Genomic DNA, 46,202 nt, shown 5'->3' with positions numbered 1-46,202 from the left:
AAAAAAAGTGCTCCTAAAGTTGTTAGATTATGTCTAACAATTTTAGGGCACTTCAAGTCTTCCTTCGGGAAAAGTTATCTTCTTTTTTAACCGATTAAATTCAATTTTTTCAACCAAGAATGAACACCAAAATCATTTAAACCACCTTGAACTTTTACTTCGCCACCGTCGAGAATAATAATTTCATCAGCATGTTCAAATAATTGTTCATCAAATTGATGAGTAACGGTTATCCAACCGGAGTGCAAATCAGTCAGAATTTTGCTTATATCGTGGGCGGTTTTAGGGTCCAAGCCAGTTAACGGTTCGTCAAAAATTTTGAAATTAGCATTTTTTAACAGCAATCTTCCTAAAACGATTCGACGTTTTTCGCCACCAGAGAAATTATTATTGTGTGAGGATAGGCTATCAACCGATGCGTATTTTTCTAGGCCAACGATGTTAAGAGTGTTGATCAATTCTTCATTTGAGAATCTATTGGAATATAGCGTTAAGTTATTTTTCAAACTGTCGTCGAATAGATAACTATCTTGTTCTAGTAAGTTGATTTGTTCAAATATATCAATCAAACTGTAACGGTTCAAGGGATGATTGTTTAGAAGAATCTTACCGATAAAGTTAGTATGACTAAGTGGTAGATTGATTAGAGTAGATTTTCCACTGCCACTTTTACCAACTAGTAAATAATGTTTAGTAGAATCAAAATTTATAGAAATGTTTTTCAGAATATTCTTTTGTTGATCACTGAAGGAGACGTTATCGTAATTGAGTGATTTCAATTTTGAAAGTGTCAGGAATTTAGTTTTTTCAGATGAAACATTCACTTTGGAATTGATTTTTTGAGCGGCTTCTTTACCACCTAAAACATCACCGATTAAACCGGATGCGGATTGAATTGGTTCGGAAATGAAGATCATCAGTTGAGAAAAGGCGACTAATTGTCCTAAAGTGATCGACTTTTGGAGGACGAAGTAGATACCTACAACCCAAGTTCCTAGGTACAAGAAGTTATCTAGAAGTTGACTGATACCGCCAATTTGTTTACGGATCAACTGATCTTTGTTTTGACTTTTTAATAGTTCGGAGTTTTGATTTTGAAAGATATGAGTAAGAATTTTTTGGAGATTGAATAACTGAATGGTTCGCAAACCATTGGTGATATCTTGTAAACGTCCAGTATATTTTTCAGAGATATTAATCAATTGATGTTTATTCTTTTTCAGACTTTTTTGTCGAAAGAAAGGTAAGAAGAGTCCGGGGATGCAGAGCAGGATAATGACGAAACTCAAAGCTGGTTTGATCATTAGTGATAAGACTATTGCAATAACAAATTGACAAATTTCTTTATAACAGTTGATACTGCCTTGAAGATAGTCAGAACGAAGAATGTCAGTGGTGGAAGTAAAATCATTGTAGTAGTCGGTAGTTACTTTTTTAACATCGTGACCAACACCGGTATTTTGTCGAAACATGGCTGAGAGTAATTTATTCTTGATAGCGCTGATAATGTCGTTTAATGTCGTTTGCTCAAGATATGATGAAGCAAAATAGACTAAGGCATCAACAATAATATAAATAATGACGACAGAAACTAAGTTGGTATAGGATAAAAATCCTTTACCGGTAGCGGTATCGGTAATTAATTGAAGTAGATATGAAACGGAAATCTCAATGGCCGATGCAATTGGAATCAGAATTAGTAAAAAGAGGGATTTAGATTTGGCCAGCTTAAAGTATTTTGATAATAACATTAGTATTTCCTTTATAATTATAATTATTTTAATTTAATTATAGACTTAATAATTAATTTTAAAAGAGAAATAAAAAACGCCTCCCAATTAAGGAGACGTTTATGGCTAATTGAATCGACGATCCATGACAAAAGCTCGACCATATCCAGATGGTTTAACTTCTTGGAATTTCAGTGATTGATAAAAAGCTAATGTTTTATCTTCAGGATCAGTAATTAAAACTGTCTGTCCAACATCTTGATACTTTTTCAAGAATCTCTTAACTAAATCAGTACCAATGTGTTGATCTTGATGAGAGCGGTTAACCAAAATATCTTGAATATAAAGAATAGTTTTACCATCAGTGATACCACGGCACAAGCCGACCAGCTTTTTATTTTCAATGGCCCAAAGAACAACAGAATTATTAAGAGCTTCAACCGTTGTCTGTGGTTGTTGAACATAAGCTAACCAACCAACACTTTGATAAAGGTCAAGAATTTGTTTAGAATCAATAAAATTTGGTTTTTGAAATGTGTAATCTATCATTATAATTCGTCCTTTTATTTAAAATCTGACGTGATAGATTAATTACGACGTTTTGTCACTTCAATCATCTCATTTCAATTATTTGAAAAGGTTAATTGCAAAGTAAGGTTCATAAGCAGATGAGTTAGCTAGTTCTTCTTGTAAGACATTGTCAGTAAAGATTGAGCTACCTAGTGGAATCCATTCGTTGTTTGAAACTTTAGCAAAGAAGTAACCAGCACTATTTTCAACAGTAGCGTTGACTTTCCAAGCTGATCCGGCTGGAAGTGTTCTCGTCATTGAATTACTTGAAGTATCGTAAAGTTGAACTGGTTTAGCCAAAGTAACCGTAGCAGTACCTTTGCTGAATACAGAAGTATTCTTATCTTCAGTAGCTAGGACCCATTCGTTAGTAGCAACTTGATAATATTGATGGCCATTAATTGTCTTTTCTTGAGCAACTTTCCATGAAGAGCCCTTTGGTAGAGTTGTTCCTAGACTAACACCATTACCATTATATAGAGTAGCGTTTGTACGTAATGTAATTGGTTGATGTGCTGTTGGTGTAGTTACAACAGTTTGACTGTCGTTGTTCACTGAAGATGCAACATTAAAGTCTAGTGCTTTGACCCATTCGTTAGTAGCTACACGATAGTAGGGATAGCTATTGAAGTATCTAACTTGATCAACTTTCCAAGCTGATCCTGCGGGTAAAGTTACGCCTGTGGCAGCACCATTATTATTAACAATAGTAGCGGCTTTACTACCAACGGTTTCAACACGGTTGATGTAAGAAATTTGATTATTGATTGGATTGAGTAACTTTCCATTTTGTGTGATATCCATAGAGCTGGCATCAACATATTCGTTGGTTGCTACTTCATAGTAAGGATTACCTCCGATAGTAATTCTTTGACCAAGTTTCCATGAAGTAAAGTTACCAAAGGCAGCACCATTGATAAAGTGACCATTACCATCAACGGCAACAGCACCTCCACGTCTGATGGTACCAATCAATTGAGTATCGGCATGAACGATTTGTGTAGTTGGTAATGTATTTAAGGCAGCAGGAGCAAGTAAAATAGCAAGAGTAGAAGCTAAAACAATTTTTTTCTTATTCATAATTAATCTCCCTATAATTAATGTATTATCCAATTACAAATTACCACTACCATATTTTTTTAACTCAATAAATAGGCCATGTTAATAAAAACTTAATCGTTCGGTAAAATACGTATTAGATATTCATATATCCATGATATAGTTCATGAAATATGTGTTTTGAATTTAACTGATAATATTAAGAAAAACTGTCTTTAATATGTTTATTAATAGTATAAATAAATAAAATTATCATTGGATACGAACAATATTAGTGAAAAACTATATAAAAGTTTTTATTTAGCTTGAAAAAATGCTTAAAATCTGTAATACTATATGAGTTCTCAAAAGTTTATTATTTTACAAGGGGCGAATTATATTGAATTCATTAGATAATAGGGGAAACTTGAGCTTACTTGAGCGCTTGTTTCACTTGGAAGAAGCCAAGACGAACGTTAGACGAGAGATTTTAGCTGGTTTAACTACTTTCGTTTCAATGGCTTATATTTTGTTTGTTAATCCTCAGGTTTTGGGAGACTCAGGGATGGACAAGGGGTCACTATTCACAGCTACCGCATTGACTGCTGTGGTTGGTTCAGTTTTAATGGGAATTTTGGCTAATTATCCGATTGCCATTGCCCCAGGTTTAGGTGATAATGCCTTCTTTAGTTATTCAGTTGTTATTGCGATGGGAATTCCTTGGCAAACAGCGATGGCTGGGGTATTCGTTGCCAGTTTGATTTTCTTAGTACTTTCATTGATGAAAATTCGTGAAGTGGTTATCAACGCAATTCCTAAGGATTTGAAATTAGCAGTTGCTTCCGGATTAGGTATCTTCATTGCTTTCGTTGGTTTGCAAGGTGGGGGATTGATTACAGCAAGTAAATCTTCACTTGTTGCAATTGGATCATTTACTAATCCAACTACATTATTAACAATCGCCGGATTATTAGTTACAGCAATTTTAATGGCACGTAAGGTTCCAGGATCAATTTTTATCGGAATGGTCTTCACAACAGTTGCCGGTTTGGTAACAAAATTGATTCCAGCACCTGCACATATTATTTCAGGAATACCTAGTTTGAAGCCAACCTTTGGTGTTGGTGTGGCACATATTGTTGATATCAAGGAACCTCAATTGTGGGCCGTAGTTATTATCTTCCTATTAGTGGCCTTCTTTGATACTGCTGGTACTTTGATCGGATTAGCCGAACAAGTTGATGTCATGCAAGACAAAGATGGTAAAATGCCAAGAATTGGTCATGCTTTGATGGCTGATTCTATCTCAATGGTCAGTGGTGCCGTTTTTGGAACAACTCCTCCAACAGCTTACGTTGAATCATCAGCTGGTATTGCTGTCGGTGGTAGAACTGGGTTAACCTCAATTACCGTCGGAGTATTGTTCGCATTATCAATGTTCTTCTCACCATTATTGTCAGTCGTAACAGGTAACGTTACAGCACCAGTACTAATCATCGTTGGTACTTTGATGGCTCAATCTATGCGTGGAATTCAATGGGATAGATTTGAAATTGCGCTGCCAGCATTCTTAACAATTGTCGGTATGCCACTAACATATAACATTTCATACGGAATTGCTTTCGGATTCCTAGTTTATCCAATTACAATGTTAGCCGCAGGTAAGAGAAAAGAAATTAATCCAATTATGTACGGGTTGTTCGTAGTCTTCGTTATCTTGCTATACATTATTAATATTTTGCCAAAAGCTAGTTTGGCTTAATCAAAAAAGTCCAATTGTTTCTATATTATATAGAAGCAATTGGACTTTACTTTTTAATTAAATCCGGATGTTCTCGAGAAAAATCAACTAATCTTCTTCTTGATATATCGCAAGAAGAACCATCTTTAAAGTAAATCTTTCGCTCCTTCTTATTAATAGACTGGGTATTATTAGGATTGATCAATAAACTTTTATGAGCACGATAGAAATAAGGAACTTTGTGAGAGATAGATTTTAAAGTATCAGGAAATTCAATATTTTGATTAGTGGCATGCAGGAATACATTGGTAGTATGTTCTAAGGATTCAAAATAGTTAATTTGATTAATATCAAAGTTATATTGTTTTGAACCAATTCTGAAATTGAATTCTTTTAATCGCTTATTCTGCGGTCTGACTAATCGCTCAACAGTGATATCTAAATCAGTGTATATTTTTCTTTTAATATTATTAATTCCTTTTTCCTTAGTAATATAATCCAAAGGTTCTACTTTTCGTTCGAAAATCATTGGCATCAGTTCTTCATGTGTCGTAATGAAGACAATTTTAGCATTCAAATCATTTTTTCTGATTTTAGTAGCTAAATCTATACCTCTTATTTTTGAATTAGGAAATTCAATATCCAGTAGAAAGAATTTCATCTCTTTTGGATTGTTGTCTAAATAAATATTTACATCATTAGGATTTCCAGTAGATAACATAATTTTCATATCAATGTCCGGATGAGATTTAATGTAATCCTTGATTATTAATTGATAGTACATTCTAAGGGTTCTGTCGTCTTCGCAAATTATTATATTAAGTAGCATTATTTATCTTCCAATATAGTTAGGATTGTTGAAAAGTAACCGTCTTTAACTTTGTTTTGTAAGAGTAGATTACTATTTGAATGAATGATTTTATTAACAGTCGATAGTCCCAAACCATTATGATCTTTTTTAGATGTATAACCAGTTTGGTAAATTTGATCCAAATTGATTTTTTCAGATGAGGCAATATTGTTTTTTACAATGAACTCTAGATAACTATCAAATGTAACAAGAGCAAAACTTATTTCAGGATTGTTAGTTAATAGGGATGCTTCAATAGCATTATCAAAAAGAATTCCTAGAATACGGGTTATTTCGACCGATAAAGTTTTAGGAATGAGGATGCTTTGATCTACTTCAAAGTTGGTTTCAATATGCTTATTTTTGGCAGCTACTAATTTTGTAATAATAATTCCCTTAACTAGATCGTCATTAAGATGATATAAATTAGCGTTTTCAACGGTTGAAGTCATATCAACATTACTATCTGCATAATCAAGAAGCCGTTGAATAGAATCGTTATTAGAATTGTTAGATCTTAATGAAACCGATAATGATGTAAGGAGATTTTTGTAATCATGTTTGAATCTTCTCAATTCAGTATTCTTTCTTTCAAGTTCCTCGATGTATAAATTTCTTTCCTTCAGATGTCTGATTTCATATTTGGATCTCACTTCTTTCATGTATCCCATTACCAACATGATGCTTCCTATTACTATAAATATAGTAGACATTAAACTGACCAATAGTGTTGTTTTTAAATAGGTTAATTGATTAAATTCATGTCTAGACATTAATATTAATGATGCATAAGAGACGGTTATTACGATAGTTGATAAAAGAGCCATTTTAATTACTGTCTTGTTATGAATAATATTTTGAATAGTGTCTAGGTGCAATATAAATTTTAGAATGATAATAATTAGTAATGTTAAAGTGTAGTTTATTAATGTTAGTAGAATTGTTCCTAATAAAGTTTTAAATGAATAAACACTGAATCCTAAGTTAAAAACTTTTATTACAAAGTAACTAGCTATTCCTTGGGTGAGAGAAGTTAATAAAAAAGATACCAAGAATAAAATGATTTGAATTGGTAAATTTATATTCAATTTTGATTGTTTTAAAAATAAGAGGTATGTAAAGAAAGTAAGCAATAACGAAGCATTAGGAAAATAAAAATCAATAAAAGTAAACAATAAACTCAAAGAAAAAGATAATATTACGTTTCTTTTTGAGTATAAGTTAGGAATTAATAGAAATATTGATATATACATTAATAAGGTGTTTGAAAAATCAAGAACTAACCAAGACGGTATTATAAATTGTTCCAATTTTAATTCTCCTTACTTTATATTTAATGGTGACTCATATCTCTGAGTAAATCGAAATTTGCTAAAATTTGTAAAGAGTCAAACATATTTTTTCCTTTCTTATAAAAATTTCAAACAATGTAGTATATCATATTTAAAACCTTCTTTAAGAAATTACGTTAAAAGGTAAAATATAATTTCGAATGGTACAATTATACTAACTTGTAATAATGATTAGTGAGGTAGAGACGTGTTCTTAGGATCAGTAATTTATGATAAACGACGTAGTTTGAATCTAACTCAAAGCGACTTGGCTAGTGGTTTGTGTAATCAAAATACTATTAGTAAAATGGAAAAGCATAACATGACTCCTCAAATGGATGTCTTGATAAAAATTTGTCAGCGCCTGGATCTTTCTTTGAATGATGTTTTTAGTGAATTTTCCAGTGATTCCAAACCTGAACAAACTTTTATTTTGGATGATATCGAAAAAGATGTTCTTTTAGGTAATTTAGATTCAATTGAAGATAAGATTGCTCTAATTCAAGACAAAATTAAAGCTAAGGATCGGGCACAATGTGACTTCATTCTTGGTGTCATAAAGTTCAATGTTGGTAACTATGAATTGAGTTCCTTCCACTTTGATAAAGTTTTGCGAGAAACTAAGACTGATGAAGATAATATCTATACTTTGATGTCGTATTTATTCAAGGGCAAGATATATTATCGCCAGAAGCACTTTGATGAAGCTGATTACTATCTCGGTTTGATTAGCAGTTCTTTGAGAGAAAATCTTAATGTTAATAATGCTAGTGGATTAGAAATAATTTTTCTTGCTAAAATGGTAGGTAAGGCATACTTACAAATAGAACAATTTGATTCAGCCAAAAGTATTTCTGAGCGTGGTTTGAATTTTGCCAATGACAATCACTTATCCTATTTTCTAGATGAATTGAACTATAATCTTTATTTAGTTTATCAAGCGGATGACGATAAGGATAAGCAACAGTTGTATAAAAATCGAGCCTTTTACTGTGCAGAAGTATTAAATAATCATAAACTCCAAGAAAAAATTGAACATAAATAAAGACAGTCAAAGTGGCTGCCTTATTTTTTTACGATTATTATTTGAAAAGACTGATAGCAAAGCTTGGTTCGTAAGTAGCAGAGTTAGCCAACTCTTGTTGAAGGAGTCCATCATTAAAGACTGATCCGCCTAATGGAATCCATTCGTTGTTGGAAACTTGAGCAAAGTAGTAACCTGCGCTGTTCTCTACAACGCTAGAAATCTTCCAAGAAGTAGCAGTCGAAAGTGATCTAGTCATAGAATTTGAAGAAGTGTTATATAGTTGAACGTTCTTAGCCAAGGTACCAGTTGCAGTACCATTACTGAAGATAGAAGTGTTCTTATCCTCGGTAGCTAGAATCCATTCGTTGGTAGCTACTTGGTAATATTGATGACCGTTGATAGTCTTCTCTTGAGCTACTTTCCAAGAACTGTTACTTGGTAAAGTTCTACCAGTGTTTTGACCTAAGCCATTATAGATGACTGAATTAGTGCGAAGTGTGATGATTTTTTGAGCATTAGTATTGGCAACAGTATTGTTAGTGTTGCTTGTACCGTTGTAGTCAGAAGTGAAGTTTAAAGCTTTAACCCATTCATTTGTGGCCACACGGTAGTAAGGGTAACCGTTGATAACTTTGTATTGGTCAACTTTCCATGAAGTTCCGTTAGGAAGGGTAACTCCCAAGCTGTAACCATTATCATTAACTACAGTAGCATTATTGCCAGTAATGGTTTTAACAGCATTAACATAGGATACTTCTTTTTGAACGGGGTTGAGTACTTGATTACCATTGCTAATATTCATAGCTGTGGCGTCAACATATTGGTTAGTTGCGACTTCATAGTAAGGATTGCCACTGATAGTGATTCTTTGACCTAATCTCCATGAAGTGAAATTCCCTAAGTAACCGCCACGAACGTAATTACCGTTGGCGTCAACCGTGGCAGCACCACCACGTCTTACGGTTCCAATTAGTTGAGTGTTGGCAGCATGAACAGTTTGATTTGTAGGTAAATTATTAAGAACAGATGGGGCTAATAAAACAGCAAGTGTTGAGGCTAAAACAATTTTCTTTTTATTCATAATTAATTCCTCCGAATATATTATTCAAGTATAAAATAGCACTTTTTAATATAATAAAAGAGGGTTATTATCTTTGTTAAGAAAAACTTAACTTAATGAATTACTTATTTACACAAAAAAATATGAGATGGGGATATTCAATTTATCCTCATCTCATATTTTCATTTAATCGTTAACCGTTATATTTTGATAATTTGAAAACAACTTTGTCTTTGTTATGTAATTTCTTTTTGTCAGCTGAAACGTTAACTTGTTTGCCGTTAACAGTGAATGTCCAGTAAATTTTCTTCTTGTTATTTTGTTTGTGACCATCGATAGCTGAAATAAAGCCGCCTTTGTCGTTAACTTTCCAGCCTTTCTTTAGACCGTCAGTAACAGTGGCATTCTTTTTTAATGTGATAGTTTTCTTAGCAATCTTCTTTTTGTTCTTCTTCAAAGTGTAAGTAACTTTGATATTCTTAGATGCCTTGGCTTGAACTGTTGTCGCAGTTGCTGGAGCAAATACTCCTAGTAACATTAATAATGACAATAAAAATGCTGTAATCTTTTTCATTGTTTTCCTCCTCAATTTGTACAACGATTTTTATTATAACAAAGAAAAATCCAAATGAATCAAATAGATTTTTTTCGTGAATAAGTTAAAATAGGAATATTGAGAAAGGAGCGTGCGATGATGAATAAGTTGATTTTGAACTTTCAAAAAAGAACTAATAGCGTGACGATTTTCATCTATTTGCTTGGTATTATCCTGATATCGCTGCTCTTTAACAATCCAATTATTTCTCTCATTAGCTTAATAGCTTTAATCTTTATGGCTATTCTGGTTAACCGTGAGAAAATAAAAACTTATTTCAAGTTTTCTTGCGTAATCTTTATTGTGACCTTTGCGTTTAATTTAATTTTGAATCAACGTGGAGAAGATGTATTCTGGACTTTCTATTCGTTTCGACTTACACAAGAATCGTTACTTAATGGTCTTATTTTAGGAATATCCTTTGTAAATTTGTTGTGGGCTTTTTATATTTATAATGCTTTGATTCGAGTAAAAACGGTTTTTGAGTTGTTATCTAGTCTGTTGAAGAATGTAGCACTGATCTTTATTTTGACGATTCAATTCATTCCACGGATCATTCAAATTTATAATGAAACGAAGTCGATTAGAAAATTTCGAACTCAAGATGAGGTACAGCATTCTAAATTAAAGTCAACGATGGATCTAATGGAGATTATTTTGAATAAAGCTGTCGCCAGTTTTATGAACGTTTCAGATACATTAATTCTGCGTGGTTTCAATAATCATCAAAAAAGTATTGGTAAGCTGGAATACAGAGGTGCCGATTTTCTATTGTCAGTTTTGGTGGTTTCAGGCCTAGTAGCTGATATTGTGATGGCTATTGGTAAAGTTGGTGTCATTAATTTAGGTTCAATTGATGTTCGATTGACCTTTACTAATTCAGAACTTGTTTTACTTTTAATTAATGTGATTTTGATTTTATTACCAGTTATATTTGGAGGGGTAAATTACTTATGGTGGAAATTTTACATTTCAAAGATTACAGCTTCAAATACAACAACAGTCAAAAAGTATCGTTAAAAAATATTGATTTTTCCGTTCAAACGGGTGATTTTGTCGTATTAATTGGTGAAACTGGCAGTGGTAAAAGTACTTTATTGAAACAAATGTTAGCTGATTTAGCGGTGGGAAAAGTTTTGTCAGGTGAATTGGTGACTGACTTGTCATTAAACAATAATAATTTTGCCTATGTGTCACAGTTTGTTGACAACCAGATGGTCATGGAAACTCCGCGGGATGAATTGAAGTTTGTCTTGGATAACCAGGGCTGTAACCAAAATGAGATTCAGTTACGGATTACGGAAATTGCCAGTTATTTAGGGATTATTGATTTGTTGGATATTAATGAGAAACACCTTTCCGGTGGACAAAAGCAATTAGTCAACTTAGCTAGTGCCTTGATTTTGAAGCCAAAGGTCTTGTTATTGGATGAACCGACTTCCCAATTAGATCCCATTGCGGCCGAAAAGTTATTGCAGATGGTACATAAAATCAACGAGGAATTGAATGTGACAGTATTACTGGTTGAACATGAGATTGATCGTGCAATTCGCTATGCCAACAGATTACTAGTCATGGAGAAGGGCAGTTTGATTGAGGATGCACCAGTGAATACAGGTTTGCGTGATATCTATCAAAATCCTCACCTCAAAAATTACTTGACCCAAGTTGACCGTTTGATTTTGGAGCTGAATTTGTCTGCAGATAAACAATTACCTTTGAGCAATAAGGAGGTTGGACTCCTAATAAATCAGAACAGGGCATCGTTAAACTGTGTTCCTCGTAAAGTTGAGATCGACACTTCCGCTGAAAATATTTTGGAGATCAAGCATTTAAATTTTCGGTTTGACTTCAATGGCCCACAGATTATCAATAATGTTAGTTTTGAGTTGAGAAAGGGGCAGTCTTATTGTGTTATTGGGCCTAATGGGATGGGAAAGACGACATTGTTAAAGACGATGACGCAGCAATTGAAGCCTCAATCGGGCAAGATTTTATTTACCGGTCATAAAGTTCAAAGCAATTTCTATCGGAAAGTTTTCGTTCTACCACAGAATCCAGCTATCCTGTTCATGAAGGATACGGTAGCTGAGGAAATCAAATATCAGCTACAGTTAAGCAAGCGTGACACTACACTTGAAGCGGTGTTAGAAAAGTTTTCTCTAACTGGTTTGGAAAAGACGAGTCCTTATGACTTGAGTGGTGGTCAGCAAGAATTCTTAGCATTGGCTCTGGGTTTCATCAAGAACCCCCAAATGTTATTCTTGGATGAACCCACTAAGGGATTAGATCCCAATAAGAAACTAGAATTGGGCCAAATGTTGAATCAGTTTCAAAATGACGGTGGAACGGTGTTTGTGAATAGTCACGATTTATTATTTGCGGCAAGATTTTTTGACCAAATAGCGATGATGTTTGATGGAAAAATCAGTCAATTTGCTGCACCAACAGTATTTTTCAGAGATAAATTTTTCTATACGACGGAAATAAACAAGGCACTAAGGGAAACTTTTCCACTAGCCTTGTCATGGAAGGATATTAGACGACGTGAATCGTAAATCAATTTCTTTATTAGTTTTAGCAATTTTAGTGTTAGTTTTAATGGCCATTTTTTCAAGTAAAAATTATTTATTGTTTTCTTTTGGATTTTTGGTTTTGACTTTGGGCGTTTATTTTTGGAGGTTTGAAAAATCACCGCATACTTCACGGGAGATTGTTTTTATTGCTATTATCTGTGCTTTAGCAGTCGTAGGAAGAATCATCTTTGCGGCTATTCCGGCAGTTAAACCGGAACTATTTATTTTAATTCTAGGGGCTATTGTCAGTGGACCGGAAACGGGCTTTTTGATGGGAACAATTATTGCTTTAACGTCAAATATGTACTTTGGTCAAGGTGCCTGGACGCCATGGCAGATGTTTGCTTTGGGGTTAATTGGCTTGATATCAGGATTGATGTTGAAAAAAGATATCGCAACTTGGAAATTAGCTCTCTGGGGCTTTTTGTCAGGGTTTATCATGGGCTGGATCATGGATGTTTATTACATTATTGGTTTTGTGAATCCAATTAGTTGGCAGAGTATTTTGACCTCTTTAGCTGCTAGCTTTTACTTTGATGTCGTTCACGCTGTGTTTACTGCCGTTCTACTATTGTTAGTTGGTAAGCGTTGGATTAAGTTATTTAGTAATTACCAACGAAAGTATGATTTATTTAAAAATAATAACTAATAATTAAAGGTACGAATGTACTTAAATTTCCGTCTTCCGCAAGAATTGGAAATGTGTTGGAACGCTATGGGCATGACTTGAAGCTAATAATTTCACCTTCGGCAAAATTATGGATCTCCAAGATCAGCCTTATTGTAAGCGGCAAAGCCGCCAACAATAATTTCATAGCTGAACACATTTCCAATTCTTGCTCCAGACTAAATAGTATTTTGATTATTTTCACTGAAATAAGTATGTTTAATACGTGATTTTGTAAAATAATTTAGTTCAATAAGATAAAAACAGCCTCTGTTAAGGGATTCAAGTAAAGGATATATCTTGAATACTTAATGGAGGCTGTTCTTTTAATTAAAATTTCTATATTTGTAGGGTTGAAAATACTAGAACCAACGAACTAGTCGGTAGTAAAATCACACCACGTTCCAGCGGCTCACAAATTTTTTTGCGGACGACGGCATATTTCAACTATATCAGTTGGTATAAACACCCTTTTAGTGATTGAAATGTTCCACTTTTAAATATTTTAAGGAATTAATAGGTATGCTAAAGCACCAATAGCTCCACCAGCTAGTGGTCCAAGAATTGGTACCCAACTGTAACTCCAATCGGAATCGCCTTTGTTAGCAATTGGTAAAATCTGATGTGCAATTCTTGGTCCTAAGTCTCTGGCCGGATTGATGGCATAACCAGTAGTCCCACCGAGTGAGAATCCGATAGCAGTGATCAAAAGTCCTACAACGATCGGATTTAAGCCTTGTGTGAATTTACCTCTAGTAAAAGCCAGTAGGGCAAAGATTAAGACGAATGTCCCAATAAATTCACTGATGAAGTTCATTGGATAATTCCTGATAGCTGGACCTGTAGCGAAAACGCCTAAAATAGCTTTAGAATCTTTGGTTTCTTGCCAATGTGGATAATAATTGATCCAGACAATCACAGCTCCAACGATTGCTCCTAAAATTTGAGCAATCATGTAAGGAACAACGTAACTCCAATTGAAGACACCCGCGATAGCCATTCCCAAAGTTACAGCAGGATTTAAATGTGCTGGACTAAGAAAGGCTGAACAATAAATACCTAAAGTTACGGCTAATCCCCAGCCAAGAGAAATGGCAATCCAACCGGAACCTTCAGCTTTAGATTTTTTCAAACTGACCGCGGCGACAACGCCATCACCTAATAGAACTAATACTAGGGTACCAATGAATTCCCCGAGTAATTGTAATGTTAAACTGTCATGCATAAAACTTACCTCCCATCCATATGATATCGGTTGCATAAACTGATTATACATAGATAAAGTTGAGAAAGCTAAAAATAGTCATCTTTTGTACATTATTTCTTGGTATAGTTGTTAAGAAAGATAATTATTAGGCAAGGAGCTTTGTTAAATATGAAAATTTATACACGTACTGGAGATAAAGGTAAGACTAGAATTATTGGCAATGACGTTTTGTATAAGTCAGCTCAAAGAATTGAATCGTATGGAACAATTGACGAATTGAACTCCTTAGTTGGTGTAGTGATTGCTAATTTGTCTGAAAAGAATTTGGTTTTAAAAGATGAATTACAAGAGATTCAGCAATTATTATTCGACTGTGGAACTGATTTGGCAATTTCGGCCAATGATAAGAAGCATGAATTTATTTTTACAGAGGATAATAAAGCTGTTGATTGGTTAGAAAAGAAGATTGACGATTATTCTGCCAAAGTTCCTGCTATTCAAAAATTCATTTTACCTGGTGGTTCAAAGACCGCTTCTAATTTACACTTGGCAAGAACTGTGACTAGAAGAGCTGAAAGAGAAATCGTTGCCTTGATGCAAGAAGAACCAATCAATGATTACGTGCTTAAATTTATTAATCGTTTATCCGATTATTTCTTTGCTGCAGCAAGATACAGCAACGTTTTAGATGGGGTAGACGATATTCAATATCGTAATAGTAAGCCTGTTTTTAGATAGAATAGAAATTGTACCTATTTGCTTTTGTAAATGGGTATTTTTTTGACAAAAAATTGTTATCCTTGATGTATGAATTTTTAAAGATAGAGGAATATGACTATGAGATCACAAAAAGAGAAAATGTTGGCTGGCGACTTATATATAGCACATGATCCAGAACTGAAAAAGGATTTTTTGAAAGCTAAGAAACTATTAAAGGAATTCAATCAATCCGACGAAGAACAAATTCCACGTAGAACTGAGATTTTACAGGATTTATTTAAAGAGGTTGGTGAAAAGCCTTATATAACGCCACCGTTCTATACTGACTATGGTTGTAATACTATTATTGGAAAAAATTTCTATGCTAATTACGACCTGATTCTGTTAGATATTGCGCCGGTAAAGATTGGTGACAATGTTATGTTTGGCCCTCGTGTTGGAGTTTATACGGCTGGTCATCCAATTGATCCCGTGATTCGAACAGAAGGATACGAATACGGTAAGCCAATTGAGATTGGCAATAACGTCTGGATTGGTGGCAATGTGGTGATTAATCCAAATGTCAAAATAGGTAATAATGTTGTTATTGGATCTGGCTCAATCGTAACTAAGGATATTCCTGATAATGTGGTAGCAGTTGGTAATCCTTGCAAAGTATTAAGAGAAATCAATGATGAGGATAAAAAGTATTGGGAGTTAGAGAAACAACGTTATTTTGAAAATTAAACCAAGCAAAAAGCTCAAAACCGTCAGCAAGCGATTTTGAGCTTTTTGTTTGAACTGAATTCGTAAGAAACAGTTTTTTTAAAGTTGTTAAGGATTATACATTATCTATAGGGGAAGGATAACCAAATATTTTCTTATTTGATTATGCTTATACTTTACCGCCAAGATATGAATTAATTATTGAAGAAAATCGATGATTGTTTTAATTAAATGTGAAGAAAAATTGATTTTACAATTCAAAAACAGATTCGAGATGCTCGAGAACACCTTGTTGGTTATTATTAGTTGTTTGGTAAGGAGCTGTTTCTAAGACGATGTCACTAGCATTTTCCATGGCAACACCATGACCGACATAACGTAACATTTCAAGATCGTTGCCGCCATCCCCAAAAGCACACATTTCTTCTGGCTTGATATTTAGTTTTTGTGATAAATACTCTAAACCAGTAGCCTTGTTAGCTTCAGCTTGAATAATATCGATATCACCGTGACCACTAGAAACGACGGAGACTTCTTTACCGATACCATTAGATAGGTGATCCATGTAGGCTTCAGTTTCAGTTAGAGGACAGTTGACTGAGAACTTAAGAATTTCGTCGTCAATATCTTCAAAACTATCGACACTTGTAATACGTGGAAAGTAGAATTTACTAATATTGTAAAATTCTTCAGTTGCACTTTTGAGAATGTAGGCTGACTTGCGGCCACAGGCAATGTATTGAATATGATCAGTGTTCTCCAAAACCTGAATAACTTTCTTAGTTACAGTATCTGGAAAATGCCAAGTTTTAAAGATCTCCTGATGATCACCGACCAAAGCACCATTTTCTGCGACAAAAAGTGTTTCAGGATAATTTTTAAAGAAGTTCTTCAATTGATAATATTGATTACCACTGGCAGAAACAAAATAGATGTTGTGATCAGTCATGTATTGATAAATCTTATCGAATCTCTTAGTGTCAAAGTGTTTACTGTCATCTAAGAAGGTAGCATCCATATCGGTAGCAACTAATTTAATTGTCATAGTTAAATCCTTTCCAGTTCAGCAAAATTTTTACGGTATTGATAGGGAGTCGTGTGCTTCCAATTTTTAAAGTTTCTGATAAATGATTTGGTGCTGTTAAAACCACTATCAATCGCAATATAGTCGATATTTTGATTAGTATTGAGTAATTTCTTTTGGGCTGCCAACAAGCGAACAGTTGTGATATATTTGGTAATCGACATTTGAACGGTTTGGTGAAATTGTTGATTCAAAGTTGTTACTGAAGTATTTAGTTTATGAGCTAATACTGTTCCATTCAAATCCTCAGTGTAACTACTGTTGATTAGTCCTAGAGCTTGATCGATTAGACTCTCATTGACAGAGGTGTTGGAGGTGACTTTGTGGGAAAAATTATTGATCAAATTGGCCATCAAGATATAAATTCGACCAGTCAAATCAAGATTGAAAGTATCATCACGCGGTTCCTGCAAAAGTTGAATCATCATTCGCAGTTGTTTTTCCAACTCTTGATAGGCGATTAACTGTTTTAAACAAGCTGGCTTACCTTTAAGATCAAAATGGATTTGGTCGATATCAGGATAGATTTTTTTGAGGAAGTCATAGTCAATCAAGAGGCAGAAAACAAAGACTGATTTTCTATTAATAAAAGTAGTCTCGTGAATATCTCGTGAATTGATGATCCAAATGTCACCTTGATGATATTCGTTTTCTTGATTATCATCTTTGACCAGTATGGTGTTCTTAGAAACCATAAAACCTAATTCAATATTACGGTGCCAATGTGGGGCAACACGTCTAGGTGAATTTTCATCATGGAAGTAGTATTTGAAGGGTACTTTTGGGGTTGGCTGAACTATTTCGTGCGTAATTTTCATTAAAGGACATACTTCTTTAGTGCTTTGGCGATACCGTCGTTGTCGTTAGTATCAGTCACATACTTAGCATGTTCTTTGGCAATATCTGAACCATTGCCCATTGCTACAGCGGAGCCAACAAAATCAAACATTGGTAAATCATTCTTTTCGTCACCAAAAGCCATTATTTCATCACTACTCAAATGTAAAATATCAGCTAGAGTAGTTAAACCTTCACCTTTGTTAACTTCGGGATGCATGATCTCGATGAAGTTAGCACCAGCACGCACAACATAATATTCATCAGAAAATTCGTCTTTTACGGCTTGTTCATATTGATCCAAAGTCTCTTTTTCGCCAACAATAGCAGCTTTGGCAATTTCAAAATCGGGAGCTAATTCATCTGGTTCACGGACAAAAATTCCAGCACTGTTTTCCCAAGCTTGAGTAACGGCGAAACGGTTAATATCATGATTGGAAGTATAGACGTTGCTATCATCGTCAAGCACATAATATTGCATTTTTCGAGCTTCAACAAATTTAACGATTCTTCGATAGTCTTTATTATTAATTATCTTACGGGAAAGGACTTTACCAGCGGCTGTTTCTACAAGTGCTCCATTGTATGTGATGACGTATTGGTCATCACCCTGTACACCCAATTCATCCAAGTAATGGCTAACACCAGCTAGTGGTCGACCGGAACAAAGAACAACTTTGATACCTTTGGCCAAAGCTTCTTTTAAAGCTGATTTAGTAGATTCAGCAATCTTTTGGTTGGAAGTTAGTAATGTATCGTCAACATCTAAAGCAATTAGTTTTATACTCATGTATTTACCCCTTTTTAAACTTAGTTAATTAAGATAAGGATATTGTACCAAAAAAGTTAAGCGGTTTCAATTACCACTTAACTTTTTAAAAATAATATTTCGACCAATAGTAGCCAGACCAAACAAATAATCATCTTGAAAATTACGATTGAAATCCAATTTATAGTTCTGATGGAGTGGTAGATGTCGATGGAGTGTTTGAATAATTTGGTTAATTTCTAAATCGGTTAGGTTCAATTCATCAATATAGGCGATGAGCAGATTAGGATTGATTAAACTAATGATGTTTCGTAGGTGATCAATAATTTGATCTTTAGGAGATTCATTTTGATCAACGGTACCGTATTGAATTTCACCTGCTAATCCGTCTGCACCAGTAATAAGTTGGTCGTTGATGACAATTCCGACACCAGGCCCATAGAGTTTGGGAAAATATATTCCAGCAGCAATATTTTGACTTTCGTGTAACGAAGAGGCTGCTCCAAAGATACAAGCATTGATATCGTTAACGATGATAGTATCGATATCGGTTGAAACCTCAATAGCCTTGGATAGCTTGATACCACGCAATGCTTTGACATCAATTAGCTGCAAGTAACCATTCAATTCATCACCAGGGATGCCGACAATTATTTTCTGAGGTTTACTTTGGGCTGTACGCTGTTTAATGAATTCTAAAAGTTGTTCAACTGAAGTTATATTCTCTTCGTAATGAGTCTGAGAAATGATTTTTCCTGACAGATCAATGAGAGAATAATTGGCCTTGATATAATCATGAACTTCGTGGAGCTGCAGTGCTCCTAGGGTATACGCTTGGTAGTTTATTTGATAAGTCTTAGCTCGACGGCCTCTAGTATTGGTAAAGTCGACTGTGAGGATATCTTTTAATTCCAGTAGTTCGATCAGTTTATTGATACTGACAACACTTAATCCGGTCAATGTTGAGAGTTGTTTAGCGGAGAGAGACTTGTGTATATCCAGTAAATGTAGGATTGACTGTAAATTGTGCTCTCGGGCTGAAATTTTGCTGTTAGATGTCACTTTGTTCCCTCCTGATAGAGTGATTTGATAAATCAATATTAATAAAAAGTTTTATTATAATTTAGCTCAAAATATGTTTAAACAGGACGTATACTATTTGTAGTATAGATAATACGAATTGACTTAAATAAAAAATAAAAGGATGGCTTTTATTATGATGAATAACGATTATAACGTTGAGTTGAGCCGATTGAATCAGATTGAATCGGTCGATATTCCTCATCTAGAAAATGTCAAAATGATTGTTAAAGATAGGGTAGATGCCCATTCTTATGAGCCAATAATTTGGGACCATTTGAAAACTTTGAGTGATGACCCACAATTGCCTGATGATTTGACTCAATTGCGTGCTGGAAATCAAAAGGCCGATATAATCGCTTCCGATTCGACAGTTAGAATCGATGTAGAAATGAGTAATAAGCTGGATCGTAAAGTTAGATATTTGAAGATTTATCGTAATGACAAAAATTTATCAAACGAAAAAGCTTTGATTTATGTTCACGGAGGTGCTTATTATGGCGGTTCCGCTGAAGACACTTTACCATTTTTACGCTTATTAGCTGCTAAATTCAATGGTGTTATCTATAGTGTGGATTATAGCATTGCACCAGAAAAGCCTTATCCAGCAGCTATTGAAGATTGTCTTTCAGTATTGATGGATATATGTGATAAACATCAACAAATTTCTTTAGCTGGAGATTCAGCCGGTGCCTCGATTGCATTGAGTGTGAGTCAATTAAGCAGTAATATGGGTATTTGTGAAATTTATAAGCACATATTATTCTATCCAACAATAGTTCAAGGTTCAGATTATAATGGTCCATTTTGGAATGATCGTTTGATTCCAATTAATCCAGAACAAAGACAAGCACTTCATAATAACTATACACAATTTAAACGTCTAGATAAGATTATGACAAAATATTATTTGAATGGTGCTAATTATAACCTTTCTGCACCACTAATTTCACCAATGTATGCTGATCCATTGGTTTTTAAAAAAGTTTTGGTAATGACAGGTGAGTTTGATCCGTTCAGATTACAAGATGAAGCCTTTGTTCAAAAAATTGGTATGGCAGGATGTGAAGCCGAATATATCCGCTATGGTGGTTTGGCACATGCCTTTTTGAATTATGTAGGCAAAATACCAGCAGTAGAAGATGCCTTAATCGAATGTGCTGAAGCTTTAAATAGTTAAAAATAGCTCCTATTTAGAATGTTTATATATCTAAATAGGAGCTATTATTTTGTGAAAGTTTAGTAAAATGTAAACGTCATAATGCCGGCGATACCGATAAATAAAGCAATAACATCGGTGGTCCAGAGAGCATACGCGATAAAAGGTGAGGGATTGGTTATTTCACCTTTTTTTAATTTTTTGAATGTTCTTGTCACAGAACGAAAAGTTAGAAGAGAAAGTAAAATCAGAATTATACCTATGACAATAGCCCAGATTCCCATAATAACATCTCCCTAAATGTATTTATGAATATTATATCGTTTGCTTGTAAACGGATACAAAAATATCCTGAATGTAGTCAATTTATGTCGTGAGTGATGATTGAAGATAATAAAAGAATATCTTAGTAATCATATGTGGTTGAAATATGCCGTCGTCCGCAAAAAATTTGTGAGCCGCTGGAACGTGGTGGACACGACTTCAAGCTAAGTAAATCTCACCACTGAGAGCTCACAGATTTTTTACTACCGACTGATTCTTTGGTTCTAATATTATCTGTGTTTTAAGGCCTTGGATTCTATATAATGCAAGAAAAAATTTCTAATCAAAAAAATGACCTCCTTGAGAATTCAAGATGTATCCTTTACTTGAATCTCTCAATAGAGGTCATTTTTGTTTTTATTTTAAAAAGTTAGAAAAAAGGTAATAGATAGAACCACTTACCAGTCTGGAGTAAAAATTGAAAATGCGGTCAGCTGTGAAATCATTGTTAGCGGCTTTGCCGGTTACAATGAGGCTGATCTTGAAGATCCAAAATTGCGCACAACGTGTGCAATTTTTAGCTCCAAGTCATGCCCACAGCGTTCCACCAGCATTTTCGATTTTTATGGAAGACGGAATTTTTAATAAGAAACTCAGGTATCAATTATTCGGAAGCTGCTTCCTCATGATTCAGAAGATTCTTCATATTTTTCAGTTTCTTTATCTCAATATTCCAAGTACTTACTAATACCAATACTGAACCGGTCCAAGCTAGTGGATTGGCCATAGCAGCACCGTAGAATCCGAATAGACGGATAAGAACGACACCAGCAAAGACTCTCATTAATAGTTCGGCGATACCCGCAATTGTTGGTGCTTTTTGATTGCCCAATCCCTGCAAGGTGTATCTGACAATGAAGAGAATTGACAAAATAAAGTAGGTCGAACCATTGAAGTAGTAGTAAATTTGAATCAAATTCAAGACTTTTGTTTCACTACCATTCATGAACAAATGAGAAATTGATTGCCCGAAGAAAATTAAAAAGATTCCGATGACAAGACTAGAAATAACGGAAACTAGAATTCCATCTTTGACACCTTTTAAGATACGATCAAATTTCTTAGCACCCATATTTTGAGCAGTGAAGTTAACCAAGGCCAAACCAAAACTAAAGGCTGGCAAAGTAGCAATCTGTTCAACTCTTCCGGCAACCGTGTATGCAGCGACTGCATTGGCACCTAAGGTGTTGAGCATGAATTGTAGGATGATTGAACCAATGGCGATGATGGAAGACTGAAAGCCCATTGGCAAACTAACTTTTAACAATTCTTTGATCTCATCCATATCAATTTTGAAATCATCACGTGTCAAGATTAAATATGGGATGTGTTTTCTAATGTAGAAATAAAGGATCACAAACGTGATTGTTTGGGCGACAACAGTAGCTAAGCCAGCACCAGCTACACCCATTTTCAAATAGAGAATAAATACTAACTCTAAAAGAATATTTAAAACTGTACTTACGATTAAAAAGAATAGAGGCACTCTTGAATCTCCGAGTGCTCGCATTGTATTTCCCAGAAAGTCAAAACCTACAAAAGAAAAGATTCCTGCAAAGATGATCTCCAAAAAGATAAATGAGTCATGTAACAACACTTTAGGTGTTTGCATAGCAACAAGCAGTGGATAAGCTACTAAAAGAGCAATCGTTGTAAAGACAACGATGATGAATAAGGAGATGATGATTCCTGAAGCAAAGCTCTGTCTTACTCCAGCCTCATCATTGGCTCCATACTTTCTCGCAGTTAAAATAGTTAGTCCACTGGTCATTCCTTGAGCAAATCCAATAACTAAAGCTGTTAATCCCCCTGTTGCACCAACACTGGCTAAAGCATTGACACTGATAGTTTTACCAACAATTAGGGTATCAATGAAGCTATAAAATTGCTGGAAAAAGTTACCTAATAGCAAAGGTATGGTATACAGAAAAATAACTTTCATAGGTCTGCCGTTAGTCAGATCTATCATATTTTAAAACCCCTCCATAAAGATTATGAATATTCTATCATTTTATTTTTGATTGGTAAGGGGGTAGAACTGAAAGATTAAGTTATTTTTGAGTAACTTGTCACATCTGGGTGTAAGCGCATAAGAAAAACAAGCCATACTGACTGTAAAAGAGCATCAATTACAGTTGGTATAGCTTGTTTATTTTAGTTAGTAAGTTAATTGAATTTCTTGGTTAGCTGTTAATGGTAATTTTTGATTAAGGAATTTGATTTCCGTATCCTTGTCGGTCGTCACGATAAAGGTATTGTCAGTAACCCTAAATTTGAAGTTGACATCTCTAAAAGTCATTTGGAAATCTACTTCTTCCCATTGTTTTGGCATATGTGGATTAACTTCAAGCATCTTGCCACGATAGTCCACACCAGCAAAGTAGGAGGTAACGACGTTCAATGTTGCACCCATAACACCTAAATGGATACCTTCAGCAGTTGTGCCACCTTGGATGTCGTAATAGTCACTAGTTAGTGCTTCATAAAATAATTTCCAAGCTTCGCTGTCTTCACCGATTTTAAGCATCAGCATTGAGTAAACGATTCGAGAAAGCGTCGAGCCATGTGTCGTTCTGGCAATATAGTATTTAATATTATCGTGAATAAACTTGTTAGGGTTAACGATTGGATAGCCTAGATCCAGCATGATTTTTAAGAAGGCATTCTCGCGGATATTGAATAGGGCCATTAAAGTGTCAGCTTGTTTCGCAATTTGATAATTATCAGGTGAATCATTATGAGCCTTGAGGATTCGATCCATTCTGGAAATATTGCCATATTGTTGACGGTATTTGTCAAAATTGATTTCTTTGAGATCGAAGTAACCCTCGAACTGACCCAAAATATCACCGCTGAAATCTAATTTGAGATTGTGTCTAATATTATTTAGATCTTTGATATTTTGTTGAGTGAAGTTAGTTCGTTTGAGATTATCATCGATTACTTTAGCAGGCTCGTCTTCAATTAATTTGGCAAGTTTCTTGAAGAACCAACTAACCATGATATTCGTATAAGCGTTGTTCTTTAATCCTTGGTTATCAGTATCACCAGGATAATTTTCGTGGAATTCATCTGGTCCCATGACATCGGAGATCGTGTACTTTCTAGTATCAGGACCAAATTTGGACATACCAATCCAGAATTCAGCAATATCAAAAAGCATTTCTAATCCATATTGACTCATGAAAGCTTCATCTTGGGTAGCGTTGTAATAATTTAGAACATTATATGCTACGGCTAAGGAAACGTGACGTTGTTTTCTGGAATTGTCAGGGTCCCAAGTATTAGTCATAGGATTTAGGTGAACTTCTTGTGATTGTTCGTCACCATACATACCGCTTTGCCATGGGAACATAGCTCCTTTGTAATCGCTAGTTGCAGCATATTCTTTGGCGGCATCCAAACGGTTGTAACGGTACATCATTAAGTCTTTAACCAGTTCGGGATAGTGTAGGAGATAGAAGTTCATATCAAAGAGTTCATCCCAAAAAATATGACCACGATAACCTTCGCCGGTTAAACCTCTGGAGCCAACAGAAGCATCCAAATGTTTATTAGCCAATTCTTGGGCAGCAATTGTCATACTGAAACAATTTAAATGTAATAACTTTTGAGCAGTTATGTCGCCTGTAACAACAATATTTTCTTTTTTCCAAACATCATGCCAAGCTTCTTTTGATGCCTCTTGAGCACCGGCAAATGTAGGAATGAATTTGTGATTTCTAGCGGTGTCAATCATGTCAGGCTTGGTCTCAAGTGAAGTGAAAATACTGACGGCTTTTTCTAGAGTATAAGTGTGATTTGGTTTGACATTAAATTCAATAAATTGACTAGCAATTTCAGATTTGTTTTCCATATAGTATTGAGTATTGTCGATATCAGGATAAGAAATATTGGTTTTAATGGCTAGGTCAATTTGAGATTGACTGGTGTGAGCCAACATTAACATTTCTTTGTCATCGTTTTCGATATTGTCGACAATTAAATGTTTATTAGCTAAATTACGGTACCTAGCAACATTACTATTTACAATTGAAGCGTCTGTTTGGGTCAATATAGTTATTTTGCCGTAAAAATTGAGCGGTGTGACAGAATATTGAAGGTAGTAATCGTGATAATTTTTTAAGTCAGCTAATTTCTTAGCGACGACTTTTAATTCTTTACCATCATCCAACTTTATAATAGTAGAAATCGTCAAAATTCCATGTTTCATATCTAAAGAACGAATTGATTCTTGAACTAAATCGTCCTTAATTCTGAGATAATCACCTTCATCTACTTTAAAGCTGATGTATTGAGAATTTGGCAAGTTAACTAAGTCTTCATTGATAACATCACGATTGTTGATAGGGGTAGATAATTGATTAAAGACACCAGCTACATAAGTAGCAGGGTAATTATCATCACTGGCCTTAGCCTCTAAGTAAGTGCCTCGTAAACCTAGGAACCCATTACCAATGGTTTGCATGGATTCTTGACCATACTGGCGTTTATCATGATCTAAATGATTGTAGTCTAGGTGCCAACCGGAATAAATAATTGCGTTATGAGTAGCCAGGGCTAAGCCATCTTTACGAATATTTTCCATATTAACAACAGGGATGTGGAAGATGTTTTCTAAATCGTTACGGCAATCGATAGTTTGACCATTATACGTAATTAAATTTTTATTTAGTAAACTTTCACGCACATTTGTAAGCACTAAAACATCGACTGGAGCGGGAAGAATTTTTGCAAAATTTCGAAAATTTTCTTTTAACTCTTGTTTAGAATTAAATTTATAGCTTTGTTGATTATTTAGATCTTTATTGTCGGAATAAATAATTTCATCATCTGTAAACTTTAGATATAAGGGTTTCATGACTATTTCCTCCATAAATAAAAACTATATATTTGTTTAAACACATTATTACAATGTGTATTATACACCCCGTCAATACTGATTTAGTGCGAATTTTATAATAAAAAATGTTCTAACTTGATGTTTATACATGACAAGATGTATTATTATTATGAATGAAAGATGTAACCGGTTACTAAATCAAGGAGGTGCTATTCTTATGAAGAGTACAGTTAAAATGCTTGCTCCTGTAAATGGAAAAGCTGTACCAATAACTGAAGTTCATGATCCAATGTTTTCTGAAAAAGACATGGGCGACGGCTTTGGAGTTATTCCTACAGGAAATGAAATTTTATCCCCAGTCTCTGGGAAAGTTATGCTAGTAGCTTCAACAAAGCATGCAATTGGATTCAGTACTGATGATGGACTAGAGGTTTTGGTTCACATGGGTGTGGATACTGTTGAACTAAACGGTGCTCCTTTTGAACTATTTGTTAAAGAAGGAGATACAGTTACAGCTGGTCAAAAGGTAGCTACAATGGATATTGATGCTGTCAAAAGGGCTAGCAAAGTAACAGATGTCATCGTCGCTATTACCAATACCAATAAGATGGTTAAAGATGTTAACGTCACTAAAGGTGATATCAAAGCTGGCGACAATGTTGCTGAAGTTAGTTTGATGGCCCCTGGTGAATCTACTGCTAAGCCATCAGGTAAGGTAGATTATGACCAGTTAGGTAAAGATATCGTTAAGAATGTTGGTGGAGTAAGTAACGTTGAAAATGTTATTCACTGTATCACACGTGTTCGTTTCTATTTGAAAGATGACAACAAAGCTAATGACGACACTATCAAATCCATGAAAGGTGTTCTAGATGTCGCTAAAGCTGGTGGACAATATCAAGTTGTTATCGGACCAGCAGTTGAAGATGTTTATGATGCTGTTGTTAAGGCTTTAGGACCTGGATTTGGTGGAGATTCTGAAGTTAAGAAAGAAAAGGTTGAAGCTCCAAAAGGAGTTTGGCCTAAGACGAAGTTTTATTTCAGTGCTTTAATTGGTGTAATCACAGCCAGCATGATGCCTATCATTGGATTGTTAGCTGCATCAGGTATTTTAAAGGGATTATTAGCTTTAATCGTTTCAGCTAAATGGTTATCTGCAACAAGTTCTACATATATGATTATTAGTGCAATGGGTGATTCGGTATTCTATTTCCTACCTATTTTAGTTGGTTTTACAGCTGCTAAGAGATTAGGTGCTAACCAGATCATCATGGGTGTTATCGGTGGTGTCTTGGCATATCCAACTTTGGTACAAGTAGCAACTAAAACAAGTAGTACCGCAATGAATTTCAACAGTAATTTCTTTGGTATTCCTATTCATATCGCAAATTATACTTATTCAATTTTCCCAATGATCGCTGCTGCATGGATTGCTTCAAAGATTGAACCATGGCTCAAGAAACATATTGTTATGTCACTACGTATGATCCTTAGTCCTCTACTAGAAGTATTTATTGTCAGTGCAATTATTATCGTTATCGTTGGACCAGTTATTACACTTCTAAGTTCATACTTAGCAAATGGTATCGTTGCTCTATTGAAGTTCAGTCCTGCTATTTCTGGATTGTTGATTGGTGGATTCTATCAATGCTTGGTTATCTTCGGTTTACACTGGGCTGTTATTCCCGTTGTTGCTAGTCAAATTGCTACAACAGGACACAGTGCATTGAATGCTATTGTTTCTGCAACAATGGTTGCTCAAGGTGCTGCTGCAATGGCTGTCTTTGTTAAAACAAAGAAGAACATTGATATGAAACAAATTGCCGGTGCCGCTACACTTTCAGCCTTTGCTGGAGTTACAGAACCTGCAATGTATGGTATTAATTTGAAATATGGTCGTATCTTCTGGACAGCAAATATCGGTAGTGCCGTTGGTGGTTTGATTACCGGATTAATGCATGTTGATATGTGGGGCTTTGCCGGTTCATTAATCGGATTTGCTTCATTCATCAATCCAAAGGGTATTGACAGTAGTTTCACAGGATACTTAATTGCATCAGCTGCTACAATCGTTGTTTCCTTTGTATGCACATACCTCTTCGGATTCAAAGAAGAAGACCTCGAAAGCAGTCATGCTGTTGAAAAGGTAAGATTAGGTAGCCGTGAACCTGCACAAGCTAACTAAATGTTTTAATAAAAAAGTAGAAATGCTATCAGATTAGCATTTCTACTTTTTTTGTGGATCTAATTTATTGTTTTAGTATTTTTAGCTGGTTGATGTAAAAATATAAAAACTGTTCCAATAATAATTACAACAATAGCAGGAAATGCCATCGCAGCAGTTATAAGAAACAAGGCATTTCCTATGATTCCTAGTACAGGACCAACTATAGAAATATTATTTTTTCTACTTTGAACAAGGGCAACAATATTAAGGATGACTCCCAAAGCAGCCATCACGTAGAAAAATACCCCCGTTCCGCTAGTTAAATTAGTACCACCGAATGCGTCACTGGCGGCAGTACTAAAAATAACCGGCCATGATATTGCAAATAAAATACAGTTGATGATATCCAGAATCCCTGTCCAGATATTAATTTTCAGGTTCTTCATTTCGAAAGAATCCTCCTAAACATCAGCTTTTTGTGTCGTCAGTATTTGGACAAATTAATTATAGAAAAATGTTCAAAATATAGCAGTAAAAAATAGACGATATTTATTTTATGTTGAACTAGAAAGAATTTGCCATATAATAATGACAAGTTCTTTTTATTTTGGAGATGATCAATTTGTCAAAAATAGAGTTACGCCAAGCACAACCAGAAGATCTAGAAGAATTCTGGCAATTGGCCTTTAGTGATCCGAATGCTGGATGGACAAAACTAAACGGTCCATACTTTCATGATGATTTGCCTACTAAAGAAGAGTTTATTAATGATTTAGCACCAAAAGCTTGGTTAGGTAATAAAGAACATCTATTGATTACAAGTGATGAAAAAATCGTTGGTTCCGTTGGTGGACATTTTAAAGATGGAAAATTAGCAAAGTGGTACGACATGGGAATTACTATTTATGCGACAGATACTTGGGATAAACATATCGGTAGTCAAGCTTTAAAACTTTATATTACTTACTTATTCAATCTTTTTAACTTCCCACATTTGGGTTTAACAACTTGGTCCGGAAATCCACGAATGATGCATGTAGCTGAGAAAATCGGAATGAAACAAGAAGCACGCATTCGTCAAGTTCGTTTTTATGAAGGCAAGTATTATGATTCAGTTCAATACGGAATTTTACGTGATGAATGGAAGTAAAAAATAACAAAAAACATCTATTAAGGACACCATAATTTTATGTGGTGAAATTAATAGATGTTTTTATTTTTGTAAATTTGGTTCTTTTTTGATTATATAGAGTTAAAAAATTTAAAATACTGCGGTTTTACTTGATAATATTGGAAAAGAAAACTAGTCGGTAGTAAAAAATCTGTGAGTCTTCAGTCGTGTCCACCACGTTCCAGCGGCTCACAGATTTTTTGCGGACGACGGCAATAGAAGTACATTTTTTTCGCGTGATTTCAAAATATCATACTACTACAGTTAAGATTTCTAAAAATTATTTAAAAAATATGCAATAATATTAATAGTCTAGAAAATCACGTGAGGAGTTTAGATATGGAATATATGATTGGCGTTGATGTTGGAACGACCAGTACAAAGAGTGTCTTATATGACATGGAGGGAAAGGTCATTGCATACGCTAATAGTGGTTATCAATTATACCAAGATGTCCCTGATATGGCGGAGGAAGATCCAGATGATATTTTTGATGCTGTAGTAGAGGTTTTGGGTCAAGTTATTCGTAAAGGAAAAATCAAGCGGGGTGAATTGAAGGGAATTTCTTTCTCATCAGCAATGCACAGTTTGATTTTAATGGATAAAGACGACCAACCTTTGACTCGTGCTATTACTTGGGCAGACAATCGAGCTGCTAAGTATAGTGAGGAATTGAAAGAAAATGGATTGGGTGCCGAGATTTACGCCAAAACGGGAACACCGATCCATCCAATGGCTCCGTTATCAAAAATTCTTTGGATAAAGAATGAGAAGCCAGAGTTATTTGCTCAAACTAAGAAATTTATTGATTTAAAAACTTATATTTTCTTCAGATTATTTGGTGTTTATAAGATGGAATACTCAATTGCTTCCGCAACTGGGATGTTTAATATCTTTAAATTGGCCTGGGAACCACAAGCTTTGGAACTTTTGGGCATTACGACTGATCAATTACCTGAATTAGTTGAACCAACTGATACAATTACTGGTCTTAATCCAAAATATGGTAAGTTGCTAGGTATCTCTAAAAATATTCCATTCGTTTTTGGTGCCAGTGATGGAGTCCTTTCAAATTTGGGTGTCGATGCGATTGATCCTGGTGTCGTAGCTGTAACAATTGGAACAAGTGGTGCCGTACGTGTTGTTGTTGATAAACCAGTCGTTGATCCGGATGGACATTTATTCTGTTACGCTCTGACAAAAGATAAATGGGTTGTCGGTGGACCAGTTAATAATGGTGGAATTGTTTTTCGCTGGGTCAAAGATCAATTATTTGCTCCAGAAAAAATTACTGCTGAACAAATGCAAGTTTCTACCTATGATATTTTGACACAGATTGCTGAAAAGATTCCTGCCGGATCTGATGGTTTGTTGTTCCATCCTTATTTGGGAGGAGAACGTGCCCCAATTTGGAATGCTTATGCACGTGGTTCATTCTTCGGTTTAACTAGAAAGCACACTCGTGCCCACATGGTTAGAGCTGCTTTGGAGGGAATCGTTTATAATCTCTACATTGTTATGCTGACGATTGAAAGAGTGACTGGTAAGCCTAAGAGTATTCAAGCTACTGGTGGGTTTGCCCGTTCAGCCCTTTGGAGACAAATGCTGGCTGATATTTTTGAACAAGATGTTACAATTCCTGAAAGTTTTGAAAGTTCCTGTTTGGGAGCTGCCGTACTAGGTATGTATGCTTTAGGATATGTCGACGATTTATCTGCTGTTAAGGGTATGGTCGGTGTTACAGACGTTCACAAACCTAATGAAAAGAATTTTGAAGTTTATCGTGAACTCTTACCAATTTGGCTTCGTTTGTCACAAGTTTTGGAACCTGAATATAAGAGTATTGCAGAATTTCAAAAGAAACATATGAAATAAACTAAAGTGCGCTAATAACGCATTTTTTATAAAGGTCGTCAATTGAGAAAATTCGGTAATTTATTGCCGTGATGAATCAATGTCTTGGACGACCATTATTATATTTTGTTAATTGTTGGTTCACGTACTCTATTACAATTTTTTCTGATATATTTCCTAATGGTACTCATAAAATAATTTGGGGACCAAAGATGACCACCCCATAATTGTGATTTTGTTTCCGGGCATTTCTTGAATCATTCTCTAACCGATATTCCCTTTAGATTTTTTACGGTATTTGTTGGTGTTTTATCTGGGAGAAACCCATAATTATATGGATATGATTAGATATAACTTCTATGTTTTTGAATCGTAACATCTTCTTTATTGCATATGGCTCTAGGGGGGTCCCTTCATTAATTCCAATTTTTATTCAGTAATAAAGAATTCTTTTCAAGGCTCAATAATTTAAACAAAATGAGGATCAAAGTAGCGAACATTAGTTCTTGCTTTTGCTATCGCATATGTTTCCCAAGATGCTATTATTATGTTGCATTTAATGGGAAAGGGGTTCTAATGTGTATGGTTTTAAAAGGATTAAAGTTAAGGATTTATCCTAATGACTATCAAAAAGAATTGATTGACCTCAATTTTGGAGCCAATCGTTTCGTTTGGAACAATATGCTAGATATGATGATTAAACGTCACGAAAATAATCCAGATTTGAAAGCTTTAAAAGCTTTTGATTTGAACTATATTCTAACTGCCTTTAAAAGAGAACATATCTGGTTAAAGAAAGCTGAAAGTACCAGTCTTCAGGTCACTAATAAAGACTTATTTGAGGCATATAGGGGTTTCTTTAGTAAAAAGCGTAAGTTTCCTCGTTTTAAAAGCAAGAAGTTTCCCAAACAAAGTTATCAATCTAAGTTTGTTAAAAACAACGTTGAGATCATTGATAGTTCTTATATAAAGCTTCCTAAACTTGGAGTAATGAAATATAAGAATAAGAAATCAATTCCTAGTATCATCAAGTACGTTACGATTCGTAAATCGTTGACAAATAAGTATTACGCCATTTTAACAGTTGACGAGGACTTAAAGAAATTACCTAAGACTAGTAAATCAGTTGGAATTGATATGGGTGTTTCTGATCTAGTCATTTGTTCAAACGGTAGAAAATATAAGACTATACGATTTGATAAAAAATTGGCTAAAAAGAAGCACTATTGGGAAAAACGATTAGCTAGAAGACGTACTCAGGCCTTGAAGGACATTCAATACAAGAAAGAATTTGGATTGGTTGATCCTAAGCCCTTAGAACAATACATCAACTATACGAAGGCTAAGCTCATGGTAGCTAAATATAGTGAAAAGATAGCTAATCAAAGGAAAGACTATCTCCATAAGATAACTCGTGAATTAGTTGAAAATAATGACATGATTGTAATTGAAGATTTGAAAACCAAAAATCTTCTTAAGAATCATAAATTATCACGTGCCATTGCCAATCAATCTTGGAGAGCATTAAGACTAATGCTTGAATACAAGTGTGAATGGTATGGTAAAAAACTTTTGATAGTTAATCCATTCAAAACTAGTCAAATCTGTTCTAACTGTGGTTATGACGATGGTAAACACGGATTGGATATTCGAGAATGGGATTGTCCAAATTGTAGTACTCACCATGATAGAGATATTAATGCAAGTAAAAATATATTAAATATCGGCTTGGAACAAGCCTTAGTAAAATAGTTCTAGCCTCTACTGACTAGTTGAAATACTAGTCGGCAAGTATGGAATGTTCCTAGAAGCTCGGTACCTCAGTACCGACGTAGTTCACGTCAAAAATTTAAAGGGGATTACAAATGGCTTTCTTGGTATTGATTTTAGGTGTGGCATTATTGCTGTTCTTGATCATCAAATTAAAATTTAATACGTTTCTTTCATTAATAATTACTTCTATAGTAGTAGGAATTGGTTTAGGAATTCCCTTAACCAAAATAGCAACCAGTATTCAAGATGGGATTGGTGGACAATTAGGTGAACTTTCGATTGTCTTTGGATTCGGTGCAATGCTTGGTCGTTTGGTTGCTGATGCTGGAGGTGCCTACCGAATCTCGCATACTTTGATTCAAAAGTTCGGTAAAAAGAAATTACAACTAGCAATTGTTTTAGCTTCATTCATTATCGGAATCGCTTTGTTCTTTGAAGTAGGGATGGTCTTATTAATTCCTATCGTCTTCGCCATTGCCGTGGAAGCAGGAGTTTCAATTCTTTATTTAGAAATTCCAATGGCTGCAGCTTTGTCGGTTACTCATGGATTTTTACCACCGCATCCAGCTCCAACAGCTATTAGTACAGTTTTGAGTGCTAATGCAGGACAAGTATTACTTTATGGAATTATTGTGGCCATTCCAGCAGTAGTAGTTGCAGGTCCATTGTATACAAAATTAGCGCAAAAAATTGTTCCGGATGCTTTTGGTCGTAAAGGTAATTTGACAGCCTTAGGACCTCAAAAGAATTTTAAATTAGAGGATACACCCAGTTTTGGTATTAGTGTTTTAACATCATTGTTTCCTGTAGTTTTAATGGCTATCACCACCATTTATCAATTAGTTGTTGATGGTGGTTCAGTTCCTGATAATCCGAATAAATTGGATTCAATCATTGCTTTTATCGGAACACCAGCCATTACAATGACGATTTCTCTACTCCTAGCAATTTACACAATGGGATGGGCAAGAAGATTCAAAACACCAGATATTATGAAGAGTTTGGAAGATGCTATCAAATCGATTGCCATGTTACTACTTGTAATTGGTGGTGGTGGAGCCTTCAAACAAGTCTTGATTGATGGCGGCGTCGGTAATGCGGTTATGAAATTATTTACTGGCGTTAATATTTCACCTTTACTTTTGGGATGGCTAATTGCGGTTGTATTACGTATTGCTTTAGGTTCTGCAACTGTAGCATCATTGACAGCTGCAGGGCTAGTTTTACCATTGATGACTTCGGCTGGAGTAAATCCCGCTTTAATGGTTTTAGCAATTGGTGCCGGATCATTAGCTTTTTCTCATGTAAATGATGCTGGTTTCTGGATGTTTAAGGAGTATTTTGATTTGACAGTTAAGGAAACCTTAATGACTTGGACCGTGTTAGAGACCTTGATATCAGTCGTTGGAATCATTTGTGTCATGATTTTAGACTTGTTTGTTTAATAATTATTATAAGAATACTCTCATATTTTCAGAATAAGTTTTAATTATTTTCAAATTCATAAAATGTAAAATCTTATTATACCAACGATATTTAGACTTATTGTTTCAGAATTGTTACTAAAATTACAGAAAAGCCTGCTTTTGTAATTTGACAGACGTAATTGTGTAATAAACACCTGTTAGTATATGCAACATAGCAAATGAGGGCTAGACAATAATTTTAAATATAAGGATGTAATTAATTCATGAAAAAAGTTTTATCTATCGCTTTAGTAAGTACAACAGCTTTAACAGCACTTGCAGCAACATCACAAACTGCTCAGGCTGCAGTACAACTCGACAGTAACCATGTTCAAGTTGAAGCAGGAGATACATACAAGAGTATCGCTGCTAACTCAGGTGTAACAATCGCCGAACTAGAACAAGCAAACGGCCGTGAAGTTGGCGGATTTGACTTAATCTTCCCTGGTGAAACAGTTACATTGCCAGGTGCTACTACAACAGCATCAACTACAGATGCTCAACAAACGGTAACACCACAAACAGATGTTGAACAAACAAGTAACCAAGAGACAACTACACAAACACAAAGTACTACACAAGAAAACACACAAACACAAACTCAAGCAGTTACACAAAGTGCTTCTGAAACACAAACAACAAGCACAAGTACAACTGGTACATCACAAGGTACATTCAAGATCAGTTTCTATGATCCAGCCGTATTAGGTTCAAACATGGGTTATAGCGGTGTTGCTGCTAACCTTTCAGTATTCCCTAAGGGTACAACACTTAAGATCACACTTTCTGACGGTACAGTATTGATCAGAACAGTTAATGATACAGGTACATTTGCATACAGTAACCCTAACCAATTAGACGTTGCTATGCCAAATAACCAAATTCCTTCATATGGTGTTACAACAGCATCAGTTGAAGTACTTTAAGAATAATTCTTAAATAAACAAATAAGTCGATGAATGAAAGTAATATTTCATTCGTCGACTTTTTTTGTTGAAAACTATTTTGTTGGAGTTAATCCTTTAACGATAAACTCTGTGACGTGTTCTATTTCCAAAGGCTCGTCCCATTTCTTTTCGTCCACAATAATATAATGTTGAATCAAGTATCCTAAAATATTTGAGGCTAGGAATCGAAAAATTTCAAGATTGTCCCAATCAATCAATAAATTTTTTTGCTTTAACTCATCCAGAACCTGATTGAACTGTTTAAATGATTTTTTAGGAATGCTTTCAATCAAACGGTCGTGTATATCTTGATCGTAGATAAATTCGTTCAGGAATATCTTCATTATTTTATGGTTGTATTTAAAGAGTGAGATACGATCATTGATCATAGTTGTTAAAAAATATTTTAAATTAAGAGTGCCATTCTGATAAGCAGTTTGAGAAAACTGATCTAAATCCTGGGGTAGAATTTTATGAGTCAAGGGTGTCAGAATTGCCATCAATAATTCTTCTTTATTTTTAAACTTACGAAAAATGCTTCCTTCAGAAACACCAGCATGTTCGGAAATTTCTTTGGTTGAAGTATTGGCATAGCCTTGTTTAGAGAACAAGTCGATAGCTGATTGGAAAATCAATTTTTGTTTTGGTGTTAGTTTTTCATTTTTTTCTGCTTCACGATAAATATCAAATTGATTGTCCATATGCCATACCTCATTTTTTATTGATAGTTCCATTCTATCCTAAATGGAACACAAGAGGTAAAACTTCGAAATGATTTTAGGCATGTTTGACAGTAGTGCTATTTCTGTAACCAAAGTAGAACTGAACAAGGGCAACGACAATATTTGCGTAATTCATGATATTGAACCAAGTATCGATGCCACTAACTTTGGTGGCTCCGAAGTAAACCCAGAATCCAACGATAACGGCAACTACATTAATCCAAGCAAAAGTCTTTTGAAGTTTTTGATTATCAGTTACGAACCACATCCAAATTACATTGATAATGAACCAAATTGCTAGAATCCAAAACATTGTTGTAAACATAATATCCTCTCCTTTGCATGATAGTGAGTACTCACTATCAATTTACAAACTTGATTATAGTTCTTTCTTTTAAAAATGCAACAAAAAATAGTCTGGAATTTTATCCATCATCTTTGAGGGATAAAATCTCAGACTATTTTTTGTTATGGAACAGTGAATAGTACCGCCGAACAAGAAATTCACATATAAATAGAAATGGATAATTACCAGCTTCTACGTGGTTTTCTTTAGTAATATTTAAAATATTTTTAAATGAAGAAGTGGTCATATTTTCTGTATGTTGAGTTATAAAGATATTATCACAACCAGATTTAAGAATTTCATCAATAATTTGTGGGGAATCAGAAAGGAAAGTTCCAAAAGATGAAAAAACAAGCGCAAGATCATTCTTTTTTAGGTTAAGAGCCATTCTCTCAAAATCTTTAGTTTCTTTACCTGAAAAAATTAATTTTCCCGAAATAAATAGACCGCGTTGAATCTCATTTAAAAGTGAATATGAACTTTCTGAACCAAAGACATAAACATTATCATGTGAATTTATCATACTAAGTACTTCGTCAATTTTAGAGATATTAATGTTTGTAATAACATCAGTTAGAGAGGCATCGATTTTCTCCTTATAATTCATTAAAAATTGTTTGGGATTATTTCTAATTAAACCTAAATCAGAATTTTTAATTCTAAATGAAAAATCTGGAGATATATTTGAATAAATTGTTATGTATGATTTGAATTCGGCAAATGATTTGAAATCAAAGACCCTTGCAAAACGTGACACTGTCGAAATTGATACATAACAATTGGTTGCTATGTCCGTAATAGATAGATGGGCCAATTCATTGGAATTGTTGAAAGAATAAATGATTATTTTAGAGTACGAATCATTTTTAGGATGAGTATTAAGATAGTCAATCATTTTTATAAAATTATCCATGAGATAACGTCCTTATCAATTAGTTTAAGAGTTATTATATATTATTTTCATGATAGCGGAAATAATGATTACAAGATGAAAATTGATTTGAATTAGTGAAAATTAAATTATGAGGTCCGATGATACTATTAAATGGTGAAAGGGGTTACAAAAATGGCTAAATCAGATATTCAATCAAAAGTCTCTAAGAAATTGGTACCAATGATGACCAAATTGGGTCAGGTTAAGATACTTCAGGCCTTGTCTGGGGGAATGATGATGATTCTTCCATTAACATTAGGCGCAGCAATATTCTCACTTTTGGGAAGTTTTCCAATACCATCAGTTGCAAAATATTTTGCAAGTATTGGATTGTCGGATCAGTTTAATGCAATTTCAAATGGGACGATGGGGGTACTTGCCATATTTACAACTTTGGCTATTTCCTATAATTATGCCAAATTATTAAAAACAAATCCTATAATTCCTGCATTGTTCTCTGGGGCAACATTCTTTATTTTACAACCACAAACAATAATGGTGGGAAAGAAATCAGTACAAGGTTTTCAATTAAGTAATTTAGGGAGTTCTGGTATATTTGTTTCAATGTTTATTGCCATTCTTATTCCTTTATTATATGCAAAATTATCAAAGAATAAAAAGTTAACACTAAAGATGCCTGGTTCAGTTCCACCGATGGTAGCTGAATCCTTTGAACCAATTTTTATAGGAATTATTCTTTTATTCATGGTATTTATTGTAAGATTTGGATTCAGCATTACTAGTTATAATGATGTTTTTACTTTTGTTACAAAAATCGTTGCACAACCATTGATGAATGTCGGTGCATCTATACCAGCATTATTCTTGGTATATGTGCTAGCAAATATTTTATTTTTCTTTGGTATTCATCCCAATGCGATTATGTCCGTTATCACTCCAATAATTTTACCGATGATGATGATTTCAATTGATCAATTTAATAAAGGTCAAACGGTACATTATTTAAGTAATTTGATTATGTTTGATTTTATGAATAATGACGGTACAGGAAGTACTTTGAGTTTAATGTTATGTATTTTTCTATTTGGTAAATCCAAAAGATACAGATCATTTGCAAAATTGGGAATTATTCCAAATATGTTCAACATTAATGAACCAGTTATTTTTGGCTTTCCAATAATGTTGAATCCAATAATGTTTATTCCATTTGTTTTAAGTACAGTTGTTTCCGGATTTATGGGATATATTGCGATGAAGATTGGATTTATTGCAACGTATAATCCTAATTTCTCAGCTGTAATATTACCATGGACAGTCCCAAAATTTATTGGATCGTTCTTCACAATGGGATGGCAAGGCGTTGTAATGCGCTTATTAATTATGGTGGTAATAATTTTTCTATATTACCCATTCTTTAAAGTATTGGATAATCAGGAATTGAAGCTAGAGCAAAAAAGTAATGGAGCGATAACAAATGAAAAATAGTAATCGAAAGTTTCCAAATAATTTTTTATGGGGAGCAAGTACGTCTGCTTTTCAAGTTGAAGGTGCAGGTAATTCTGATGGCAAAGGAGAATCAGTAGCTGATGTAAGAACTCGTGCGGGAAAGTATATGGACAGCTCTGTATCTGTTGATGAATATCATCATTTAGATGAAGATATTTCCTTAATGAAAAAACTAGGATTGAAAGCATATAGATTTTCGATAAGTTGGACTAGGGTGTTACCTAATGGTGATTTATCAATCGTAAATGAGAAAGGTGTCAATTATTATCATAAATTAATTGATGAATTGGTAAAAAATGAAATAGAGCCAATTGTAACTATGTTTCATTTTGATTATCCAATGGCATTAGTGAACAAATATAATGGTTGGGTTTCGAAAAAATCAATAAAGGACTTTTATAATTATGCTGATTTTTTACTAAAAGAATACGGAGATAAAGTTAAATATTGGCTAACGATTAATGAACAAAATGTAATGGTTAATCAGCCAGAAATTATGGGGACTAAGGCTAATAATAAAAAAGAACTATTTCAAAATGCCCAAGTATCGAATATTAATATGTGTCTAGCTCAAGCAGAAGTATTTAAAATGGCAAGAGAAAGATATCGAAATATAAAAATAGGACCGGCTGTTTCATACATCACTGCTTTACCGGAGAATGGTAAATCAAAAAGTATATTATTGGCAAAACAATTAGAAGATTATTTCTCTTTTTATTTAATGGATATTTCAATAAGGGGGATAATTCCGCAAAGTTATTTAAATACTTTAAATGATAAGAGAGTTCATCTTGATTTATCGAAGAAGGATTTACAAACTTTGAAAGAAGGAACTGCTAATTATTTAGGGGTAAATTGGTATTGTACAACCACCTTTAAATATAAAGATAAAAATAATAAAGATGGTTTTGTATTGGATGATTTTAGTGTTATTAAGGATTCAGATTTAGATTATACAAAGTGGGGATGGTCAAATGATCCCGTTGGATTAAGGTATGCAATGCAGCAACTTAACGATAGATATCCAGAAATTGAGGTTTTAGTTACAGAATGCGGTTGGTCAGATGAAGATAAACTTGAAGATGGAAAAATTCATGATGAAAAACGTATTAAATATTTTAAAGGGCACATTGAGCAATTAAGATTGGCAATCAAAGATGGTGTTCATATTATTGGTTTCTGTCCTTGGTCATTTATAGATTTACTTAGTGTAAATGATGGAATGAATAAAAGGTATGGATTCGTTTATGTAGATAGAAATAATCATGATGAGAAGCAATTGACGAGATACGAAAAAGATAGCTTTTATTTTTATCAAAGTGTTATCAAAAATAATGGGCTTAAATTTTAGAAGAAGTGACTTTAAAAAATTTAATTTTGTAAGTTATTCGTTTGAATATTCTTCAGAAATTTTTATATTTGAAAGTGATGATGAAATAAATAGTAAAGAATTGAAGTGAGGCTGAGTTTATGAATTGTATATTAAGTTTTGATATTGGAGGAACCTTTGTTAAGTGGGGAATTATTAATAAAAGCAAAATAATTATAGATGATAAATTTTCCACACCACAAAAAAGTCTAGATGAGTTTCTAAAAGAAATTTCTAAAATTATCAGAAGGTGTGAATCAAAATATTCTCTTGATGGGTTAGCGTTCAGCTTGCCTGGAACGATGAATACTAAAATGGGCTATATAGTACATGGTGGATCGTTAAGATACTTTGATGGGATTAATATGAAAGAGGTTATTAATAGAAAATTTAATATGAAATGCAGTATTCAAAATGATGCAAGAAGTGCAGCAATGGCAGAGTTAACACTAGGATCATTGCAAAATATTGATGATGCATTGGTATGTGTACTTGGAACCGGTTTTGGTGGTGCAATTATAAATGACCGAAAAATTCTTCATGGAACGAATCTATATGCGGGTGAGTTTTCAATGATCGTCGAAAATATTGATAATAAGAAACAATTCTTAGGCAATTTATTGAGTGTTCCAGCTTTGGTAAAAAGAGCGGGTATCGTTTTGGGAATTAATGAGTTTTCAGGAGAAGAGTTAATTGAATTAGTAAAAAAGGGTGATGGTAGAGTTTTACCTCTATTTGACGAATATTTGGAGAGATTCGTCAATGCCCTTATTTCTCTACAATTCATTTTTGCCCCTGAAAAAATTGCTATTGGGGGAGGGATAAGCAATAGTGATTACTTTGTAGAAAGAGTCATTGATAAATACAATGATTTTTTTAGTAATATGCCTATCAAGGTAAATATAAAGCATGCACAGGTAACTAAGTGTAGGTTCGGCTCAGAAGCCAATTTATTAGGTGCCTATTTAAATTATTGTGAATAGTTTTTCTATGTAGTAAGATGGATTCTCCTTTCAAGATAATTTGAGAATCTGAAAGTATTCTATGTGAAAAGAAGAAGACCCGGAAATCGATTGATTTCTGGGTCTTCTTCTATTTATTCAAACGAGTACCATTGATTGTTTCACGAATCTCTTTAAAGACATCAGTTGTTTGTTTGTCATCTTTCATGGCAGTCAAAACAAAAAGAGTATCGATTAAGGAGATTTGAGCGATGATAGCATGCATAGCTTCATCTTGATAATTTGTTTCCTCGGAAATCGATAGTAAGGTCAAATCAACAATTTTAGTCAAAGATGAGTTGCCATAACTAGTAATTCCAATGGTTTTAATTTTCTTTTCGTGTAACTTTTGGGCTAATTTGAAGGCATCTTTATTCTCACCACTGTGCGAAATTATTACAGCACAAGTATCGGGTCTCAAGGTAGTTGCCATCATTAATTGCATGTGAAAGTCGTTAGCAAATAATGGAGTTTTATCTGATTTCAAGAATTTGTGGTAGCCATCTAAAGCAACGATAGCTGAAGCACCTAATCCGAAGAAAGCAATAGAGTTCTTATTGGCAATGATTTCGATAGCCAATTGTAATTGTTCTTGGGTCAGAGTATCAATCGTAGCGTTCAAAGCTGACACGTTAGATGTGAAAACTTTTTTCGCCATTTCTTTCAGGGTATCGTCAGGATTGATTTCTTGGAAGAGGTTATTAGATTCCTTTTTGTCTGTTGTTGATGTGAGCAGATTGATTTTTAATTCTTGGAAACTATTAAATCCTAATTTCTTTGCAAAACGAGAAATAGAAGAAATAGAAGAATTAGTCTTTTTAGCCAAATCGGTAATGGTTAGAGCCGAACTAGTTTGGGGATTTTCTAAAAGATAGTCAGCGATATCTTTTGAAGTCCCGGTTAAGTTGTCATAGTAGGATTTGATCAACATATTAAAATTATTTTGCATAGGCTTTACCTCACAATAATAAGATAGCACAATTTTATTTATCTGAAAAGATTTTTCTATAAAACTATTGATTTTTAAAAATAATTTTCATATACTATAGTCAATAAATGAAAGCGCTTTACAAAAGGAGACAATAAATATGAATTTAGCAATGATCGGTTTAGGAAAAATGGGAATCAACTTATGTGAGAATTTAATCAGAAATGACAATCAAGTAGTTGCCTTTGATTTAAACGAAGTGGCTAGACAAAAAGCAAGTGACATGGGTACTCAAAGTGTTGCCAGTTTGGAAGAAGCTGTTTTGGCTTTGAAGAAACCTCGCATTATGTGGGTCATGTTACCAGCTGGTAAGCCAACTAATGATACGATCGATAAATTAAGTCAACTTTTAGATAGTGATGATATTGTGATCGACGGTGGTAATTCATTTTATGAAGATTCACTCAGACACAATCAAATTTTGAAAGCTAAAGGAATTAAATTCTTCGATTGTGGAACATCTGGTGGCAAGAGTGGTGCTAATCAAGATGGTAATTTCATGATTGGTGGCGATGACTACAAAGCTTTCCAATATATTGAACCAATTTTCAAGGGTATTGCGATGAAAGATGGTTATCTCTACACTGGCAAAGCTGGTAGTGGACATTATCTCAAGATGGTTCATAACGGTATTGAATATGGAATGATGGAAGCTATCGCTGAAGGGTTCGATGTATTGGAACACAGTAAATTCGAATATGATAATGAGGCTGTTGCTAAAGTTTGGTCTAACGGATCAGTAATCCGTGGCTGGTTGATGGAATTAGCTCAAGATGCTTTTTCTAAAGATAATAATTTACAACATATCAAAGGCACAATGCATTCATCTGGTGAAGGTAAGTGGACTTTAGACGAAGCTTTGAAATTACAAGTACCAACACCTGTTATCGGAATGTCACTGATGATGAGATATCGTTCTATGGAAGATGACACTTTCACCGGCAAAGTTGTTTCAGCGTTACGAAATGAATTTGGTGGACATGCAATCGATAAGAATAAATAATTTTGAGTTTATGTAAGGAGTTTTAATTATGGAATACATGATTGGCGTTGATATTGGAACTACTAGTACAAAGAGTGTCCTCTATGATATGAAAGGAAAAGTTATTGCTCACGCTAACAGTGGTTACCAATTGTATCAAGATGTACCTGATATGGCTGAAGAAGATCCAGAAGATATCTTTGATGCAGTGATTGAAGTATTAGGACAAGTTATCCGTAAAGGAAAAGTCCAAAAAGGTGAGTTAAAAGGAGTTTCCTTCTCCTCAGCCATGCACAGTTTGATTTTGATGGATCAAGACGATCAACCTTTGACCCGTGCAATTACTTGGGCTGATAATCGAGCTGCTAAATACAGTGAAGAACTAAAAGCAAACGGTATTGGGGCAGAGATTTACGCTAAAACTGGAACGCCAATTCATCCTATGGCACCATTATCAAAAATTTTATGGATCAAGAATGAGAAGCCAGATTTATTTAAGAAAACTAAGAAATTTATTGATCTCAAAACATATATTTTCTTCAGATTATTTGGAACTTATAAGATGGAATATTCAATTGCTTCCGCAACTGGGATGTTCAATATTTTTAAATTGAAATGGGAACCACAAGCCTTGGATCTCCTAGGCATTACCACAGATCAATTACCAGAATTAGTTGAACCAACGGATACGATTACTGGCATCAATTCTAATTACGGTAAGGTTTTGGGAATCACGAAGGACGTACCATTCGTGTTTGGCGCTAGTGATGGTGTGTTATCCAATCTCGGTGTCAATGCGATTGATCCTGGAGTAGTAGCCGTGACAATCGGAACTAGTGGGGCAGTCAGAGTAGTGGTCGACAAACCAGTGGTTGATCCTAATGGTAGATTGTTCTGTTATGCCTTAACTAAAGATAAATGGGTCGTTGGTGGTCCGGTTAATAATGGAGGAATTGTTTTCCGTTGGGTCAAGGATCAACTCTTTGCTCCGGAAAAAATTACTGCTGAACAAATGCAAGTTTCAACTTACGATATTTTGACACAAATTGCTGAAAAGATTCCTGCCGGTTCTGATGGATTGTTATTCCATCCTTACCTTGGTGGCGAGAGAGCTCCAATTTGGGATGCTTACGCTAGAGGATCATTCTTCGGCTTAACTAGAAAACACACCAGAGCTCACATGGTTAGAGCTGCTTTGGAAGGTATCGTTTATAACTTGTACATCGTTATGTTGACGATTGAAGGAGTTGCCGGAAAACCTAAGAGTATTCAAGCTACAGGTGGATTTGCCCGCTCAGCTTTGTGGAGACAAATGTTGGCTGATATCTTTGAACAAGATGTTACAATTCCTGAAAGTTTTGAAAGTTCCTGTTTAGGAGCCGCAGTGTTAGGAATGTATGCTTTAGGATATATCGATGACTTATCGGCTGTGAAAGATATGGTTGGTGTAACAGATGTTCACAAACCAAATGAAGAGAATTTCCAAGTTTATCGTGAATTGTTACCAATTTGGATCAGACTCTCAAGAGTTTTGGAGCCGGAGTATAAGAGTATTGCCGAATTCCAAAAAAAACATGTGAAATAAAAAGGTGCGTGTGAACGCGCTTTTCTTAACAGATTCACTGTAAGCGATAACAAAGAGGAGGAGACTAATTATGGCTTTCTTAGTATTAATTTTAGGTGTAGCCTTATTACTATTTTTAATCATTAAGTTAAAACTAAATACCTTTGTTTCATTGATCATTACTTCTATAGCTGTTGGAGTTGGATTAGGAATCCCAATGACTAAAATTGCCACAAGTATTCAAGACGGAATCGGAGGACAATTAGGTGAATTGTCGATTGTCTTCGGTTTCGGTGCAATGTTAGGTCGATTGGTTGCTGACGCCGGTGGTGCCTACCGAATTTCACACACTTTAATTGAAAAATTTGGAAAAAAACGACTACAGTTAGCTATTGTTTTGGCATCATTCATCATCGGAATCGCCTTGTTCTTTGAAGTAGGGATGGTTCTTCTGATTCCAATCGTTTTCGCTATAGCTGTTGAAGCTGGAGTTTCAATTCTTTATTTGGGAATTCCGATGGCCGCTGCACTTTCTGTAACACATGGTTTCCTACCACCACATCCAGCACCTACTGCAATTAGTGCTGTTTTGAATGCCAATGCTGGTCATGTTTTACTTTACGGAATAATTGTTGCTATACCAGCAGTTATTGTTGCCGGTCCAGTCTACACAAAATTTGCTAAAAAGATTGTACCCGATGCCTTTAATCGTAAAGGCAATTTAACTGCTTTAGGACCACAAAAGAAATTCAAGTTGGAAGATACCCCAGGATTTGGTATCAGTGTATTAACATCATTGTTCCCAGTTATTTTAATGGCAATTACCACAGTTTATCAATTGTTATTCAATGGCGGTTCCGTACCAAAGAATCCGACACTTTTGGATTCAATCATTGCTTTTATCGGAACACCAGCTATTACCATGACAATTTCATTGTTAGTAGCGATGTACACTATGGGTTGGGCTAGAAGATTTAAGACCCCAGAAATTATGAAAAGTTTGGAAGATGCTGTTAAATCAATCGCCATGCTACTATTAGTAATCGGTGGTGGCGGTGCCTTTAAACAAGTTTTGATCGATGGTGGAGTCGGTGATGCCGTTATGAAACTGTTCACCGGTGTTAATATTTCGCCATTGATATTAGGTTGGTTGATAGCCGTTGTTTTGAGAGTAGCATTAGGATCAGCAACCGTTGCTTCATTAACCGCTGCTGGATTAGTGTTACCATTGATGACTTCAGCCGGAGTAAATCCTGCTTTAATGGTGTTGGCCGTCGGAGCTGGTTCATTGGCCGCATCTCATGTTAATGATGCAGGTTTTTGGATGTTCAAAGAATACTTTGACTTAACAGTGAAGGAAACTTTGTTAACTTGGACTGTTTTGGAAAGTTTGATTTCTGTTGTTGGTATTGTTTGCGTTATGATTTTGAGCTTGTTTGTTTAAATGAAATACAAAAAAATCTGAGACTCGCGGTTGCATAGATGAAGTGCAATAAAAAAGTTAGACATTTTTATAGGTTTTAAAAAATCATGGATTG

Annotated in this window: 40 protein-coding genes; 20 read left to right on the top strand and 20 right to left on the bottom strand. The window is 34.5% G+C overall.

The window, feature by feature from the left end:
• Positions 1 to 86: 86 nt before the first annotated feature.
• The 3 genes from FC97_RS05450 to FC97_RS05440 form a co-directional block, all read right to left on the bottom strand.
• A complete protein-coding gene (locus FC97_RS05450; RefSeq protein ID WP_054643918.1) occupies positions 87 to 1,751 on the bottom strand; it encodes an ABC transporter transmembrane domain-containing protein in 1,665 nt (554 codons plus the stop codon).
• Between the two features lie 105 nt (positions 1,752 to 1,856).
• Positions 1,857 to 2,279, bottom strand: a complete 423-nt coding sequence (locus tag FC97_RS05445; RefSeq protein WP_054643917.1) for a GNAT family N-acetyltransferase — start codon at positions 2,277 to 2,279, stop codon at positions 1,857 to 1,859.
• A gap of 78 nt (positions 2,280 to 2,357) precedes the next feature.
• Positions 2,358 to 3,380: an SLAP domain-containing protein gene (locus FC97_RS05440; protein WP_054643916.1), complete on the bottom strand. Its 1,023-nt coding sequence runs from the start codon at positions 3,378 to 3,380 to the stop codon at positions 2,358 to 2,360.
• A 355-nt stretch (positions 3,381 to 3,735) separates the two neighbouring features.
• Between FC97_RS05440 and FC97_RS05435 the strand changes: the two genes are divergently transcribed.
• Complete coding sequence (locus tag FC97_RS05435; protein ID WP_371125790.1) at positions 3,736 to 5,100, top strand: NCS2 family permease; 1,365 nt, start codon at positions 3,736 to 3,738, stop codon at positions 5,098 to 5,100.
• Positions 5,101 to 5,146: 46 nt separating this feature from the next.
• Here FC97_RS05435 and FC97_RS05430 read toward each other — a convergent pair whose 3' ends face one another.
• Complete coding sequence (locus tag FC97_RS05430; protein WP_054643914.1) at positions 5,147 to 5,908, bottom strand: LytR/AlgR family response regulator transcription factor; 762 nt, start codon at positions 5,906 to 5,908, stop codon at positions 5,147 to 5,149.
• The gene (locus FC97_RS13480; protein ID WP_186811605.1) at positions 5,908 to 6,600 is read right to left on the bottom strand and encodes a sensor histidine kinase; all 693 of its coding nucleotides are present in this window, start codon (positions 6,598 to 6,600) and stop codon (positions 5,908 to 5,910) included. Before FC97_RS13480 ends, FC97_RS05430 begins: the two co-directional genes overlap by 1 nt.
• Positions 6,601 to 7,468: 868 nt before the next feature.
• Between FC97_RS13480 and FC97_RS05420 the strand changes: the two genes are divergently transcribed.
• A complete protein-coding gene (locus tag FC97_RS05420; protein ID WP_056967909.1) occupies positions 7,469 to 8,305 on the top strand; it encodes a helix-turn-helix domain-containing protein in 837 nt (278 codons plus the stop codon).
• Between the two features lie 37 nt (positions 8,306 to 8,342).
• Here FC97_RS05420 and FC97_RS05415 read toward each other — a convergent pair whose 3' ends face one another.
• Positions 8,343 to 9,368 (bottom strand): SLAP domain-containing protein, encoded by a 1,026-nt coding sequence (locus FC97_RS05415; RefSeq protein ID WP_054643910.1) that lies wholly within the window; start codon positions 9,366 to 9,368, stop codon positions 8,343 to 8,345.
• 172 nt (positions 9,369 to 9,540) lie between these two features.
• The gene (locus tag FC97_RS05410; protein ID WP_054643909.1) at positions 9,541 to 9,921 is read right to left on the bottom strand and encodes a DUF4430 domain-containing protein; all 381 of its coding nucleotides are present in this window, start codon (positions 9,919 to 9,921) and stop codon (positions 9,541 to 9,543) included.
• A 117-nt stretch (positions 9,922 to 10,038) separates the two neighbouring features.
• Here FC97_RS05410 and FC97_RS05405 point away from each other — a divergent pair, with 117 nt between their 5' ends.
• Genes FC97_RS05405 through FC97_RS05395 form a run of 3 tightly spaced genes read left to right on the top strand, consistent with a single transcriptional unit; the run spans position 10,039 to position 13,167 of the window.
• Positions 10,039 to 10,962, top strand: a complete 924-nt coding sequence (locus tag FC97_RS05405; protein WP_143442739.1) for an energy-coupling factor transporter transmembrane component T — start codon at positions 10,039 to 10,041, stop codon at positions 10,960 to 10,962.
• Positions 10,896 to 12,500 (top strand): ABC transporter ATP-binding protein, encoded by a 1,605-nt coding sequence (locus FC97_RS05400; protein ID WP_054643907.1) that lies wholly within the window; start codon positions 10,896 to 10,898, stop codon positions 12,498 to 12,500. The genes FC97_RS05405 and FC97_RS05400 overlap by 67 nt, the downstream gene beginning before the upstream one ends.
• Positions 12,490 to 13,167 carry an ECF transporter S component gene (locus FC97_RS05395; RefSeq protein WP_054643906.1) on the top strand — a complete coding sequence of 226 codons (678 nt, stop codon included), beginning with the start codon at positions 12,490 to 12,492 and terminating at the stop codon, positions 13,165 to 13,167. The genes FC97_RS05400 and FC97_RS05395 overlap by 11 nt, the downstream gene beginning before the upstream one ends.
• A gap of 523 nt (positions 13,168 to 13,690) precedes the next feature.
• Here the strand turns inward: FC97_RS05395 and FC97_RS05390 are convergent.
• Complete coding sequence (locus FC97_RS05390; protein WP_054643905.1) at positions 13,691 to 14,410, bottom strand: MIP/aquaporin family protein; 720 nt, start codon at positions 14,408 to 14,410, stop codon at positions 13,691 to 13,693.
• Between the two features lie 150 nt (positions 14,411 to 14,560).
• Here FC97_RS05390 and FC97_RS05385 point away from each other — a divergent pair, with 150 nt between their 5' ends.
• Entirely contained in the window at positions 14,561 to 15,130 is a 570-nt protein-coding gene (locus FC97_RS05385; protein ID WP_054643904.1) for a cob(I)yrinic acid a,c-diamide adenosyltransferase, read from the top strand.
• A 99-nt stretch (positions 15,131 to 15,229) separates the two neighbouring features.
• Positions 15,230 to 15,838 carry a sugar O-acetyltransferase gene (locus tag FC97_RS05380; RefSeq protein ID WP_054643903.1) on the top strand — a complete coding sequence of 203 codons (609 nt, stop codon included), beginning with the start codon at positions 15,230 to 15,232 and terminating at the stop codon, positions 15,836 to 15,838.
• Positions 15,839 to 16,067: 229 nt separating this feature from the next.
• Here FC97_RS05380 and FC97_RS05375 read toward each other — a convergent pair whose 3' ends face one another.
• The 4 genes from FC97_RS05375 to FC97_RS05360 form a co-directional block, all read right to left on the bottom strand.
• Positions 16,068 to 16,862, bottom strand: coding sequence for a Cof-type HAD-IIB family hydrolase (locus FC97_RS05375; protein WP_054643902.1), 795 nt, complete (start codon positions 16,860 to 16,862; stop codon positions 16,068 to 16,070).
• Between the two features lie 2 nt (positions 16,863 to 16,864).
• On the bottom strand, positions 16,865 to 17,719 hold the full coding sequence (locus FC97_RS05370) for a helix-turn-helix transcriptional regulator (RefSeq protein ID WP_054643901.1): 855 nt from the start codon (positions 17,717 to 17,719) through the stop codon (positions 16,865 to 16,867).
• On the bottom strand, positions 17,719 to 18,528 hold the full coding sequence (locus FC97_RS05365) for a Cof-type HAD-IIB family hydrolase (protein WP_054643900.1): 810 nt from the start codon (positions 18,526 to 18,528) through the stop codon (positions 17,719 to 17,721). The genes FC97_RS05370 and FC97_RS05365 overlap by 1 nt, the downstream gene beginning before the upstream one ends.
• A 66-nt stretch (positions 18,529 to 18,594) precedes the next feature.
• A complete protein-coding gene (locus FC97_RS05360) occupies positions 18,595 to 19,569 on the bottom strand; it encodes an ROK family protein (protein ID WP_054643899.1) in 975 nt (324 codons plus the stop codon).
• Between the two features lie 154 nt (positions 19,570 to 19,723).
• Between FC97_RS05360 and FC97_RS05355 the strand changes: the two genes are divergently transcribed.
• Positions 19,724 to 20,767, top strand: a complete 1,044-nt coding sequence (locus tag FC97_RS05355) for an alpha/beta hydrolase (RefSeq protein ID WP_056967906.1) — start codon at positions 19,724 to 19,726, stop codon at positions 20,765 to 20,767.
• Between the two features lie 59 nt (positions 20,768 to 20,826).
• Here FC97_RS05355 and FC97_RS05350 read toward each other — a convergent pair whose 3' ends face one another.
• The 3 genes from FC97_RS05350 to FC97_RS05340 form a co-directional block, all read right to left on the bottom strand.
• Positions 20,827 to 21,030, bottom strand: coding sequence for a hypothetical protein (locus FC97_RS05350; RefSeq protein WP_054643898.1), 204 nt, complete (start codon positions 21,028 to 21,030; stop codon positions 20,827 to 20,829).
• 644 nt (positions 21,031 to 21,674) lie between these two features.
• Positions 21,675 to 23,039, bottom strand: coding sequence for an MATE family efflux transporter (locus FC97_RS05345; protein ID WP_054643897.1), 1,365 nt, complete (start codon positions 23,037 to 23,039; stop codon positions 21,675 to 21,677).
• Between the two features lie 189 nt (positions 23,040 to 23,228).
• Positions 23,229 to 25,931 carry a glycoside hydrolase family 65 protein gene (locus FC97_RS05340; protein ID WP_054643896.1) on the bottom strand — a complete coding sequence of 901 codons (2,703 nt, stop codon included), beginning with the start codon at positions 25,929 to 25,931 and terminating at the stop codon, positions 23,229 to 23,231.
• Positions 25,932 to 26,130: 199 nt separating this feature from the next.
• Between FC97_RS05340 and FC97_RS05335 the strand changes: the two genes are divergently transcribed.
• On the top strand, positions 26,131 to 28,098 hold the full coding sequence (locus FC97_RS05335) for a PTS sugar transporter subunit IIABC (RefSeq protein ID WP_054643895.1): 1,968 nt from the start codon (positions 26,131 to 26,133) through the stop codon (positions 28,096 to 28,098).
• A gap of 59 nt (positions 28,099 to 28,157) precedes the next feature.
• Here the strand turns inward: FC97_RS05335 and FC97_RS05330 are convergent, their stop codons facing one another.
• Positions 28,158 to 28,526, bottom strand: coding sequence for a hypothetical protein (locus FC97_RS05330; RefSeq protein ID WP_054643894.1), 369 nt, complete (start codon positions 28,524 to 28,526; stop codon positions 28,158 to 28,160).
• Between the two features lie 176 nt (positions 28,527 to 28,702).
• Between FC97_RS05330 and FC97_RS05325 the strand changes: the two genes are divergently transcribed.
• The 5 genes from FC97_RS05325 (at position 28,703) to FC97_RS05305 (ending at position 35,270) form a co-directional block, all read left to right on the top strand.
• A complete protein-coding gene (locus tag FC97_RS05325) occupies positions 28,703 to 29,230 on the top strand; it encodes a GNAT family N-acetyltransferase (RefSeq protein WP_225868798.1) in 528 nt (175 codons plus the stop codon).
• Positions 29,231 to 29,590: 360 nt separating this feature from the next.
• Positions 29,591 to 31,126, top strand: a complete 1,536-nt coding sequence (gene gntK / locus FC97_RS05320) for a gluconokinase (protein WP_054643893.1) — start codon at positions 29,591 to 29,593, stop codon at positions 31,124 to 31,126.
• Between the two features lie 561 nt (positions 31,127 to 31,687).
• A complete protein-coding gene (locus tag FC97_RS05315) occupies positions 31,688 to 32,857 on the top strand; it encodes an RNA-guided endonuclease TnpB family protein (protein ID WP_054643892.1) in 1,170 nt (389 codons plus the stop codon).
• Between the two features lie 113 nt (positions 32,858 to 32,970).
• Positions 32,971 to 34,323 carry a gluconate:H+ symporter gene (locus FC97_RS05310; RefSeq protein ID WP_054643891.1) on the top strand — a complete coding sequence of 451 codons (1,353 nt, stop codon included), beginning with the start codon at positions 32,971 to 32,973 and terminating at the stop codon, positions 34,321 to 34,323.
• A 245-nt stretch (positions 34,324 to 34,568) separates the two neighbouring features.
• Complete coding sequence (locus tag FC97_RS05305; RefSeq protein ID WP_056967904.1) at positions 34,569 to 35,270, top strand: LysM peptidoglycan-binding domain-containing protein; 702 nt, start codon at positions 34,569 to 34,571, stop codon at positions 35,268 to 35,270.
• Between the two features lie 74 nt (positions 35,271 to 35,344).
• On the opposite strand, the gene FC97_RS05300 is transcribed toward FC97_RS05305, so the two are convergent.
• The 3 genes from FC97_RS05300 to FC97_RS05290 all read right to left on the bottom strand — a co-directional run bounded on the left by FC97_RS05300 (position 35,345) and on the right by FC97_RS05290 (position 37,272).
• Positions 35,345 to 35,992: a TetR/AcrR family transcriptional regulator gene (locus tag FC97_RS05300; protein ID WP_054643890.1), complete on the bottom strand. Its 648-nt coding sequence runs from the start codon at positions 35,990 to 35,992 to the stop codon at positions 35,345 to 35,347.
• A gap of 76 nt (positions 35,993 to 36,068) precedes the next feature.
• A complete protein-coding gene (locus tag FC97_RS05295) occupies positions 36,069 to 36,338 on the bottom strand; it encodes a hypothetical protein (RefSeq protein WP_054643889.1) in 270 nt (89 codons plus the stop codon).
• 133 nt (positions 36,339 to 36,471) lie between these two features.
• A complete protein-coding gene (locus FC97_RS05290; RefSeq protein ID WP_056967902.1) occupies positions 36,472 to 37,272 on the bottom strand; it encodes a MurR/RpiR family transcriptional regulator in 801 nt (266 codons plus the stop codon).
• Positions 37,273 to 37,425: 153 nt separating this feature from the next.
• Between FC97_RS05290 and FC97_RS05285 the strand changes: the two genes are divergently transcribed.
• The 3 genes from FC97_RS05285 to FC97_RS05275 all read left to right on the top strand — a co-directional run bounded on the left by FC97_RS05285 (position 37,426) and on the right by FC97_RS05275 (position 41,112).
• Positions 37,426 to 38,739 (top strand): PTS sugar transporter subunit IIC, encoded by a 1,314-nt coding sequence (locus FC97_RS05285; protein WP_054643886.1) that lies wholly within the window; start codon positions 37,426 to 37,428, stop codon positions 38,737 to 38,739.
• Positions 38,729 to 40,111, top strand: a complete 1,383-nt coding sequence (locus tag FC97_RS05280) for a glycoside hydrolase family 1 protein (protein ID WP_054643885.1) — start codon at positions 38,729 to 38,731, stop codon at positions 40,109 to 40,111. The genes FC97_RS05285 and FC97_RS05280 overlap by 11 nt, the downstream gene beginning before the upstream one ends.
• Before the next feature lie 119 nt (positions 40,112 to 40,230).
• The gene (locus FC97_RS05275) at positions 40,231 to 41,112 is read left to right on the top strand and encodes an ROK family protein (protein WP_056967900.1); all 882 of its coding nucleotides are present in this window, start codon (positions 40,231 to 40,233) and stop codon (positions 41,110 to 41,112) included.
• Positions 41,113 to 41,221: 109 nt separating this feature from the next.
• Here FC97_RS05275 and FC97_RS05270 read toward each other — a convergent pair whose 3' ends face one another.
• Complete coding sequence (locus FC97_RS05270; protein ID WP_054643883.1) at positions 41,222 to 42,079, bottom strand: MurR/RpiR family transcriptional regulator; 858 nt, start codon at positions 42,077 to 42,079, stop codon at positions 41,222 to 41,224.
• A 139-nt stretch (positions 42,080 to 42,218) separates the two neighbouring features.
• Here FC97_RS05270 and gnd point away from each other — a divergent pair, with 139 nt between their 5' ends.
• From gnd to FC97_RS05255, 3 genes are all read left to right on the top strand, one after another.
• Positions 42,219 to 43,121 carry a phosphogluconate dehydrogenase (NAD(+)-dependent, decarboxylating) gene (gnd, locus tag FC97_RS05265; RefSeq protein WP_054643882.1) on the top strand — a complete coding sequence of 301 codons (903 nt, stop codon included), beginning with the start codon at positions 42,219 to 42,221 and terminating at the stop codon, positions 43,119 to 43,121.
• Positions 43,122 to 43,149: 28 nt separating this feature from the next.
• Positions 43,150 to 44,685, top strand: coding sequence for a gluconokinase (gene gntK, locus FC97_RS05260; protein WP_056951878.1), 1,536 nt, complete (start codon positions 43,150 to 43,152; stop codon positions 44,683 to 44,685).
• A gap of 70 nt (positions 44,686 to 44,755) precedes the next feature.
• Positions 44,756 to 46,108: a gluconate:H+ symporter gene (locus FC97_RS05255; RefSeq protein WP_054643881.1), complete on the top strand. Its 1,353-nt coding sequence runs from the start codon at positions 44,756 to 44,758 to the stop codon at positions 46,106 to 46,108.
• Positions 46,109 to 46,202 lie beyond the last annotated feature (94 nt).

Origin of the sequence: Companilactobacillus kimchii DSM 13961 = JCM 10707 (genome assembly GCF_001435445.1) — a bacterium.
GTDB lineage: Bacteria > Bacillota > Bacilli > Lactobacillales > Lactobacillaceae > Companilactobacillus > Companilactobacillus kimchii.
Note: the sequence above shows the minus strand (reverse complement) of the source record. Positions and strands in the feature narration are given on the sequence as shown.

Bases quoted from the DNA above. Each gene is read 5' to 3' on its own strand.
- FC97_RS05450 (WP_054643918.1), bottom strand. From the start codon at position 1,751: ATGTTATTATCAAAATACTTTAAGCTGGCCAAATCTAAATCCCTCTTT.
- FC97_RS05445 (WP_054643917.1), bottom strand. From the start codon at position 2,279: ATGATAGATTACACATTTCAAAAACCAAATTTTATTGATTCTAAACAA.
- FC97_RS05440 (WP_054643916.1), bottom strand. From the start codon at position 3,380: ATGAATAAGAAAAAAATTGTTTTAGCTTCTACTCTTGCTATTTTACTT.
- FC97_RS05430 (WP_054643914.1), bottom strand. From the start codon at position 5,908: ATGCTACTTAATATAATAATTTGCGAAGACGACAGAACCCTTAGAATG.
- FC97_RS13480 (WP_186811605.1), bottom strand. From the start codon at position 6,600: ATGGGATACATGAAAGAAGTGAGATCCAAATATGAAATCAGACATCTG.
- FC97_RS05415 (WP_054643910.1), bottom strand. From the start codon at position 9,368: ATGAATAAAAAGAAAATTGTTTTAGCCTCAACACTTGCTGTTTTATTA.
- FC97_RS05410 (WP_054643909.1), bottom strand. From the start codon at position 9,921: ATGAAAAAGATTACAGCATTTTTATTGTCATTATTAATGTTACTAGGA.
- FC97_RS05405 (WP_143442739.1), top strand. From the start codon at position 10,039: ATGATGAATAAGTTGATTTTGAACTTTCAAAAAAGAACTAATAGCGTG.
- FC97_RS05400 (WP_054643907.1), top strand. From the start codon at position 10,896: ATGGTGGAAATTTTACATTTCAAAGATTACAGCTTCAAATACAACAAC.
- FC97_RS05390 (WP_054643905.1), bottom strand. From the start codon at position 14,410: ATGCATGACAGTTTAACATTACAATTACTCGGGGAATTCATTGGTACC.
- FC97_RS05385 (WP_054643904.1), top strand. From the start codon at position 14,561: ATGAAAATTTATACACGTACTGGAGATAAAGGTAAGACTAGAATTATT.
- FC97_RS05380 (WP_054643903.1), top strand. From the start codon at position 15,230: ATGAGATCACAAAAAGAGAAAATGTTGGCTGGCGACTTATATATAGCA.
- FC97_RS05375 (WP_054643902.1), bottom strand. From the start codon at position 16,862: ATGACAATTAAATTAGTTGCTACCGATATGGATGCTACCTTCTTAGAT.
- FC97_RS05370 (WP_054643901.1), bottom strand. From the start codon at position 17,719: ATGAAAATTACGCACGAAATAGTTCAGCCAACCCCAAAAGTACCCTTC.
- FC97_RS05365 (WP_054643900.1), bottom strand. From the start codon at position 18,528: ATGAGTATAAAACTAATTGCTTTAGATGTTGACGATACATTACTAACT.
- FC97_RS05355 (WP_056967906.1), top strand. From the start codon at position 19,724: ATGATGAATAACGATTATAACGTTGAGTTGAGCCGATTGAATCAGATT.
- FC97_RS05350 (WP_054643898.1), bottom strand. From the start codon at position 21,030: ATGGGAATCTGGGCTATTGTCATAGGTATAATTCTGATTTTACTTTCT.
- FC97_RS05345 (WP_054643897.1), bottom strand. From the start codon at position 23,039: ATGATAGATCTGACTAACGGCAGACCTATGAAAGTTATTTTTCTGTAT.
- FC97_RS05340 (WP_054643896.1), bottom strand. From the start codon at position 25,931: ATGAAACCCTTATATCTAAAGTTTACAGATGATGAAATTATTTATTCC.
- FC97_RS05335 (WP_054643895.1), top strand. From the start codon at position 26,131: ATGAAGAGTACAGTTAAAATGCTTGCTCCTGTAAATGGAAAAGCTGTA.
- FC97_RS05330 (WP_054643894.1), bottom strand. From the start codon at position 28,526: ATGAAGAACCTGAAAATTAATATCTGGACAGGGATTCTGGATATCATC.
- gntK (WP_054643893.1), top strand. From the start codon at position 29,591: ATGGAATATATGATTGGCGTTGATGTTGGAACGACCAGTACAAAGAGT.
- FC97_RS05315 (WP_054643892.1), top strand. From the start codon at position 31,688: ATGGTTTTAAAAGGATTAAAGTTAAGGATTTATCCTAATGACTATCAA.
- FC97_RS05310 (WP_054643891.1), top strand. From the start codon at position 32,971: ATGGCTTTCTTGGTATTGATTTTAGGTGTGGCATTATTGCTGTTCTTG.
- FC97_RS05305 (WP_056967904.1), top strand. From the start codon at position 34,569: ATGAAAAAAGTTTTATCTATCGCTTTAGTAAGTACAACAGCTTTAACA.
- FC97_RS05300 (WP_054643890.1), bottom strand. From the start codon at position 35,992: ATGGACAATCAATTTGATATTTATCGTGAAGCAGAAAAAAATGAAAAA.
- FC97_RS05295 (WP_054643889.1), bottom strand. From the start codon at position 36,338: ATGTTTACAACAATGTTTTGGATTCTAGCAATTTGGTTCATTATCAAT.
- FC97_RS05290 (WP_056967902.1), bottom strand. From the start codon at position 37,272: ATGGATAATTTTATAAAAATGATTGACTATCTTAATACTCATCCTAAA.
- FC97_RS05285 (WP_054643886.1), top strand. From the start codon at position 37,426: ATGGCTAAATCAGATATTCAATCAAAAGTCTCTAAGAAATTGGTACCA.
- FC97_RS05280 (WP_054643885.1), top strand. From the start codon at position 38,729: ATGAAAAATAGTAATCGAAAGTTTCCAAATAATTTTTTATGGGGAGCA.
- FC97_RS05275 (WP_056967900.1), top strand. From the start codon at position 40,231: ATGAATTGTATATTAAGTTTTGATATTGGAGGAACCTTTGTTAAGTGG.
- FC97_RS05270 (WP_054643883.1), bottom strand. From the start codon at position 42,079: ATGCAAAATAATTTTAATATGTTGATCAAATCCTACTATGACAACTTA.
- gnd (WP_054643882.1), top strand. From the start codon at position 42,219: ATGAATTTAGCAATGATCGGTTTAGGAAAAATGGGAATCAACTTATGT.
- gntK (WP_056951878.1), top strand. From the start codon at position 43,150: ATGGAATACATGATTGGCGTTGATATTGGAACTACTAGTACAAAGAGT.
- FC97_RS05255 (WP_054643881.1), top strand. From the start codon at position 44,756: ATGGCTTTCTTAGTATTAATTTTAGGTGTAGCCTTATTACTATTTTTA.